General features: G+C 62.3%; 52 protein-coding genes (1 of these 52 running past the window's edge). 25 read left to right on the top strand and 27 right to left on the bottom strand.

Annotation, left to right across the window (positions count from 1 at the left end; translation table 11 throughout):
• Both K289_RS0129255 and K289_RS0129250 read left to right on the top strand, forming a co-directional pair.
• Positions 1-676, top strand: partial view of an SDR family NAD(P)-dependent oxidoreductase gene (locus tag K289_RS0129255; RefSeq protein ID WP_027554745.1) — the 3' portion only. The gene continues 35 nt to the left of window position 1, outside the view; only the last 676 of its 711 coding nucleotides appear in the window; the start codon falls outside the window, past its left edge; its stop codon occupies positions 674-676.
• Between the two features lie 49 nt (positions 677-725).
• A complete protein-coding gene (locus K289_RS0129250; RefSeq protein WP_035686225.1) occupies positions 726-1,994 on the top strand; it encodes a YbfB/YjiJ family MFS transporter in 1,269 nt (422 codons plus the stop codon).
• A 21-nt stretch (positions 1,995-2,015) separates the two neighbouring features.
• On the opposite strand, the gene K289_RS0129245 is transcribed toward K289_RS0129250, so the two are convergent.
• From K289_RS0129245 to K289_RS0129230, 4 genes are all read right to left on the bottom strand, one after another.
• A complete protein-coding gene (locus K289_RS0129245; protein WP_027554743.1) occupies positions 2,016-3,476 on the bottom strand; it encodes an NAD(P)/FAD-dependent oxidoreductase in 1,461 nt (486 codons plus the stop codon).
• Between the two features lie 160 nt (positions 3,477-3,636).
• A complete protein-coding gene (ahcY, locus tag K289_RS0129240) occupies positions 3,637-5,058 on the bottom strand; it encodes an adenosylhomocysteinase (RefSeq protein WP_027554742.1) in 1,422 nt (473 codons plus the stop codon).
• 124 nt (positions 5,059-5,182) lie between these two features.
• Positions 5,183-6,379 (bottom strand): methionine adenosyltransferase, encoded by a 1,197-nt coding sequence (gene metK, locus K289_RS0129235; protein ID WP_027554741.1) that lies wholly within the window; start codon positions 6,377-6,379, stop codon positions 5,183-5,185.
• 61 nt (positions 6,380-6,440) lie between these two features.
• Entirely contained in the window at positions 6,441-7,796 is a 1,356-nt protein-coding gene (locus K289_RS0129230) for a hypothetical protein (RefSeq protein ID WP_027554740.1), read from the bottom strand.
• 175 nt (positions 7,797-7,971) lie between these two features.
• Here K289_RS0129230 and K289_RS0129225 point away from each other — a divergent pair, with 175 nt between their 5' ends.
• Complete coding sequence (locus K289_RS0129225; RefSeq protein ID WP_027554739.1) at positions 7,972-9,687, top strand: caspase family protein; 1,716 nt, start codon at positions 7,972-7,974, stop codon at positions 9,685-9,687.
• Positions 9,688-9,829: 142 nt separating this feature from the next.
• Complete coding sequence (locus K289_RS0129220; RefSeq protein ID WP_027554738.1) at positions 9,830-10,111, top strand: hypothetical protein; 282 nt, start codon at positions 9,830-9,832, stop codon at positions 10,109-10,111.
• Between the two features lie 137 nt (positions 10,112-10,248).
• Here the strand turns inward: K289_RS0129220 and K289_RS0129215 are convergent, their stop codons facing one another.
• The 6 genes from K289_RS0129215 to K289_RS0129190 all read right to left on the bottom strand — a co-directional run bounded on the left by K289_RS0129215 (position 10,249) and on the right by K289_RS0129190 (position 16,356).
• Positions 10,249-11,367, bottom strand: coding sequence for a cobalamin-independent methionine synthase II family protein (locus K289_RS0129215; protein WP_027554737.1), 1,119 nt, complete (start codon positions 11,365-11,367; stop codon positions 10,249-10,251).
• Positions 11,368-11,554: 187 nt separating this feature from the next.
• Entirely contained in the window at positions 11,555-12,271 is a 717-nt protein-coding gene (locus K289_RS0129210) for an ABC transporter ATP-binding protein (RefSeq protein ID WP_027554736.1), read from the bottom strand.
• Complete coding sequence (locus tag K289_RS0129205) at positions 12,264-13,019, bottom strand: ABC transporter ATP-binding protein (protein ID WP_027554735.1); 756 nt, start codon at positions 13,017-13,019, stop codon at positions 12,264-12,266. The genes K289_RS0129210 and K289_RS0129205 overlap by 8 nt, the downstream gene beginning before the upstream one ends.
• Positions 13,016-14,044, bottom strand: a complete 1,029-nt coding sequence (locus tag K289_RS0129200) for a branched-chain amino acid ABC transporter permease (protein WP_027554734.1) — start codon at positions 14,042-14,044, stop codon at positions 13,016-13,018. Before K289_RS0129200 ends, K289_RS0129205 begins: the two co-directional genes overlap by 4 nt.
• An 8-nt stretch (positions 14,045-14,052) precedes the next feature.
• Positions 14,053-14,922, bottom strand: a complete 870-nt coding sequence (locus K289_RS0129195; protein WP_027554733.1) for a branched-chain amino acid ABC transporter permease — start codon at positions 14,920-14,922, stop codon at positions 14,053-14,055.
• 255 nt (positions 14,923-15,177) lie between these two features.
• A complete protein-coding gene (locus K289_RS0129190; protein WP_027554732.1) occupies positions 15,178-16,356 on the bottom strand; it encodes an ABC transporter substrate-binding protein in 1,179 nt (392 codons plus the stop codon).
• A 532-nt stretch (positions 16,357-16,888) separates the two neighbouring features.
• Between K289_RS0129190 and K289_RS0129185 the strand changes: the two genes are divergently transcribed.
• Positions 16,889-17,173 (top strand): hypothetical protein, encoded by a 285-nt coding sequence (locus tag K289_RS0129185; RefSeq protein ID WP_027554731.1) that lies wholly within the window; start codon positions 16,889-16,891, stop codon positions 17,171-17,173.
• A 72-nt stretch (positions 17,174-17,245) separates the two neighbouring features.
• On the opposite strand, the gene purU is transcribed toward K289_RS0129185, so the two are convergent.
• The gene (gene purU / locus K289_RS0129180) at positions 17,246-18,109 is read right to left on the bottom strand and encodes a formyltetrahydrofolate deformylase (protein WP_027554730.1); all 864 of its coding nucleotides are present in this window, start codon (positions 18,107-18,109) and stop codon (positions 17,246-17,248) included.
• Between the two features lie 140 nt (positions 18,110-18,249).
• On the opposite strand from purU, the gene K289_RS0129175 reads away from it, so the two are divergent.
• A complete protein-coding gene (locus K289_RS0129175) occupies positions 18,250-19,089 on the top strand; it encodes a uroporphyrinogen-III synthase (protein WP_027554729.1) in 840 nt (279 codons plus the stop codon).
• Between the two features lie 17 nt (positions 19,090-19,106).
• Here K289_RS0129175 and K289_RS0129170 read toward each other — a convergent pair whose 3' ends face one another.
• Together K289_RS0129170 and K289_RS0129165 are read right to left on the bottom strand one after the other, a co-directional pair.
• Positions 19,107-19,787, bottom strand: coding sequence for a peroxiredoxin-like family protein (locus K289_RS0129170; protein ID WP_027554728.1), 681 nt, complete (start codon positions 19,785-19,787; stop codon positions 19,107-19,109).
• 21 nt (positions 19,788-19,808) lie between these two features.
• Entirely contained in the window at positions 19,809-23,120 is a 3,312-nt protein-coding gene (locus K289_RS0129165; protein WP_027554727.1) for an adenylate/guanylate cyclase domain-containing protein, read from the bottom strand.
• 336 nt (positions 23,121-23,456) lie between these two features.
• Between K289_RS0129165 and K289_RS0129160 the strand changes: the two genes are divergently transcribed.
• Positions 23,457-24,719: an MFS transporter gene (locus tag K289_RS0129160; protein WP_027554726.1), complete on the top strand. Its 1,263-nt coding sequence runs from the start codon at positions 23,457-23,459 to the stop codon at positions 24,717-24,719.
• 105 nt (positions 24,720-24,824) lie between these two features.
• Here K289_RS0129160 and K289_RS0129155 read toward each other — a convergent pair whose 3' ends face one another.
• The 4 genes from K289_RS0129155 to K289_RS45525 form a co-directional block, all read right to left on the bottom strand.
• Positions 24,825-25,289 carry a chromate resistance protein ChrB domain-containing protein gene (locus tag K289_RS0129155; protein WP_027554725.1) on the bottom strand — a complete coding sequence of 155 codons (465 nt, stop codon included), beginning with the start codon at positions 25,287-25,289 and terminating at the stop codon, positions 24,825-24,827.
• A 71-nt stretch (positions 25,290-25,360) separates the two neighbouring features.
• A complete protein-coding gene (locus K289_RS0129150; protein WP_156918247.1) occupies positions 25,361-25,516 on the bottom strand; it encodes a hypothetical protein in 156 nt (51 codons plus the stop codon).
• A 197-nt stretch (positions 25,517-25,713) separates the two neighbouring features.
• Entirely contained in the window at positions 25,714-26,406 is a 693-nt protein-coding gene (locus K289_RS0129145) for a glutathione S-transferase family protein (RefSeq protein WP_027554723.1), read from the bottom strand.
• A 42-nt stretch (positions 26,407-26,448) separates the two neighbouring features.
• The gene (locus K289_RS45525) at positions 26,449-26,685 is read right to left on the bottom strand and encodes a hypothetical protein (protein WP_035686200.1); all 237 of its coding nucleotides are present in this window, start codon (positions 26,683-26,685) and stop codon (positions 26,449-26,451) included.
• A gap of 142 nt (positions 26,686-26,827) precedes the next feature.
• Here K289_RS45525 and K289_RS0129135 point away from each other — a divergent pair, with 142 nt between their 5' ends.
• The 6 genes from K289_RS0129135 (at position 26,828) to K289_RS45515 (ending at position 32,755) form a co-directional block, all read left to right on the top strand.
• Positions 26,828-27,751, top strand: coding sequence for a transcriptional regulator GcvA (locus K289_RS0129135; protein WP_245284034.1), 924 nt, complete (start codon positions 26,828-26,830; stop codon positions 27,749-27,751).
• Between the two features lie 345 nt (positions 27,752-28,096).
• A complete protein-coding gene (locus tag K289_RS51765) occupies positions 28,097-28,345 on the top strand; it encodes a hypothetical protein (protein WP_063614211.1) in 249 nt (82 codons plus the stop codon).
• Between the two features lie 243 nt (positions 28,346-28,588).
• Positions 28,589-29,335: an ABC transporter ATP-binding protein gene (locus tag K289_RS0129125; RefSeq protein WP_051310925.1), complete on the top strand. Its 747-nt coding sequence runs from the start codon at positions 28,589-28,591 to the stop codon at positions 29,333-29,335.
• Positions 29,322-30,698, top strand: coding sequence for an ABC transporter permease subunit (locus tag K289_RS0129120; RefSeq protein WP_027554720.1), 1,377 nt, complete (start codon positions 29,322-29,324; stop codon positions 30,696-30,698). Before K289_RS0129125 ends, K289_RS0129120 begins: the two co-directional genes overlap by 14 nt.
• Positions 30,695-31,420: a hypothetical protein gene (locus K289_RS0129115; protein ID WP_027554719.1), complete on the top strand. Its 726-nt coding sequence runs from the start codon at positions 30,695-30,697 to the stop codon at positions 31,418-31,420. The genes K289_RS0129120 and K289_RS0129115 overlap by 4 nt, the downstream gene beginning before the upstream one ends.
• A 27-nt stretch (positions 31,421-31,447) precedes the next feature.
• Complete coding sequence (locus K289_RS45515) at positions 31,448-32,755, top strand: MFS transporter (protein WP_051310923.1); 1,308 nt, start codon at positions 31,448-31,450, stop codon at positions 32,753-32,755.
• 328 nt (positions 32,756-33,083) lie between these two features.
• Here the strand turns inward: K289_RS45515 and K289_RS0129105 are convergent, their stop codons facing one another.
• Complete coding sequence (locus K289_RS0129105; RefSeq protein ID WP_027554718.1) at positions 33,084-33,758, bottom strand: Crp/Fnr family transcriptional regulator; 675 nt, start codon at positions 33,756-33,758, stop codon at positions 33,084-33,086.
• Positions 33,759-34,093: 335 nt separating this feature from the next.
• Here K289_RS0129105 and K289_RS0129100 point away from each other — a divergent pair, with 335 nt between their 5' ends.
• From K289_RS0129100 to K289_RS0129075, 6 genes are all read left to right on the top strand, one after another.
• Complete coding sequence (locus K289_RS0129100; protein WP_027554717.1) at positions 34,094-34,915, top strand: ABC transporter ATP-binding protein; 822 nt, start codon at positions 34,094-34,096, stop codon at positions 34,913-34,915.
• The gene (locus K289_RS0129095) at positions 34,912-36,843 is read left to right on the top strand and encodes a long-chain fatty acid--CoA ligase (RefSeq protein WP_027554716.1); all 1,932 of its coding nucleotides are present in this window, start codon (positions 34,912-34,914) and stop codon (positions 36,841-36,843) included. Before K289_RS0129100 ends, K289_RS0129095 begins: the two co-directional genes overlap by 4 nt.
• A 319-nt stretch (positions 36,844-37,162) precedes the next feature.
• Positions 37,163-38,056 carry a branched-chain amino acid ABC transporter permease gene (locus K289_RS0129090; RefSeq protein WP_027554715.1) on the top strand — a complete coding sequence of 298 codons (894 nt, stop codon included), beginning with the start codon at positions 37,163-37,165 and terminating at the stop codon, positions 38,054-38,056.
• A 3-nt stretch (positions 38,057-38,059) separates the two neighbouring features.
• The gene (locus K289_RS0129085) at positions 38,060-39,133 is read left to right on the top strand and encodes a branched-chain amino acid ABC transporter permease (protein WP_027554714.1); all 1,074 of its coding nucleotides are present in this window, start codon (positions 38,060-38,062) and stop codon (positions 39,131-39,133) included.
• Between the two features lie 43 nt (positions 39,134-39,176).
• Complete coding sequence (locus K289_RS0129080) at positions 39,177-40,460, top strand: ABC transporter substrate-binding protein (RefSeq protein ID WP_027554713.1); 1,284 nt, start codon at positions 39,177-39,179, stop codon at positions 40,458-40,460.
• A gap of 125 nt (positions 40,461-40,585) precedes the next feature.
• Positions 40,586-41,425, top strand: coding sequence for an ABC transporter ATP-binding protein (locus K289_RS0129075; protein ID WP_027554712.1), 840 nt, complete (start codon positions 40,586-40,588; stop codon positions 41,423-41,425).
• 47 nt (positions 41,426-41,472) lie between these two features.
• Here the strand turns inward: K289_RS0129075 and K289_RS0129070 are convergent, their stop codons facing one another.
• Positions 41,473-42,624, bottom strand: a complete 1,152-nt coding sequence (locus K289_RS0129070) for an AGE family epimerase/isomerase (RefSeq protein ID WP_027554711.1) — start codon at positions 42,622-42,624, stop codon at positions 41,473-41,475.
• An 86-nt stretch (positions 42,625-42,710) separates the two neighbouring features.
• Here K289_RS0129070 and K289_RS0129065 point away from each other — a divergent pair, with 86 nt between their 5' ends.
• Positions 42,711-43,934, top strand: a complete 1,224-nt coding sequence (locus K289_RS0129065) for a phenylacetate--CoA ligase family protein (protein ID WP_027554710.1) — start codon at positions 42,711-42,713, stop codon at positions 43,932-43,934.
• 155 nt (positions 43,935-44,089) lie between these two features.
• On the opposite strand, the gene K289_RS0129060 is transcribed toward K289_RS0129065, so the two are convergent.
• The 4 genes from K289_RS0129060 to K289_RS0129040 form a co-directional block, all read right to left on the bottom strand.
• Complete coding sequence (locus K289_RS0129060; protein ID WP_027554709.1) at positions 44,090-44,428, bottom strand: hypothetical protein; 339 nt, start codon at positions 44,426-44,428, stop codon at positions 44,090-44,092.
• Positions 44,428-44,826, bottom strand: coding sequence for a hypothetical protein (locus tag K289_RS0129055; RefSeq protein ID WP_027554708.1), 399 nt, complete (start codon positions 44,824-44,826; stop codon positions 44,428-44,430). The genes K289_RS0129060 and K289_RS0129055 overlap by 1 nt, the downstream gene beginning before the upstream one ends.
• Before the next feature lie 389 nt (positions 44,827-45,215).
• The gene (locus K289_RS0129045) at positions 45,216-45,722 is read right to left on the bottom strand and encodes an HAD-IIIA family hydrolase (RefSeq protein WP_027554706.1); all 507 of its coding nucleotides are present in this window, start codon (positions 45,720-45,722) and stop codon (positions 45,216-45,218) included.
• A gap of 471 nt (positions 45,723-46,193) precedes the next feature.
• Positions 46,194-47,108, bottom strand: coding sequence for a class I SAM-dependent methyltransferase (locus K289_RS0129040; RefSeq protein WP_035686192.1), 915 nt, complete (start codon positions 47,106-47,108; stop codon positions 46,194-46,196).
• A gap of 360 nt (positions 47,109-47,468) precedes the next feature.
• On the opposite strand from K289_RS0129040, the gene K289_RS0129035 reads away from it, so the two are divergent.
• Positions 47,469-48,365, top strand: a complete 897-nt coding sequence (locus K289_RS0129035) for a phytanoyl-CoA dioxygenase family protein (RefSeq protein ID WP_198024790.1) — start codon at positions 47,469-47,471, stop codon at positions 48,363-48,365.
• A gap of 181 nt (positions 48,366-48,546) precedes the next feature.
• On the opposite strand, the gene K289_RS49125 is transcribed toward K289_RS0129035, so the two are convergent.
• A complete protein-coding gene (locus K289_RS49125; RefSeq protein ID WP_156918245.1) occupies positions 48,547-49,575 on the bottom strand; it encodes an FkbM family methyltransferase in 1,029 nt (342 codons plus the stop codon).
• A gap of 474 nt (positions 49,576-50,049) precedes the next feature.
• Between K289_RS49125 and K289_RS50770 the strand changes: the two genes are divergently transcribed.
• The 3 genes from K289_RS50770 (at position 50,050) to K289_RS0129015 (ending at position 52,218) form a co-directional block, all read left to right on the top strand.
• Positions 50,050-50,652, top strand: coding sequence for a hypothetical protein (locus K289_RS50770; protein WP_156918244.1), 603 nt, complete (start codon positions 50,050-50,052; stop codon positions 50,650-50,652).
• A gap of 381 nt (positions 50,653-51,033) precedes the next feature.
• Complete coding sequence (locus K289_RS45495) at positions 51,034-51,912, top strand: hypothetical protein (RefSeq protein WP_051310927.1); 879 nt, start codon at positions 51,034-51,036, stop codon at positions 51,910-51,912.
• A gap of 144 nt (positions 51,913-52,056) precedes the next feature.
• Entirely contained in the window at positions 52,057-52,218 is a 162-nt protein-coding gene (locus K289_RS0129015; protein ID WP_156918243.1) for a hypothetical protein, read from the top strand.
• A gap of 25 nt (positions 52,219-52,243) precedes the next feature.
• Here the strand turns inward: K289_RS0129015 and K289_RS0129010 are convergent, their stop codons facing one another.
• Positions 52,244-54,172 carry an acyltransferase family protein gene (locus K289_RS0129010; RefSeq protein ID WP_027554700.1) on the bottom strand — a complete coding sequence of 643 codons (1,929 nt, stop codon included), beginning with the start codon at positions 54,170-54,172 and terminating at the stop codon, positions 52,244-52,246.
• A gap of 1,510 nt (positions 54,173-55,682) precedes the next feature.
• On the bottom strand, positions 55,683-55,820 hold the full coding sequence (locus K289_RS50765; protein ID WP_156918242.1) for a glycosyl hydrolase 108 family protein: 138 nt from the start codon (positions 55,818-55,820) through the stop codon (positions 55,683-55,685).
• A gap of 60 nt (positions 55,821-55,880) precedes the next feature.
• Here K289_RS50765 and K289_RS0128990 point away from each other — a divergent pair, with 60 nt between their 5' ends.
• The gene (locus K289_RS0128990) at positions 55,881-57,065 is read left to right on the top strand and encodes an acyltransferase (protein WP_198024789.1); all 1,185 of its coding nucleotides are present in this window, start codon (positions 55,881-55,883) and stop codon (positions 57,063-57,065) included.
• A 297-nt stretch (positions 57,066-57,362) separates the two neighbouring features.
• On the opposite strand, the gene K289_RS45490 is transcribed toward K289_RS0128990, so the two are convergent.
• On the bottom strand, positions 57,363-57,671 hold a 309-nt coding region (locus tag K289_RS45490; RefSeq protein WP_371260865.1), incomplete at its 5' end, for a LexA family protein.

Genomic DNA, 57,671 nt, shown 5'->3' with positions numbered 1-57,671 from the left:
TGCTTCGCAAGGCATCGGCGCGGCCCTCGTCAAGGGCTATCGCGACCGCAACTATCGCGTCGTCGCAACGGCGCGCTCCATCAAGCCTTCCGCCGACGATGACATCCTCACCGTTGCCGGCGACATCGCTGACCCCGGCACCGCCGAGCGCGTGGTCTCGCAGGCCGTCGCCCGGTTTGGCCGTGTCGACACGCTGGTCAACAACGCCGGCATCTTCGTCGCAAAACCGTTCACGCAGTACACGGCGGAAGACTATGCGGCGGTGATGGGCATCAACGTCGCGGGCTTCTTCCGCATCACGCAGCTCGCCATCGCCGAGATGGAGAAGCAAGGCTCCGGCCACGTCGTCCAGATCACGACGACCCTGGCCGATCAAGCCAATTCGAAGGTGCCGTCGGTGCTGGCGTCGCTGAGCAAGGGCGGCCTCAACGCCGCAACGAAGTCGCTGGCGATCGAATACGCCAAGCGCGGCATCCGCGTGAACGCGGTTGCGCCCGGCATCATCAAGTCGCCGATGCATCCGGTCGAGACGCACGCCGAGTACGGCGCGCTGCACCCGGTCGGCCACATGGGCGAGATGGCCGACATCGTCGACGCTGTGCTCTATCTCGAGCAGGCCGGTTTCGTGACCGGCGAGATCCTGCACGTCGACGGCGGCCAGAGCGCCGGCCATTGAACGCGGGAGAGAGATGATCCGCGCGGCCAAGCCCGCGCAGGAGGATGAGATGACCGAACTGAATGCAGAGACGAAGCACCACGCCCGGCCGCATCAGCGGCCGGGATCACGTGCACACTCAACTTCACAATCCGCTTCACAATCTACTTCGCAATCCACCTGGCGATATGCAGTGGCGGGATTGTCCGCATCGCTGGTTGGTCTCGGCCTCGCCCGTTTTGCCTATACACCGCTGATCCCCGCCCTGATCGCTGCAAAGTGGTTCAGCGCCTCCGACGTCGTCTATCTCGGCGCCGCCAACCTTGCCGGCTATCTCGCCGGTGCGCTCGCGGCACGCGCCGTGGCCGCCCGCATCGGCGCGGTCCAATCGCTGCGCGCGATGATACTGCTCGCCACCCTCTCCTTCTTCGCCAGCTCACACCCGATCTCCTTCACCTGGTTCTTCGGCTGGCGTTTCCTCGCAGGCTTCACCGGAGGGATCATCATGGTGCTCGCGGCGTCCGCCGTGCTGCCGCACACCTCGCCCGCCAAGCGCGGCATCGTTGGCGGCGTGATCTTCGCCGGTGTCGGCCTCGGTGTTGCCGCATCGGGCACTCTGGTGCCGCTACTGCTGCAACAGGGCTTGCCTCAGAGCTGGTATGGCCTCGGTGTTCTCGCAGGCCTGCTGACTCTCGCGAGCTGGTGGAATTGGCCGGCGGAGGTGAAGACCGATGCTACGCCCGCGCCTTCTCACGCAAAGCAACATCACACCTCGCTCGCCGCGCGCGCCTTGCTGGTCCAGTACGGCCTCAACGCGGTGGCGCTGGTGCCGCACATGGTCTTCATCGTCGATTTCGTGGCGCGTGGCCTCGGCCAGGGCATCGCGGCGGGATCGCGCTACTGGGTACTGTACGGCCTCGGCGCGATCGTCGGTCCGCTCGTCACCGGCCATCTCGGCGACCGCGCCGGATTTGGGCCAGCGCTGCGCGCGGCCTTTCTGGTCGAGGCGGCCGCCGTGCTGCTGCCGACCGTGAGCACCGCGCCGGTCTCGCTGATCGTGTCGAGCGTCGTGGTCGGCGGCTTCACACCCGGCATCGTGCCGCTCGTGCTTGGGCGCATCCATGAGCTGGCCCCGCACAGCACCGAACAGCAGCGCGCGACGTGGAGCCACGCCACCACCAGCTTTGCGCTGTTCCAGGCGGCCGCGGCTTACGGCTTCTCCTGGCTCTACGCGCAGGCAGGCGGCGACTACCTCGTGCTGTTCGCCCTCGGCGGCGGCGCGGTGGTCCTGGCGCTCGCGATCGATCTCGCACTGGCGCTGACCGCGCGCAAAGCGTGACCGCAACGGCGGCGGCAGTGATCAGGAATACTGCATCACGCCGTCGTCGATACGGCCGTAGCGCAGGGAGACGATGTCCAGGGCGTAATTCTGGTAGAGCCGCCAGGGCCGTTTGGAGCCCTGCTTGGGCATCTTCGCGATTGAGCGCTGCACATAGCCCGAGGTGAAATTGAGCGAGGGCTGGAGGCTGACCGCCGGGTCGTCATTGTGCGGAACGCATTGACGGAAATTGTGCCGGTCCATGTAGTTGATGAGCCGGCAGACATATTCACAGGTGAGGTCGCATTTCAGCGTCCATGATGCATTGGTGTAGCCGAAGGCCGAGGCAAGGTTCGGCACGTCGGCATACATCATGCCCTTGTAGGTCAGCGTTTTCGCGAAATCGACGGTCCGGCCGTCGACGCTGATCTCGAGGCCGCCGACGACCTGGAGCACCAGGCCCGTGGCCGTGACGATGATGTCGGCCGCGAGCTCGCGGCCATCCTTCAGGCGGATGCCGTCGCGGGTGAAGGTCTCGATCTCATTGGTGACGACGGAAGCGCGCTGCTCGCGGATCGCCTTGAACAGGTCGCCGTCTGGCACGAGACACAGCCGCTGGTCCCAGGGATTGTAGCGCGGCGTGAAATGGGTCGCGATGTCGTAGTCGGGTCCGAGCGCCATGCGCACGCCCTTGAGGATCAGCTCCCTGACCTTCGCCGGACGCCGGCGGCTGAGCTGGAAGAAGAACATCCCCCACATCACGTTGCGCCATCGAATCAGATGGTAGGCAAGCATCGCCGGCAGGTCGCGGCGCAGCTTGTTGGCGAGCGGATCCTGCGCCGGCCGCGAGACAACGTAGGTCGGCGAGCGCTGCAGCATCACGACCTGCGAGGCCTTCTTGGCGAGCTCCGGCACCAGCGTCACCGCGGTCGCGCCCGAGCCGATCACGACGACACGCTTTCCCGCGTAGTCGATGTCGTCGGTCCATTTCTGCGGATGCACGATGCGGCCCTGGAAGTCCGCCGTGCCCTTGAACTCCGGCGTGTAGCCTTCCTCGTATTTGTAGTAGCCGGAGCACATGAACAGGAAATTGCAGGTGAAGCGCACGAGCTCGGTCGCGCCCTCGCCCGTCGTGCGTTCGGCCTCGACGGTCCAGCGCGCGTCCGGCGTCGACCAGGATGCGCGCTTGACGCGATGGCGATAGCGGATCTTTGCGTCGATGCCGTTCTCGGCCGCGGTTTCCCGCACATAGTTCAGGATCTGCGGCCCGTCGGCGATCGCCCTTGGATCGGTCCATGGCTTGAAGGAATAGCCGAGCGTGAACATGTCGCTGTCGGAGCGGATGCCGGGATAGCGGAACAGGTCCCAGGTACCGCCGATGCAGTCGCGCCCCTCCAGGATGACGTAGCTCTTGGTCGGGCATTTCGTCTGCAAGTGATAGCCCGCGCCGATGCCCGACAGGCCGGCACCGACGATCAGCACGTCGAAATGTTCTTGCTGCATGATTTCCTCCGCCGCTGAGGATTGTCCGCCTGCAGGTCCTGTCCGTCAACTGGCAATCGACCCGTGGCACAACCACAGGACGTTTCGAACGGCGCATTCAAAACAACGAAGCCCCGGATCGCTTCCGGGGCTTCGCGTCGATGGTCGATCGAATAGGGTCTCAGTAGCGATAGTGATCGCTCTTGTACGGGCCTTCCTGCTTGACGCCGATGTAGTCGGCCTGGTCCTTGCGCAGCTCGGTGAGCTTGACGCCGATCTTGGCGAGGTGCAGGCGCGCGACCTTCTCGTCGAGCGTCTTCGGCAGCACGTAGACCTTCTTCTCGTACTTGCCGTTCTTGTTGTTGGCGAACAGCTCGATCTGCGCCAGCGTCTGGTTGGTGAACGACGCCGACATCACGAAGCTCGGGTGGCCCATCGCGTTGCCGAGGTTCACGAGGCGGCCTTCCGACAGCATGATGATGCGGTGCTTGTCGGGGAATTCGATCTCGTCGACCTGCGGCTTGATGTTGGTCCACTTCAGATTGCGCAGAGAAGCGATCTGAATCTCGTTGTCGAAGTGACCGATGTTGCAGACGATGGCGCGATCCTTCATCGCGCGCATGTGCTCGATGGTGATGATGTCCTTGTTGCCGGTCGCGGTGACGAAGATGTCGGCGCGGGGCGCCGCGTCTTCCATGGTCACGACCTCGTAGCCCTCCATCGCAGCCTGCAGCGCGCAGATCGGATCGACTTCCGACACCATGACGCGGCAGCCGGCCTGGCGCAGCGAGGCAGCCGAGCCCTTGCCGACGTCGCCGAAGCCCGCGACCATCGCCACCTTGCCCGACAACATCACGTCGGTGCCGCGGCGGATGCCGTCGACGAGCGATTCACGGCAGCCATAGAGGTTGTCGAACTTCGACTTGGTGACGCTGTCGTTGACGTTGATGGCGGGGAACAGCAGCGTGCCCTTGTTCGCCATCTCGTAGAGACGATGCACGCCGGTGGTGGTTTCTTCCGAGACGCCCTTGATGTTCTTGGCGATCTCGCCGAAGTAGCCCTTCGGCTTCTCCTTCAGCAGGCGCTTCACCAGCGCGTAGAAGATCTCTTCTTCCTCCGAGCCCGGCTTGTCGAGGAAGGCGGTGTCGCCGTTCTCGGCGCGCACGCCGGCATGCACCAGCATGGTGGCATCGCCGCCGTCATCGAGGATCATGTTCGGGGTGCCGCCGCCATGCCAGTCGAACAGCTTGGCCGTGTAGTCCCAGTATTCGGTCAGCGTCTCGCCCTTGACGGCGAAGACGGGAATGCCGGCCGCGGCGATCGCGGCGGCGGCGTGATCCTGCGTCGAGTAGATGTTGCAGGAGACCCAGCGGATGTCGGCGCCGAGGGCGGCGAGCGTCTCGATCAGCACCGCGGTCTGGATCGTCATGTGCAGCGAGCCGGCAATGCGCGCGCCCTTCAGCGGCTGCTTCGGGCCGAACTCCTCGCGGGTGGCCATCAGGCCGGGCATCTCGGTCTCGGCCAGCGAGATTTCCTTGCGGCCGAAATCGGCGAGCGAAATGTCCTTGACGATGTAATCGGTGAAGCCGGGCTTCGCGTTCATAGGAGGTTTCCTGTTTGTTTAGCTCGTCGTTCCGGGGCGCCCGCGAAACGAGCGACCCCGGAATCCAGCGGTTCGAGATTCCGGGTTCGCCGCCTTCGCGGCGTCCCGAAAATGACGTCGGTGATTACAGCGCGCGCTTGAGCGGTTCGACCAGGTCGGTCTTCTCCCATGAGAAGCCGCCCTCGTTGTCGGGCGTGCGACCGAAATGGCCGTAGGCCGAGGTGCGCGCGTAGATCGGGCGGTTGAGATCGAGATGGGTACGGATGCCGCGCGGCGTGAGGTCCATCGCCTTTGCGGCAGCCTTCTCGAGCTGGTCCTCCGACACCTTACCGGTGCCGTGGGTGTCGATGTAGATCGACAGCGGACGCGCCACGCCGATCGCGTAGGCGAGCTGCAGCGTGCAGCGGTCGGCAAGACCGGCCGCGACGATGTTCTTGGCGACGTAGCGCGCAGCGTAAGCGGCCGAGCGGTCGACCTTGGTCGGATCCTTGCCGGAGAACGCGCCGCCGCCATGCGGGGCAGCGCCGCCATAGGTGTCGACGATGATCTTGCGGCCGGTCAGGCCGGAGTCGCCATCGGGACCGCCGATGAAGAACTTGCCGGTCGGGTTGATGTGCCAGATGGTCTTCGGCGTGATCCAGTCCTTCGGCAGCGCCTCGCGCACATAGGGCTCGACGATGTCGCGAATCTGCTTGGACGAGATGTCCTCGACCAGATGCTGGTGCGAGACCACGATCTCGCGCACGCCGACCGGCTTGCCGTTCTCGTACTGCACGGTGACCTGGCTCTTGGAGTCAGGGCCCAGAACCTTCTCGCGGCCGGAGTGGCGCGCTTCGGAAATGAGGCGCAGGATCTTGTGGGCGTAGAAGATCGGCGCCGGCATCAGGTCTGGCGTCTCGTTGGTGGCGTAGCCGAACATGATGCCCTGGTCGCCCGCGCCCTCTTCCTTGACCTCACCCGGCTGCAGCGCATCGACGCCCTGCGCGATGTCGGCCGACTGCGGATGCAGCAGGATCTCGATGTCGCAGGTCTTCCAGTGGAAGCCTTCCTGCTCGTAGCCGATGTCCTTGATCGCGCCGCGCACGACGCTCTCGATCTGATCATTGGTGACCGACTTCGGACCGCGGGTCTCGCCGGCGATCACCACCTTGTTGGTGGTCGCGAGCGTCTCGCAGGCCGCGCGGATAGCCCAGGGATCGATGCCGGCTTTCGGCCCCTCGCGGTAGAACAGGTCGACGATCTCATCGGAAATCCGGTCACAGACCTTGTCCGGATGGCCTTCAGACACGGACTCGCTGGTGAAGAGATAGGACGCGCGCATCAGTAACCCCTTGTTCCGCCTCTGCTCGGCGGTCGTTTGCGATGTTTACCTTTGGATTGTGTCAATCACGCCGTCGCGAGATGACGTAGGACTCGTCGAGAAACCAGAGCCCGTTGTACTTTCGCAGCACGTCCCTGGCGGCATCCAGAGTGCGGCCGTTTTGAGTCATTTCTGTCAATCGGTCGTCCTCGATCTGAGCGACATACACCGCCGCATTCCACGCTGCAAAGGCCGTCGAAGTTCCGATGGTACCGGTTACCTCGTTGGGCAGAGCTTCCATATCATACCTGAAGATCGAGCGGTTATCAGCATAAGCGTTGAAATTTAAGTCGCGGCCCAACGATCCCAGCTCATACCTGACTGCGCGCAATAGCTCATGACGGCTCACCGCGAAAGGATTTTCTCCGGGCCAGATCGCCTGGATCATTTCCATGCCGGGATCGTGACCATGAGAGTGAATCCCTATCAGGCGCCCCCCTGGCCGCAAGGCCCGCGCCAGGGGCGCAATGATCCGCTTTGCCCGGAAATTGACCGAGGACAGGGCGCGGTAGGGCTGGGATGCAATGACGAGGTCGAAATTGGCCTCGGTCTGGCCCGGCCGCGGAATGGTCGAATCCAGGAGGAATCGGTGGTCCTCGCGATAGAGCACGAGGACGACGGGCCGCTCGTAAAGTGGCATGGCCGTGCGTGGGCTGATCGCGGCGCGCCAGTTCTGCTCCAGGAACGGCCTCAGCTCGGCGATCTGCGTCTCGAACTCTCCCGACGAAGCGCCCCGTAGCGGGACTTCGTGCCAAACGGTGGCAGCCGCCGCTGCAGGCGATGCCGGCGTGAGCCAGGGCGCCTCCGAATAGAACATGTTGGTAAAGACGAACACCGACGCAGGGTGCTCGAAAATGCGATCCGGCACCTTCTCCAGCGTCAGGCGCAGATCCTCGAGACTGAGCTCCTTGCCGGCGACGTAGAACGGCATGTGCGGAAAGCGCTGGTGCGTTGCGCGCAGCACCCGCGCCAGCACCGTGCCGTCGCCGACGCCCGCGTCGAACACCCGTAGTGCCGGTGGGCGCGGATGGATGGTGGCAAGCTCCAGCGCCACGCGGTCGGCGATGACCCGCTTCTCGCTGCAGGTGTGGACGAACAGCAGGTATTTCTGCCGGTTCTCGAAGAAACGGAAATTACCGCGCGGATCGCGCTTCTCCGGGGGCACCTGAAGTCCCCGCGGCGGCGGCATACCGCCGGTCATCGACGCGGCCATATAGGCCTGGATCCGCTCCAGCGTGTCGATGGTGATGCGCTTGCCCTCGCGCAGGCGCTGCACGAGCTTCCCATCGTTCACCGCGCGCCGGCCAAACGTCGATTCCGCCATGTCCGCCTTGCGGCAGAACTCGGTGATTTGGCTCAGGATTTCGTCGTTCTTCATCGGTGGGACGGAAGTGGGCAGAAGGATTGGGTCCTGTCTCCTAGCAAAATCTGCCCACTGATGGAATACCCGACCGAGGCACCTCGCTCTGCCATATCCGGGACAACGGGAGCGATGAACCGCGGCGCACCGCCGGGCAACAAACAAGCGCTCCTCTTCCTACAGGACCATCACCATGCGCCGCCTGCTCGTCGCGCTCTGCCTGCTCACCGCTGCGCTGTGGTCGGCGCCCGCCTTGGCGCAGGCGCGCAATCAGCTCGGGCCGCTCTGCACCACCGACACCACGCCGCCGGACCAGATGATCGACGCCTGCAACAAGATCGTCGCGCTGAAGGTTTTCAGGGGCGGGCAGCTTGCGACCATCTATTTCTGGCGCGCCGTAGGCCGGAACAAGAAAGGCGACTACACCAGGGTGATCGCGGATGCGAGCGAAGCGATCCGGCTGCAGCCAAGCCAAGCCGCCTACAATCTGCGTGGCTCTGCCTATTACGACAGGGGCGAGTACGACATCCCGATCACCGATTTCGACGATGCGCTGAAGCTGGGTCCGCCGAGCAGCACCATCTTCCACAACCGCGGCAATGCCTGGCGCGGCAAGGGCGACTATGCAAAGGCGATCGCCGACTACGATGCCACGATCAAGCTGGAGCCGAAATCGGCGTTCTCGTTCCAGAACCGCGGCATCGCAAAGGAAGCACTCGGCGATCTCGACGGCGCGCTTGCCGACATCAACCAGGCAATCCGGCTCGACCCGACGCTGCCGCAGCCGCTGATCAACCGCACCGCGATCTGGCGGGCCAAGGGCGATCTCGAACGCGCCATCGCCGACGGCAGCGAGGCGATCCGGCTCGCGAAGGAGAAGCCGCCGACGAACATCATGACGCCGCCGAACAGCGTGCTGATCTCCGGCTACATCCATCGCGCGCTCGCCTATGAAGCCAAGGGCGACTACACCCGCGCCAGCGACGACTACAAGGCGACGTTGGCGATCGTGGCTTCGGATGCCGGCAGCAAGGCCAATCAGGCGACGGCGAAGGTACGCCTCTCGCTGGCGACGGACGCGAGCGCGCCGATCCCGCGCGATGCGCCGACGCCTTCAGGACAACGGCAGACCACGCCTGTGCAGCAGGGCAACGCCACGCCGGCGCCCTCGCCTGCACTCACGAGCCCCGGCAAGCGCATGGCACTGGTCATCGGCAACGGCGCCTATACGCATGTCAAGGCGCTGCCCAATCCGCCCAACGATGCGCGTGCGGTGGCCAAGAGCCTGCGTGACATCGGCTTCACGGTGTCCGACGGCATCGATCTCGACCGCGCGGCCATGCAGAGGATGACGCGCGACTTCCTGCGCGAGGCGGCGCGGGCGCAGGTTGCGGTGGTCTACTATGCCGGCCACGGCGTGCAGGTCGACGGCCGCAACTACCTGATCCCCGTCGACGTCGAGCTCAAGGCTGGCAGCGGCATGACGGAGGCGATGATCGACATGGATACGATCATGGCGGGCCTCGGCGACCAGGTCCGCACCAACATTCTGATCTTTGATGCCTGCCGCAACAATCCGATGGCGCAGCAGGTGGCGTCCGCCGGGACCAATCGCGGCATCGAAGGCGCCTCGGGGCTCGCAGCTCCAACAACCCTGGGCGCCGGTGCGACGCTGGGCGCCGGCACGTTGATCGCGTTCGCCACAGCGCCGGGTCAGGTCGCGCTCGACGGCGAAGGCGCCAACTCGCCGTTCTCTGCCGCCCTCTCTCGCCATATCGGCACGCCAGGCCTCGAGGTGCAGCAGATGCTGACGCGCGTGCGGGCGGAAGTGGTGTCGAGCACGAAGAACAAGCAGGTGCCGTGGTCGAACTCGTCGCTGCTGGGCGAGGTTTATCTGGCAGAGAAGTGACGGCGCGTGCGTGCAGGACGCCGAACGCGGACAGGTCACTCTTGCGGGCTCGGATTGCTTGATACAAAGCCGAGTCGCCCGTAGGTTGTCACGCATGGCGCAACCATAGTCATTTCAAATCGCGCCCTTTGAGAGGAAATCAATGAAGAAGTTGCTCGGCGGTTTCGCCGCCATTGTCATGAGCACCACGATATCGGGCGCCCCCGCTCATGCGCAAAGCAAGAATTCGACCCCGCATGCGCTCGACTGCATGGCCAAGGCGGGGTTCACCCACGAGATGTGGGTCGCCAGGCGCGCCGGCACCAATGCTCAGGTTGCCCAGTACATTGCGTGCCGCGACGGCGTTTCAGTGTCACAGGCGAAGCAGACCGGGCGCAGCGACGGCAATTTCGACACCTTCAAGCCGAGCAAATCCAGCAAATAGGTTGGGCGACCGGCGAACGTCAAACACCGGGATGTCCGGGCGCTCAGCGGAGCACGCCGTGGTGCGTGTCATCGCCTCAAAATGCACATGGCCGGGACAAGCCCGGCCATGACGTTATCTGCGCTGCCTGAGGGAGCCTAGTTGCCCCACACTTCCTTCGCGATCTCCACGGCGAGGCTGAGCTTGGCCCACTGCTCCTCCTCGGAGAGGATGTTGCCTTCCTCGGTCGAGGCGAAGCCGCATTGCGGGGAGAGCGCGAGCTGCTCCAGCGGAGCGAACTTGGCCGCCTCCTCGAGGCGGCGCTTGATGTCGTCCTTCTTCTCGAGCTCGCCGAACTTCGAGGTGATGACGCCGACCACGACGACCTTGTTGCCCTTGGGCAGGAAGCGCAGCGGCTCGAAGCCGCCGGCGCGGTCGGAATCATATTCCAGGAAGTAGCCGTCGTAATTGGTGCCCGCGAGCAGGGTCTCGGCGACCGGCTCGTAGCCGCCCGAGGAGATCCAGGTCGAGCGGAAATTGCCGCGGCAGACATGGGTCGAGACCACCATGTCGGCGGGCTTCTCGGCCAGCGCGTAGTTGATGATGCGCGAATAGATCTGCTGCAGGCCATCGGGATTGTCGCCGCGCTCGCGCGCCTTCTTCAGCTCGTCCTGCGAGCAGAGATAGGCCCAGACCGTGTCGTCGAACTGCAGATAGCGGCAGCCGGCATCGTAGAACGCCTTGACGGCTTTCCGATAGGTCTTGCCGAGGTCTTCGTAGAAGGCGTCGAGATCGGGATAGACGTCCTTGGAGATCGCCCTGCGGCCGCCGCGGAAGTGCAGCACCGCCGGCGAGGGGATCGTCATCTTGGCGGTCACGTGGGCCTGGTCGGCGTACTTCTTCAGGAAGCGGAAGTGGTCCAGCATCGGATGGTTGTCGGGGAAGTCGAGCTTGCCGATCACCCGCACCGCGTCATGCCGCGTCTCGACACCCGCGAACTGGATGCCCGTTTCGGGGTGGAACATTTCGCAGCCGGTGAGCTTCGCCAGGAAGTCGAAATGCCACCAGGAGCGGCGGAATTCGCCGTCGGTCGCAAGCTTCAGGCCGACCGAGGCCTGCTTGTGCACGACCTTCTCGATCTCCAAGTCCTCGATCTTGCGCAAATCATCGGCCGAGATCTCGCCCTTCTCGAGCTTCGCGCGGGCCTCCTTGATCTTGGCCGGGCGCAAAAGGCTGCCGACCTCGTCGGCGCGGAACGGGGCTTTGGTTCGTTGCATTCTTGTTTCTCCCGAAATTTCAGTCGGCGCAGGTTGTACTCCCTCTCCCCGCTTGCGGGGAAAGGGTTGGGGTGAGGGGAGTCTCCGCGGGGGGCGGTAACAGTTAGACTCGCGGAGAGTCCCCCTCACCCGGATCGCATCTGGCGATGCGATCCGGCCTCTCCCCGCAAGCGGGGAGAGGCGAAGTTCAGTGGGCGGCCGCCCCGGCGACGCCGAGATGGCGCTCGAGGACCGAGGGGTCGGCCTTCAGGGCGGCGCTCGGGGCGTCGTGGACGATCGTTCCGCGTTCCAATATCACAACGCGGTCGGCAAGCCCCAGAATCTTTTGGGCATTCTGCTCGACGATGATCGAGCAGATGCCGCCCGCCCGGGTGATGCTCCCGATCGCCTTCAACAGCTCCTCGACGATGATGGGGGCAAGGCCCTCGGTCGGCTCGTCCAGCAGCAGGACCTTCGGATTGAGGGTGAGTGCGCGACCGATCGCCAGCATCTGCTGCTCTCCGCCGGAGAGCTGGTTGCCAAAGTTGCTCCGCCGCTCCTTCAGCCGCGGGAACATCTCGTAGACCTTCTCAACCGTCCAGGGACCGGGCTGCGCCACCGCGGTCATGTTCTCTTCCACCGTGAGCGAGCGGAAGATATTGCGCTCCTGCGGCACCCAGCCGATGCCGGCGCGCGCCCGCTGGTCGGGCCGCAAAGCCGTGACGTCGGTGCCGTCGAGCGCGACGCTGCCCGAAAAGCGGCGGGTGACGCCGACGATGGAGTTGATCAGCGTCGTCTTGCCGGTGCCGTTGCGCCCGAGCAGCGCCAGCACCTGCCCCTCGGCGAGGCGCAGGGACATGTTAGGCAGCACCACCGCCTCGCCATAGCCGGCGCGAAGCGAGTCGATTGCGAGCAGGTCAGACATTGACCGCCTCCTCGCCGAGATAGACGGCCTTGACCTGCGGGTCGCGCGCGACCTGCTCGGGCGGGCCTTCGGTAAGCAGCGCGCCGGAGACCAGCACGGAGATGCGGTCGGCGAAGGAGAAGACGAGATCCATGTCGTGCTCGATCAGAAGCACGGTGACGTCACGCGGCAGCGCGCCGACGACGGCCAGGATGTCGTGGCGCTCGCTCTCGGGCACACCGGCGGCGGGCTCATCGAGCAGCAGCACGCGCGGCTTGGCGGCGATCGCGACCGCGATCTCGAGCAGGCGCTGCTTGCCGTATGGCAGCGTCACGGTCGCTTCGTTCATGACGTCGAGCAGGTGGAAGCGCGTCAGAAGATCGGCGATCTCGCCGTTGACGTCGCCGCGCGTGCCCATCCGCCGCCACCAGTCGCCGCCATGGCCGAGACGCTCGGAGACCGCGAGACCGATGGTCTCGAGCGGCGTCAGGTCGGGGTAGAGCTGGTTGATCTGGAAGGTGCGCGACAGGCCGCGCAGCACGCGCTTGTGCACGGGCAGATCGGTGATGTCCTGGCCTTCGAGCAGGATGCGCCCGGAATTCGGCTTGAGCACGCCGGTGAGCTGGTTGATGACGGTGGTCTTGCCAGCACCGTTCGGGCCGATCAGCGCGTGACGGGCGCCCTGCTCGATCCTGAGCGAGAGATCGCGGGTGACGCGCAGGCCGCCGAACGTCTTTTCGAGGTTTTGGGTTTCGAGCGCGATGGTCATGCGTCGCTCTCCGGCACGGCGACGACGGCCTTGCGCCCGGCCACCTGCTTGATGATCAGGTTCGGCACGAACAGCACCCAGCGGTGCAGGCGCTGGCGGCCGACCAGCACGATCACGACCAGCACGAGCCCGATCCAGAACTGCCAATATTGCGGGGTGATGGTCGAGAACCATTCCTGCAGCATACGGAACACCACTGCGCCGATCAGGCCGCCATAGAGATAGCCGGTGCCGCCGATGACCAGCACCAGCATCAGGTCGGCGGAGCGCTCGAACGCGAACACGTCGAGCGAAGCGATCGCCGTGGTCTGGGTGAACAGCGCGCCCGCAATGCCGGCATAGAAGGCGGCAAGCGTGTAGATCGCGATCAGGCGGCGGTTGACGGGAATGCCGATGGCGGCGGCACGCAGCGGATTGTTCTTGATCGCGCGCAGCGACAGGCCGAACGGCGAATGCACGACGCGGCGGGCGAGCAGGAAGAGGAGGAACAGCACGGCGAGCGAATAGAAGAAGCCGGCCTTGCCGAACATGTCGAACGGGATCTGGCCGAAGATCGGCTGCATCTCGATGCCCTGCAGGCCGTCGGTGCCGCCGGTGATATTGGAGAAGCGCTCTGCGAGCGCTTCCAGCAAGAGCGCGATGCCGAGCGTCACCATCAGCCGGGTCAGGTCGACGCCGCGGATGACGAGGAAGCTCGTGGCAAAGCCGAGCACCATTGCGGCAAGGCCTGCGACGATCAGCGCCAGCACGGGCTCGTTGATGATCCCGTGAAGCGCAAGAAGCCCCGCGGCATAGGCGCCGACGCCGAAGAACGCGGCGTGGCCGAGCGAGACGATGCCGGCATAGCCGAGGATGAGGTCGAGCGACATCGCAAACAGCGCCAGGCGCAGGATGTCGGTCATGATCAGATAGCGCGTGGGAAACAGGAAGCCGCAGCCCAGCACGATGAGCCAGAAGGCGACTTCGCCATAGTGCCAGCGCGCCTGGCGCTGGGCGTGGTAACCGACGTCGGAAGAAGCGCTCATCGGCGAACTCAGCGCGCGGCCGTGCGGCCGAACAGGCCGTTCGGACGCCAGATCAGGATCACGATCATCATGGTGTAGATCACGAAGGGGCCCATCTTCGGCACGTAGTATTTGCCGGCGACGTCGCCGATGCCGAGCAGGAGCGAGGCCAGGAACGGGCCGGTGATCGAGGAGGAGCCGCCGACGGTGACCACGATCAGGAAGTAGATCATGAACTTCAGCGGGAAATACGGATCGAGGCCGAGGATCTCGGCGCTGAGCGCGCCGCCGAGGCCGGCGAGTCCGCAACCGAATGCAAAGGTGAAGGCGAACACCTGCGGCACGTTGATACCGAGGCCGTTCGCCGCGCGCGGGTCGTCGACCGCGGCCCGCAAACGGCTGCCGAAGCGCGTCTTGGCCAGCACCATTTGCAGCGCGATGGTCAGCAGGCCGCAGATCACGACGATCATCAGCCGGTAGCGGCCGATGCCGACGCCGAACACGTCGAACTGGCCCTGCAGTGCGGCAGGCAGGTTGATGAAGACCCGCGACGATCCCTGGATGTAGTCGACGGCGGCGACCGACATGAAAGTGAGACCGATGGTGAAGAGCACCTGGTCGAGATGGCTGCGCGTGTAGAGGTGGCGATAGAGCGTGCGCTCCAGCACGATGCCGATCGCAGCCGCGGAGACGAAGGCGAGCGGCAGCGCCGCGAAGAACGGCCAGCCCAGCCGGTTGACCAGCACCATGCAGGCATAGCCGCCAGCCATGGCGAAGGCGCCGTGGGCGAGATTGACGAAGTTCATCAGGCCGAGCGTGACCGCGAGCCCGCAGGCGAGCACGAACAGCAGCATCCCGTAGGCAACGCCATCGAACAGGTTGGTGAGGATTGCGGTCATCGTGCGTCGAAAATCATCTCAGGTGTAGCCGAGGGTGCGCTGTGCGCCCTCTCCCGCTTGCGGGAGAGGGCCGGGGTGAGGGTGTCTCCACAGAGAAACTCCCAATGAGGAGAGAGCCCTCACCCGGCGCTTTGCGATAGCCGAGGCTTCGCCTCGGCGTCTCTTGAAGGACGGCCGCCGAAGGCGGCCTACGCTCTCCCGCAAGCGAGAGAGAGGTGCAGCGAGTTTGCGGCGCGCTACGCAAACAACACGTCCTTATTTCTTGGTCTTGCCGAGATCCTTGACGGCTTCGAAGGTCGCGAACTCGACGTTGTAGAGCTCGCCGTCGACCTTCTCGACCTTGCGGATGTAGATGTTCTGGACGATGTCGCGAGTCTCCGGGTCGATCGAGATCGGGCCGCGCGGGCTCTCCCACTTCTGACCCTTCATCGCCTCGATCAGCTTGGTGCCGTCGGTATCGCCACCCGTCTTCTTCAGCGCCTCGTAGATCAGGTGGATGCCGTCATAGCCGCTCACCGCCATGAAGCCGGGACGGTTGCCGAAAGCCTTCTTGTAGGCGGCGACGAAGTCCTTGTTCATTTGCGAGGGATGGGCCGCGGAATAGAGGTGCGCGGTGACCGTGCCGAGCACGGCGTCGCCCATGTTGTTGAGGAGATCGTCGTCGGTGACGTCGCCCGGCCCGATCACCTTGATGCCGGCCTTGTCGAGGCCGCGCTCGGCGTATTGCTTCATGAAGTTGCCGCCCTGTCCCGCCGGAACGAACACGAAGATCGCGTCGGGCTTGGCGTCCTTCATGCGCTGCAGGAACGGCGCGAAGTCGGGGTTGGCGAGCGGCGTCTTGACCTCTTCGACCACCTCGCCGCCGCCGGCGGTGAAGTGCTCCTTGAAGAAGTTGAGCGCGTCATTGCCCGGCGCGTAGTCCGAGGTCAGCGTCGCGACCTTCTTGATGCCGTTCTTCACCGCCCAATCGCCGATGATCGTCGAGGACTGCGCCAGGGTGAAGCTGGTGCGCACGATGTAGGGCGAGCGCTCGGTGATGATGGAGGTGCCGGCCGCCATCACGACTTCCGGGATCTTGGCTTGCGTCGCGAGCGGCGCAGCGGCGAGCGCCGCCGGCGTCACGCCGAAACCGGCGATGAAATTGACCTTGTCGTTGACGATCAGTTCCTGCGCGGCCGTCTTGGTCTTGTCGGGAATCGCGGCGTCGTCCTTGACGATGATCTCGACCTTCTTGCCGGCGACGGTGTCGCCGTTCTGCTGCATGTAGAGCTTGATCGCGTTCTCGATCTGCTTGCCGGTCGAGGCCTGGCCGCCGGTCATCGGCAGGATCAGGCCGACCTTGACGCTATCGGCCGCCTTGGCGGGCGCGACGGCCGCAAGGCCCGCGATGGCGGCCGCTGCTGCGACCCGAGAAAACTGTTTGCGTTCGAACATCAGATGTCCCTCCCCTTCATTCCTGATCTCTTGTGCGCCGGACCGAGTGCCCGGTCCTTGCCTCACTCTAGCTGACGCGCGGTGATGTCGCGCGTCACATGGCGTCTTTCGCGCCCCCATTGTCAATCGGACGTTTGGCGACCATTCGGCGCAAGCCGCGCGTTCCGATTCCGACAGCGAGGAGCGACGCCGAGGTTACATCGGGGTAACCCGAGCGCCCGGACCTCGGCCGTCTTTATTTGTACGCTTGTACAAATAAAATGGACTTGTCAACGAAAAACCCCCATCGCCAATCAAGCCACTTTGTCGCGAGACTGTCGCGGCAGTCTAAGAATGTGACGAGCGGCGTGGATGGAGGATTTCGTCTTCCCTTTGCAGAATTCGTACATCCGGGCGTCTCCCGCCGGCCCCGGCCTGGTAACGAATTACCCACCTCGAATAAGTCTATTTTACCTTGTTGATGGCTAGTCTCCCGGCGCCGGCTCCGGCCTGGCCTCCGGCTAACTCGTTCCGATTTCCTGTGCCACTTACAATGCCGAAACGTTTCCGTTCCCCCCTCATCCTCCTCGCGCTCGCCGCGGGGCTGTCCGGCTGCGGCACGGTCAACGAGAAGCTCTCGGCCGGGATGGGCGAATACATTCCGCAATGGGCCGGCGGACTGCCGGCGGATGCCCCGCCGCGGCCGGGTACGCCGCAATACGACGCCTACATGAAGGAGCGCGAGCGCAAGCGGCTGATGCCGGCGGCCGACCGCGAAAAGGAAGAGCAGGCGCAGAAGGGCGCCATGGGCTCGAATGCAAGTGCCACTGCGCGCTAGGCGCAAAGCGCTCCACCAATCTGCAATCATTCCGGGTTCGATGGCTGACGCTTCGCCCCGGAATGACATCCCCTAGTCCACGAACACCACGGTCTTGCGGCCGTTGAGGATGACGCGATCCTGCAGGTGATAGCGGATCGCGCGCGCGAGCACGCGGCGCTCGATGTCACGGCCCTTGCGGACGAGATCTTCGGGCGTATCGCGGTGGCTGATGCGTTCGACATCCTGGTCGATGATCGGACCCTCATCGAGGTCGCGCGTGACGTAATGCGCGGTCGCGCCGATCAGCTTCACGCCGCGCTCATGCGCCTGGTGATAGGGCTTTGCGCCCTTGAAGCCCGGCAGGAACGAGTGGTGGATGTTGATGCAGCGGCCGGAAAGTTTTGCCGAGAGATCATCCGACAGGATCTGCATGTAACGCGCGAGCACCACCAGATCGGTCCCGGTCTTGGCGACGAGATCGAGGATCTGTCCCTCCTGCTCGCGCTTGGTCTCCCTGGTGATCGGCAGATGGTGGAACGGGATCTCGCCGAAATCGAGCCCGGCATAGACCTCGCGCGGATGGTTGGAGACGATCGCGGTCGGGATCATCGGCAACTCGCCGGTGCGCCAGCGATAGAGGATGTCGACCAGGCAGTGGTCGGACTTCGACACCAGCAGCATCACCTTGCGATGCGCGGCGCGGTCGCGCATCTGCCACTCCATGCCGAAACGCTCAGCGATCGCGGCAAAGCCGGTCTGCAGTGCCGACAGTTCCACGGCGAGATCGGCCGCGGTGAACACCACGCGCATGAAGAATTTGTTGGTCTCGGTGTCGTCGAACTGCTGGGCGTCGAGAATGTTCTGTCCGTTATGGGCCAGGAAAGTCGACACCGCCGAGACGATGCCGGGGCGATCCGGACAGGAGAGCGTCAGAATATATTGATGGTCGGGCATGGGCCTTGATGAAGGTTTTGGCAAGAATGCGGAACATCCGCGATTTGCGCCCTGCTCTATCACCGACCCCGCCCTTGCGCCAATCCCGCACGCGGAGTCAGGATGAACGGACGATTGCGATTTTCGACCGGAGCGCACCCATGGCCGACCGCCTGAACGGCTACCGCATCCTGATCCTGGAAGCGCGCGAGGAGGCGCAGTTCGCGAAGCTTTTGGCCGAACAAGGCGCCGAGGTCGTGCAGTGCCCGATGTTCGCCATTCACGATGCGCCCGACCCGGCCCCCGTTGAGGCCTGGATCCGCCGCGCGATCGACAAGCCGTTCGACGACCTCGTGCTGATGACCGGCGAAGGTCTGCGGCGGATCATGAAGCTCGCGGCCGCGCGCGGGCTCGACCAGGCCCTGGTCGCCTCCCTCGCCAGATCGCGAAAATTCAGCCGCGGGCCGAAACCCGGCAAGGCGCTGCGCGAGGTCGCTCTCGACGCCCAGCAGACCACGGAGAAGCCGACCACCGAGGGCGTGATCGAGATGCTGGCGAAGATTGACCTGAAGGGGCATCGCCTCGGCCTGCAGCTCTATCCCGAAAAGGACCACAGCGCGCTGACCGGCGCGCTTACGGCGCAAGGCGCCGAGGTCGATGCCGTGCTGCCCTATGTCTACGATCCCAAAGCGGCCGACGCCAACATCGTGGCGGCGATCGATGCCATGGCGGAAGGGCGGATCGATTCGATCGCGCTGACCAATCTCGGCCAGGTCCGCCGCCTGATCGAAACCGCGAAGGCTCATGGCAGCGAGGCGCGCTTGCGCGCAGGACTCGAGCGAACGTTGATCGCATCGGTGGGGCCGGCAGTCTCCGGCGAGCTCGCCGCGCACGGGTTGCGCACCGACGTCGCGCCAGTGGAAGACCACTATTTCATGCGCCCGCTGATCTCGGCGATGGCGGCGGCGCTCGCCGAGAAGCGGCCGAAGGTGGCGGGTTAATTACCGGGTGCCGATACCTAGCCTGCCACTTGCGCGGCGGCCGACATCAGCTCCTGTGGGCTCGGCGCGCCGAACATGCGCTGGCCGCCGTCAGGAACCTCGGTAAAGGTCCAGCGTACGATCCCTTCCCGATCGAGCAGGAACTGGCCGAACAGCTGGCCGGTGCCGGTTGCCGCCATGCGCTGATCGGCTTCGGTCATCTCGTAACCGTCCTTGTTGTTGAGGTACTCGGCGGCCGCCGGCCGGTTCATCGGGCTCGGCAATTCGCCGGGCATATCCACTTTCATGCTCATGACCACGTCCATCCCCACCTTGCGCGGCCACTCGGTCTCGTTCTCCGTGAATTCGATGTTGGGCAGGCCGAACGCGCGATGCGAGACCCGGTCGGGGTCGGACGCGGCGAGCAGGTTGGGCAAGGGATGATAGCGGAAATAGAGCCTGGCCCGGTCGATCGGCGTATTGACGATCGTGAGACTTTCGATGCCCTTCCCGCGCAGCGCGCCGTCAAGCTGCGCCTGCGCCGCAATGTGGCGCCGGCAGAACGGGCAGTGCAGGCCACGAAACAAGCCGACCAGTATCGGACTATGCCCGCGATAGTCCTCGAGCGCGATCTTTCCTTCGCGTGTGATGGCGTCCAGCACGACGTTCGGTGCGCGATCGCCCGGCTGAAGCGGTCCATCGGCATGACGGTCTGACATGGTTGAACTCCCTCCCATTGGCTAGTCAAGAAACGGCAGTACGATCAGCCCTGCGGGATCGAGCCCGTGCCGGGCGCAGACATCATGGGCCAGCGCGAAATACCGCTCGGCCTCGGGCATGTCGCCTCGATCAAGGTTCAGTGTCGCAAGACCATCATAGCACGGAAAGAGCTGCTGCGGCTCGCCGGTCTCGCTCGCCACCTCGATGGCCTCGTTGTAGCAGCGCGCGGCGAGGTCGGGACGGAAGTGGCATTGATGGATCTGCCCGAGCACGATCAGGGGCACCGGGAGATGCTCGCGCTGATCGAGCGCACGGTCGATCTCGATCGCCTTTTCGGCGGCCGGCACCCCCTCCTCGGTACATCTGTCCGTGAAGGTGCAACAGGCGACGGCAAAATTGGCAAGGAGACGCGCCTGGAACCCGAGATCGCCGATGCGATGCGCGACATCGAGGCCGCGCCGGCAAACGTCGATGGCCTGCGCCGGGTCGATGATCGTGTAGAGCACGCCAAGGTTGGTGTAACCGCGACACGCTACGTTGAGGAGGCTGGCGGCTTCGGCTGCCGCGACACTTTGCTCCACCTCGCGCACCGCCTCCTGATGCCGCCCAAGTCGCGCCAGCGCAGCCCCCTTGGTGTTGAGCGCCTCCGCAATGGCGCGCGCCGCCTCGAGCCCCGTTTGCTGGTCCGCGTCCGCCGGCACGGACTGCGCGTACCCGAGCGCCTCATCTGCCCATCTCGCGGCGGCGACGTGGTCGCCCAGGCGAAAGGCGAGACGGCCTCGCTCTTGCTGGAGGTGCGCCCATTCGATCGGCGCGTCGGCCTCGCCGAGCCGTTCAGCCGCCTCGGCATACTGCGCCTCTGCCTTGATGCGTTTGCCGGCGTCCCACAACAAACGGCCGAGCTTGCGAAGAATTCGCGCTTCGCCGATTCGATCGTCTGCCGTGCGGTGCCCTTCCAGCGCGCTCTGGTAATGCTCCTCGGCGATGCTGCGGCGGCCAGCCACGCGACAGAGGTCCGCGATGCGCTCGTGCAGGATCAGGCGTTCCGGCACCCGTTCGCCGCCGGTCGACAGCACGGAGAGCGACTGCTGGTAGAAACGGAGGGCATCGTCATTGGCATAGCTCGCGCGCGCGCGATCGCCGGCCGCGCGCAGATAGCGCGCACCCTTCGACTTGCTTGCGCTGAAACTGAAGTGGTGTCCGAGCATGACGAGATCTTCGAGGCGCTCGGGCTCGCTGCCATAAAGCCGTTCCAGAGCGGCGCCAATCCGCCCATGGAGCTCGATCCTGCGCTGCAAAAGCAGGTTTTGATAGATCACGTCCTGAAGCATGGTTTGCGTGAAGCGGTAGGTCCGTAAGGAAATCGAGTTCGAGCCCGCGACCTCCTCAATGATCTCCGCATCGCATAGAAGTTCGAGGCCAGCTTCGACCCTCGCCCGCTCGCTTGCCGTCGCACCGAGAATAGCCGCATCGAAGCGCGGACCGATCACCGCAGCCTCCTGGGCCAAGCGGCGCACCTCATGCGGCAACCGGTCCAGACGCGCCAGCAACAACGCCTGAATGCTTGCCGGAATATCGGCGGCGGCTTCATCCGACTTCATCCGCCACAGCGCGCCGTCGCGCTCCAGGGCGCCGGCTTCGATGAGGCCGCGTATGATCTCCTCGATGAAGAGCGGATTGCCGCTCGCGCGCTCGAGGATTCGGTTGAATAAATGTCCCGGCGCCTCGCGCCAACCGTGACTGAAATACGCCGCGAGCAGTCTTTGGCCGTCCGCCTCGCCAAGCGGGGGCAGCCGAAGGGTCGTGTGGCTGATCCTGCTCGAACCGAACAGATCCAGCTCCAGCATCGGCCGATGCGTAAACAGCAGCATCAGCCGCGTCCGCTCCAGCCGGTCCATCAGGAATCGCAGTGCCTCAAGAGACACCGCATCGGCCCAGTGCAGATCCTCGACGATGATCAGAAGCGGCGACAAGGCCAGGCGGCGTTCGAAGACGGTGCGGATCGCGAAAAAGATCTGCCGGCGGAGCTGTTCCGGCTCGACATGCCTGAGCACGGCGTCGGGGTCGCCGAGGCCAAGGACGTGCAAATAGAGAGGCATCAGGCGCTCGGCCTCCTCGGCGGCGAGGCCAAGCTCCGACAGCGCTTGCGCAACCTTCGCCTCGGCCTCTGCGGCGCCGGCCTTCTGTGCGATGCCGTAGGCGCTGCGCAGCACTGCGGCGAGTGTGCCGTAGGATTGTTCGCCGAGCGGCGAGCAGACCGCCCGCCGGATCGCCACGCCCGCGAAGCGGTCCTCATCGCGGATGCGGGCGACGAACTCGTTGACCAGGCGCGTTTTCCCGATGCCCGCTTCGCCGACCAGCCGCACCAGTTGAGCCGCCCCGCCGCACGCGCGATCAAGGCTGCCGATCACGCGCGCAAGCTCGGCATCGCGCCCGATCAGCGGCGCATCGAGGCCCAGCATGTCGAGGCCTCGTGCCGCACGGGGCTTCTCGAGCGGTCCCTTCAGACGGTGGACCAGAACGCTGCCCATCTTGCCCTTGAGCGAGACCTCGCCAAGCGAGTCATAGGCGAACGCATGCCGCGTCAGACGGTGGGTCAACGGCCCGACCAGCACCTCGCCCGGAGGTGCCATCGACTGCAGTCGCTGCGCGGTATTCACCGTGTCGCCGGTCACCGAATAGGATTTGGCAACACCCACGCCCAGCCCACCCGCAACGACGTGTCCGGTGTTGATGCCGACATGGAGCAAAAGCGGTGACCCGGCATAGACCTTCGCGCGCTCGCTGAGGCGCGCCGTCCGGCTGATCATGTCGAGGGCAGCGCGGACCGCCCGCTCCGGGTCGTCCTCGTGCGCGGCCGGCGCACCAAACAGAGCAAGCAGCGCATCGCCGATGAACTTGTCCACGAAGCCGCCAAAGCTTTGCACCGCTGCCGTCAGCTCTTCGAACAATTGATTCTGAAGCGTCTGCATCACCTCAGGGTCGAGCCGCTCGCTCATCGCGGTGAAGCCGCTGAGGTCGGCAAACAGCACGGTGATGGTGCGGCGGTTTGCTTCGCTATCGATCTTGTCCGGCTGCGGTCGAAATGCGTGTTGAGCCTCGGCCGTCGGCGCGAGCGGCGGCGAGGACGACCTGATCGGGATTGTCGCCGGGCTCGCCTGCGCACCGCCTTTGGGCGCCTCACCGACAAGCGTGCCGCATTTCGGGCAGTAAACGAAATCCGGTGCGCAGGGAAAGCCACAGCCGGGGCACGCGCTCGGCTGCTTCGTGCCGCACTTCGGGCAGAAGGCAAAGCCGCTCTGAACCTCGGAACCGCAACCCGAGCACGTCATGGCCCAAGACCCTGCCCAGACCTCGCGGAAGCCGCGATGGTGCGATCTGCTGGACCCTACCGAATGGGTCCAGGTTGCGGGCCAGAATGGGCTCGGCGCGCCGGAAGAGCAAGCGGCGGTTGGTCCGCTCCTCCCCGCAACGGGTTGAACAGGGGATGCGCGGGGCACTGGCGGATCGAAAGGGTGGTTGCAGCGCGCCGACCCGTGCGCGGCAGCACATGTCGGCATGCGATAGCGTCAATTGACACAAGCAGCATCACCGCTACGCTGAGAAATAGAAGAACAAATAACAAATAATAAGGGTCAGGGGATCGCCATGAACCCCGTCATCACGTCTTGAACAAGACCGCACGACCATCCGCGCTCGCACCATTCCGGATCCGCAACTACCGCTTTCAATGGCCGTCCGATCTGCTCACCTCCTGGGCGTTCGAGGTCGAGACGCTGGTGCTCGGCTGGTACATCATGGTGCAGACCGGCTCAGTGCTGCTGCTGACCGTCCTTGCATCATTGCAGTATGTCGGGACGCTGATTGCACCGGTGCTCGGGATGGTCGGAGACCACATCGGCCACCGCGATCTTCTGGTCGTGATGCGTCTTTCGTACACCGCACTATCGTCGACCATCATGGCGCTGGCCCTCACCGGTCATCTGGCGCCGTTCAATGTCATGATCATCGTCGCGATCATGGGTCTGATCCGTCCCTCGGATCTCGGCGTTCGTGGCGCGCTGCTCGCCGACATCATGCCGGCCGAGCAGCTGGTGGGCGCGATCAGCGTCGCACGCACGACGCAGGACAGCGCGCGCATTGCCGGAGCGTTGACCGGCGCCGGACTGTTCGCGACCCTCGGCATCGGCCTCCTGTACGTGGCGATTACAGGTTTCTATCTTGTAGCCGCGGTCCTGATGTTCTGCCTGACCCGGCCGAAAAAGTCAGTTGCCACAAGTCATCTCCCGGCGAACAACCGCGCTGTCCCGAGATTGCTGGGCGATCTGAAGGAAGGCATCGTGTACGCCTGGAATGGCCCGGGGATGCGTGCGGCGCTCTGCGTCGCCTTCCTGGCCAATCTCACCGCATTTCCGCTGACGAATGGCCTATTGCCTTTCGTCGCGCGCGACATCTTTCACACCGACCAGACCGGTCTCGGCTATCTGTCGGCGAGCTTCGCCGCGGGCTCGCTGACCGGTTCGATCACGCTCAGCCTGGTGAGCGGCGTGCGCATTGCCCGGCTTCTGATCGGGGCAACACTCGCCTGGTACGCGATGTTGCTGGTGTTCGTCGGACTGAGGACCATGCCGGTGGCCATGGCCTGCCTCGTGCTCGCCGGCATCGCCCAGAGCATGTCGATGATTGCAGCCGCCGTGATCCTGATGCGCACCGCGAGTGCGCACCTCCGGGGCCGCATCATGGGGGTGCGCATGATGGTGATCTACGGCCTGCCGCTCGGGCTGCTTGCGGCGGGCAGCCTCATCGACCTGATCGGCTATTCCGCGATGGGATCGCTGTATGCGGTTTCGGGGCTTATCGCGATGCTGGCGATCGCGATCCGCTGGCGTGAGGATCTCTGGCCGGCGCACGCGCCGGCCAACGGAGGATGATGATGCGTCCGCCTCTAGAGGAGAGATCATGCGTGTTGTGGCGGTAGCAACGGCAATATCATTGTCCTTTGCGTACCGGCATTCCGCCTGCGGGCTGCTCCGCAGCTAATTCGCAAACTTCCCAGCCGGCTTACCACCCTTCACCATTTCCAGGGCATAGGCGTACAGCGCGTCGTAGACGATCCACTCGGCGGCGTTGAGCGCATGATCGTCCTTGTAGCCGAGGCGGCGGAAACCTTCCGCCACCGCCTGTAGCCCGGGTCCTTCGGCCTGATGGTAAAGCGTATTGTCAGTGTCGGCACCATTCACGATCCTACCGAGAAGGACGAGCGCCGGATCGTTTGTCAGCTCGTATTTCTTCAGGATCGCTTCGAACGAACATTCTTTGCCGTGATGGCCAAGTTCGACGTCCTTGACGTCGTACGGAGTGGCGTCGAGCCGCTTTGCCTCGGCCATGACCTTATCGGCCGGCGCAAAGATGAATTCGGCGTCCTTGTCGACGAACTTCTTGATGAGCCACGGGCAGGCGACGCGATCGACCTTGACGTGCTCTCGGGTAATCCACTTCATTTGATCCTCCTGTTCGGTTTCAGCTTGGCAGATCACGCGTCTGCCAGGACGAGAATCCCGCCGTGAGCGGGTTAGACGACGTAGCGCTGGTCCGGCACGACCAGCGCCGTCGTGTGTGCAGCGACGGCGCCAGCGACACCCGGAAATCCCGACAGCGTCATGCGGCGTAGTCGAAGGCTTTCCGCACCGCCTGGGATTTTGATGATGCCAAGGCTCTTCAAGGGCATGGCGACCTCGCGTCGCTTCGCCGCCGAGAGCCGGTCCATCTCAAGAATTGAAAGAGGTTTCCGTCCACGTGCAATCTCCTCGAAAATCGAGCGTTGCACAGAGCTTGGACGGTGTAGCCGTCTGGCGGGGAGCCTGTGTTTCCCCGAAGCGTCAACTTAGGCCTTGCAGGAAGTTCCGACAAGGAGGATCTGCAAAGTCAGTATTTTGGTCGGTGCGAGTTCGCCCATTCGCGGGCATGTAGAATGGGCTGACGTGGCGGTAAGATCGCGCGAAGCTTCTGGGTCGTCGGCAAGCTCTCCATGCGCTCCCACCATCGGCAGAAGGCTGGATATTTCGGGTACATGGCCCTGCCTTCTTCGGTCAGGCTGAATGCAAACGTGCTCGGCAACAGGAAGAAATCTGCGATCGTGAGTTCCGGGCCGAGCAGATAGTGTCGACCGTCGGCGAGTTCGCGCTCGACGGCTGCGAGCGCCGTTTCGACCTTGGGCAGTGCATGCGCCACGACCTTTTCGTCGGAAGCGATCCCGAGTTCCGGAAAGACCAGTCGCTCATGGGTCACGTGATAGATCATGTATGGGTAGACGTAGGAATTGACCACGCCAATCCATTGATTCATGCGCGCCCGCGCCCGTGGATCTCGCGGCGTGAGCCGCGCGCTCTCGAACACCTCATCGATGTAGCTGACGATGGCGCTCGTCTCATAAACGATGAAGTCGCCGTGCCGCAAGATCGGGACGCGATTGAAAGGATGCAGTGCGAGATGTTCGGCCTTGCCCATCATCGGCTCGATGTCCTGGAAGGTGTAGGCCACCTCCTTGTGGATCAGGACGAGCCGCACGATGTTGACAAACGTGCTGCGCGGAAAGCCGTAAACAACGGTCTCGGACATCTCCTCCTCCCAGTTCTTTCACTTGTGGTCGATCGAGTTCGATCAGCGCCAGAACGGCACATCGGCCTGCTCCAGAGCCTCCTCCCGGGTGAGTCCGAGATCGGCAAGGAGGTGGGGATCATCGGCAATCGCGCGGAGGCCGGCGCGCTGATGCATCCGCTCGCTGCTGGCCAGCCAGCGGTCGATCAGTACGAGCCATGAATTCCGTTGATGATCGACCGTCGTTGCATTGCGGCGAACTCGCTCTACAAAGACGCTATTGGCAAAAAGCGTTGACATTCAGTGGCTCCAAATCCCATGGTTTCGCGTTGTCGCCGCCTGCATAGGGCCGGCAGGGCGCAGTCCGCAAAGCATCGTTTCTCAGGCCTGCCCCAATTTTTCTCATGAACTTTCTCAGGGAAGGTTCGCAATGCGTCCGCATTTGCCGCCGCTGAACGCACTGAAGGCCTTCGAAGCCGCAGCCCGGCATGAAAGCTTTACGCGCGCCGCCGAAGAGCTGTGCGTCACCCAGGGTGCGGTGAGCCACCAGGTGAAGTCGCTTGAAACAGAACTTGCGATCAAACTCTTCAATCGCGAGCGCCAGCGCCTGATCATCACCGAGGCGGGCCGGGACTATCTCGCTGTTGTGCGCGATGCGCTGGACCGTATCGCTGCTGGCACCGAGCGTTTGTTGCAGCGGCAGAGCGCAGGCGTTCTCACCGTCAGCACCTCACCCGACTTTGCAGCCAAGTGGCTGGTGCACCGGCTTGGCCATTTCGCGGAGGCGCATTCCGGCATCGATCTCCGCGTCTCGGCCACAATGCACCACGTCGATTTTGCCCGCGAGGAGGTCGATCTTGCGGTGCGCCACGGCGACGGCAATTGGCCGGGTCTCGATTCCGTAAGGCTCTCCTCGGAACGGCTGTTCGCCGTGTGTAGTCCAAAATTGCTGTCGGGCCGTCGCCGCATCAGCGGGGTCGCCGACATCCTGAAATTTCCTTTGATCCACCTGGATAGCCGATCCGACTGGGCGAATTGGCTGCGCGGGGTGGGCATCGATGACGCCGACGTCACACACGGCCCCGTGCTCAATCGTGCGAGCATGGTTATCGATGCCGCTATCAATGGGCAGGGTATCGCTCTTGCGCGGACGACGTTGGCGGCATGGGATCTGATCAACGAGCGGCTGGCGCTGGCATTCCCGGAGTCCTTGCCAGTGTCCAAGACCTATTGGATCGTTTGCCCCAAGGCGACTGCGTCGCTACCGAAGATCGCGACTTTTCGTGACTGGCTGCTCGCGGAGGCGTCGAACGACCTACGCCAGCTCAAATCGCTTACCGGGAGCTCGATGACGAAGCGGCGGTAATAACCAAACCGTCGTAGCTTGCCGAATTATCATTGCTCGGGAGTCCGGTGCGATTTTAAGCCGGGGAACTCTGCCACTCGTCAATGATGGCACTGCTCTGACGCCAGGAACAGAAGGCCCCATACTCTTGTTCACTCGTCCAGCGTCCAGCTCAGGAGAAGGGCTATGATTACTAACAGACTTATAATCGTGGGCGCGGTGCTCGCCTTCAGCGCCAACTCCGTCTATGCGGGTCCCTGCAACACAGTGAGCCGCGATGCAGGATCAGGGAATGTCCCGGGCTATACCGGACAAACCACCGGTTCCACAGCAACTGACCCCAAGCAGCAACCGCCGACATCTTCGATGAGCAAAGCCGCAGAGCATACCGCGACGTCGTCGGAAGACGCGCAGCGCCAGATGCAGAGCCAGCCGACCGCTGCCGAGCAATCTGCGGCAACCAAGCCCGCACCCTCCGCGCAGCAACCGGATAAGACGGCAGGCACGGTCGAGCAAACCCGTCCCGCGCCCACTGAACAATCAAAGAAGGCGACGGCCGGTGCGGCCGAGCCCGCACCGTCCCCGCAAAGGGTGACGGCCGGTCAGGACTGCTAACAGCGGGACAACGGCTTCAAAGCGGAACGCATCGGGGGCTGGCCGAACGCTTTGGCCCTTGATTAGCCCAGGGGGCTCGATCAAACCGAAGTGAATAACCGGCGAAGTTAACAGGCCTCGCATCTGCTGGTTCCTGATTGACAAGCAGTCCCGCTTTGGCAAAGTCGCGGGCTTGGGGATGGCGATCTCCCCATGAGGCGACATGCCCAAGCATCGCGTCCGAACTCCTGAGAAGGACGCAGCATGTCAACCGTCAACGACGGGTTTTCGCCAGATCGTTCGACGCCTTTGCTGCGCGTGAGAAACCTGACCAAGCGCTATGGAAGCGACGGCGCCGCCATCGACAGCGTGACGTTCTCTGCTGTCGCGGGCGAAATCCTCGGCATTATCGGTCCAAATGGTGCCGGCAAGACGACGCTGCTGGAAGCCGTTGCCGGACTTCTACCGGTGAACTCCGGCGACGTCTTTTGGCGCGGAGAGCCGTTACACGCAGGCCGTCGGCGCGACGCTTTGTTCTACCTGCCTGATGCCGTTCGTCCATACCAAGACCAAACGGCCCAGCAGGTCGTGTCATTTGTCGGCGACGTCTTTCGACGCTCAGACGCAGACATCAGGTCGACCATCGAATCGCTCGGATTGCAGCCGGTGCTTCGAAAGCGCGTGCAGGCTCTGTCGAAGGGATACGCCCGACGTCTGATGCTGACCATCGGACTGCTTGCGCCGCATGACCTGTTGCTGATGGACGAACCATTTGACGGATTTGACTTGCGGCAGGCGCACGACGTCATGGACTTGCTGCGTCGCCAGACGGCACGCGGACGCACGCTGATCCTCTCAATTCATCAGTTGCGGGATGCCGAACGGGTCTGCGACCGCTTCATCCTGCTCTCGGCAGGGCAGGTGCGCGGATCGGGAGGACTTGCCGAATTGCGTGCGCAGACGGGACTGCCGAACGGCTCACTGGAGGATATCTTCCTTGCGCTTACGTGAGGCACACGCACGATCGGCCGCACCGATCGCTCCGCTGCTCGCAAAGGAGCTTCGCGAGATCACTTCCGGGCGCGCACTTTGGACCATGTTGCTGCTGGTCTGTCCGCTCGTTGGATACAGCTTCGCCCAGGCAGTCTCGCTCTATAGCGAGTCAAGTGCGGCGGCCCTCCAGTCGCCAGTTCTGGCGAGGAGCCTGTCACCGCTCGATGGAATCCTCGTTCCGACATTCGGCGCATTCTATGTGGCGGTTACGTTGTTGTTTCCTTTCGTGGCGATCCGGGTGCTGGGCCAGGAGAAGGAAAGTGGCGCGTTGCGCCTGCTGGTTCAATTGCCGTACCGGCCTTCGACGCTGATCGCCGCAAAATTCTGTGCTGTGCTCGCAGCATGGCTCATGGTGAGCATCCCTGCGCTTTCCGCGTTGCCTGCGTGGGCCATGTTGGGGGGCCATCTGGCTGCACCGGAGACGCTGAACCTTCTGTTCGGTCATTTGCTCTACGGTCTTCTGGCCGGCGCCATCGGGTTGTTCGCCGCGGTCATCTCCGACAATTCGGCTACTGCCGCCATCGTCACGCTGGCAGTCACGATTGGATCATGGGTGCTGGATTTTACGCTCGCGGGCCGCTCTGGCCTGTCGGCTTGGCTTGCGCAATTGTCGCTAACGCAGGCGCTGCGTCCCTTCGAGCAGGGGCTTCTCTCGGCCGGTCTAGTGCTCGGCATCGCGGCCGTCATTGGTGGGCTCGCCGCGCTGACGGTTGTCTGGCTCCCTCCTGGTACACCGATGCGAACGAAGGTCATCCGTTCTGTGTCTTGTGTGCTTGTCGTTGTTATTGCGCTCACCGTCGCGGCACAGTCAAGGGCGTCCTTGGATCTCAGCGAGGATCGTCGCAACTCCTTCTCGCGTGCGGATGAACGCTTGCTCGCGACGCTTCGACGCCCCTTGGTGATCAGGGTCCATCTCGCCGCTGAGGACCCCCGCTATATCGATCTTCGGCGGAACGTTCTCGCGAAGCTCGAGCGCGCTGTGCGTGACGTCACCGTTATTCTCGCGGGCGACCGGTCGAACGTGGCCAATCCATCAGACGCCTATGGCCAGATCGAATATGTCTACGGTGATCACACCGACGTAAGCCGCTCCACCAGCCCGCGTGAGATACTGCCGCTGCTGTATGCACTCGCGGGCGCACGGCCGCCGGCCGCCGGCGTGGGCGAAGAGTACCCCGGTTATCCATTGGTGGTTAGCGCGGACACGACGCTGCTTTGGTTCTTCGGCGGATTGCCGCTCCTGATCGTGCTCGCGTGGTGGCGGATCCGCCGACTCCCTCCGGACAAGGGTTCTCTCGTTCATCAAGGAGTTAAGCCATGATTGCCAACAAGAAATTCGGAGTGATCATCCTTGCGGCAGCTGGTCTTGCGGCTCTGGCGCTGCCGGGCTTGGCCGCAGAACCAGTCAAGATTGACCTCTCGAATGAAACCGTCGGCGGGGAGCCAAAATCACTGGTGCCGGTGGTTGGCTTCTGGAGGATTGAGGAGGAGAGCGGCAGGAAAGTGCTCACGGTCGATGGTCGCCAGTGGAAGGAAGGACAATCGTCGGCGGGCATCGCCGACAAGGCGCGCGCGCTCTACGGGGAACGCTACGCGGAGTTCCTCGATCGCGTGCAGGCCTATGCCTATTATCCGTACGTGGTTGCGCCGAAGGTCGACAATTTCACCAATGGCGAGATCTCGGTGCGCTTTGAGGGCTTGTCCGGCCGGATCGATCAGGGCGCCGGCATCCTATTCAACCTCAAGCCAAACGGAGACTACCTGACAGTTCGCGCGAACTGTCTGGAGAACAATATCGTGCTGTGGAAGTTCGAGAACGGCAAGCGCTCCTCCGTCAAATGGGTGCGCAACACGCCGACCGCGACGCGGCAGTGGCACGACCTCAAGGTCCGCATCGACGGCACGAAGGTGGAAGGCTATCTCGACGGAAAGCTGTACCTGGAACACACGCTGGCGCAACCGGTGTCCGGCCGGATCGGACTTTGGTCGAAGGCCGACAGCCACATGTATTTCGCCGATTACACCGTAGCTGCCGGCAATTGAATGAGGCACTGCTGGAGGCCTGCGCGGATGAATGGTCGGCCAGACACCACCCAAAACGTCGAACCGCGGCTCAAGCGCCGGTCGGCAATCGCGCTGCTATTCAGTGCACGCGCCGTGCGCGGGTTTGGTGATGGCTTTGCTACGATCCTTCTGCCGGCCTACCTCGTCGAACTGGGTTACTCCCCTTTCCAGGTTGGCGTGGTTGCCACCGGCGCCCTGCTGGGGACCGCGCTCCTCACGCTGGGCGTCGGTCGGCTGGGAGGTCATCGCGACTTGCGGACGCTCTTGCTGCTGGGCGCGCTCACGATGATGCTGACAGGTCTGGCGTTTCCGTTCGCGGAAGCCTTTCCGGTCATTCTGGTCCTGGCCTTTGTCGGCACGATCAATCCCTCGCCAGGAGACATCGGGATCTTCGTGCCGATCGAGCACGCTCTGCTGGCGAGCGATGCGAGCGACCAGAAACGTACGCAGGTCTTCGCCCGCTACAGCCTGATTGGCGGCCTCTCGACGGCGGCGGGCGCCTTGGTGGCCACCGTACCCGACTTTCTCGTTTCGTTTGATGTGCCGAGGCTCGTTGCCCTGAAGTCCATGTTCTTCGTCTACACCGTCCTTGGTCTCATCGGTGCAGTTCTCTATCGTTTGCTTCCGAAATCCTCACCCGCAATTGATCAACGACCGAAGGCTTCGGTCCTTGGGCCTTCGCGGCGAATTGTCTACGGGCTTGCGGCTCTCTTCAGTGTCGATGCGTTTGCCGGCGGCTTTGCCGTGCAATCGCTGGTCGCCTTGTGGCTCTTCAAGCGCTTCGACCTCTCGCTTGCGAGCGCCAGCCTCTTCTTTTTCTGGTCCAACACGCTGTCCGCCTTTTCCTATCCGCTCGCCGCAAGGCTGTCGCAGCGGTTCGGGCTGGTCAACACAATGGTGTTCACGCACATCCCCTCAAGCATCTGCCTGATCGCGGCCGCCCTCACTCCGAACCTGACGGTTGTGCTGGCCCTGCTTTCGATCCGGGCGGCGCTGTCGCAGATGGATGTGCCGACACGTACCTCCTACGTGATGGCGGTTGTCACGCCCGAGGAACGCCCGGCAGCGGCCAGCGTGACTGCCGTCCCGCGCAGCCTGGCCTCCGCCATCAGTCCGAGCCTGGCGGGCGCGATGCTCGGGACGGCATTTTCGGGACTGCCGCTCGTGATCTGCGGCGCTCTGAAGATCGCCTATGACGTCGCACTGCTCCTGTCATTCCGTCACGTGAAGCCGCCCGAGGAAGCCGAGCAGGCGGCAGGGAGAACTGGGCAGATTTCGAGGTTCGGGGGCGTTCAACGGCGGAGAGTGCGATGACTGTCGACAGAGAACGCCGAAATTTCAGCAGCGGCCTCGACCGCCGTGCTGGCCAGCACGCCCGTCCTTGCGCAGGGCAATCCACCGTCGCAAGGCAATCAACCGACAGGAGCCAGGGCGATGCGCACACTGAAGGGGGGACTCGATGCGATGCTTGACCTTTGCTCTTTCAATAGCAGCGCTTGTAGCCACCAATTCTGCCGTCGGCGCGCAAACCTGCAAAGTCTGCGCTGAGCAGCATAAGGCCTGCATGAAGAATTATGCCGGACCGGCGTGCAAGACCGAGTACCGGATGTGTCTGAAGTCCTGCAAATCGAAATGAACCAGACTAGTCGCCGTACCCGCGCAGCCGCTCGATGTCGAGAATGGTGACGCCGCCATATTCGAGTCGCAGCAGCCCCTCCTTCTCCAGCCGGTTCAGCGCGCGGTTGGCATTCTGCCTGGACATGCCGGAGAGTGCGCCGATCTCCTCCTGGGTGATCTCCAGATGGGTCGTCGATTCCGGATAGAGGATCGGGTTGAACAGCGAGGCGATGCTGCGGGCGAGACGCGCAGTGGCGTCCAGCGTGCGGTTGACCTCGAGCATGCCGATGAACTGGCCGAGCCGCTCGTTGAGCTGGCGTACCAGGAAGCGGTTGAAGCCGACGCTGTTCTCGAACAGCCACATGAAGGCGCTGCGCTCCATCAGCGCGACGCGGCTGTCCCGCAGCGCGACCACGTCATAGCGGCGCGGCTCGTTCTTGAGCACGCTGCCCTCGCCGAACCAGGCGCCGGCCGTCAGCCCGGCAAGACTGGTCTCCTTGCCGTCGCGCGAGACCCCGCCCATGCGGGCAAGGCCGCTGACCATGCCGGCCCAATAGGCGAAGGTGTCGCCGCGCATGAAAACGGTCTCGCCGGTGCAGTAGGACCGCTCCGTGATACCGGCGCGGGCGACCTCGATCTCCCGCATCGTGAGCTCGCGCGACCAGGCGGCGACGCGCTTCAGATGATCCTCTGAAATCATGATCCCGAAGCCAGCCGCACCGTTTCGTCACTCCGCTCTGATTGTTGCACTGCAACAAGTTCGCTTTGCCGCCATTCGACCAAAGATGAAGCCGCCCCCTCACCCGAAAAACATTGTCGCCGAATTGTCAGGCGCGAGACATTTCAAAATAGCGCTTTCCCCTATTGAGAGCCACCTTGGGCGATGCGGCTTTTGAACCCGTCGGGAACGAGAGCGGCACCAAGCCGGTCGAGACCAATAGCTGCATGGCCTCACCGGCGCGGCCGTACTAGGATCGCCCAGGCAGAAGCGGATGAAGAGCGCGGCAAGCGCCATCACCGGGGAGGGATTTGTTGGTGGCGACCAGTCTTGAAGTGCGCGGCGTGTCCTTGCGGTTCGGCGGCGTCCGCGCGCTGACCGATGTCGGCTTCGCCATCAAGGAGGGCGAGCTGTTCTCGATCATCGGCCCCAACGGCGCCGGCAAGACCTCGATCGTGAACTGTATTTCCGGTCGCTACAAGCCGACCGAGGGCCAGCTCTTCTACCAGGGCCGCGACATCACCGCGTTGACGCCGAATGCCCGCGCCTCGCTCGGCATCGGCCGCACCTTCCAGAATCTGGCCCTGTTCCACCACATGAGCGTGCTCGACAACATCATGGTCGGCCGCCATCACCTGCTGAAGAACAATTTCATCACCGGCTCGCTCTACTGGCTCACCGGCGCGCGCAAGGAGGAGCTGGAGCACCGCCGCAAGGTGGAGGAAATCATCGACTTCCTCGATCTCCAGTCGGTACGCAAGGCGACCGCCGGCACCCTCTCCTACGGCCTGCGCAAGCGCGTGGAACTCGCCCGCGCCATGGCGCTGGAGCCGCGCCTCATCCTCCTCGACGAGCCGATGGCCGGCATGAACTTCGAGGAGAAGGAGGACATGGCCCGCTACATCGTCGATCTCAACGAGGAGTTCGGGATGACGGTGGTAATGATCGAGCACGACATGGGCGTGGTGATGGACATCTCCCACCGCGTCATGGTGCTGGATTTCGGCCGCAAGATCGCCGAGGGCGATCCGGCCGCCGTTCTCGCCGATCCCCACGTCAAGCGCGCCTATCTCGGCGAGGAGGACGAGGTGCTGGTCGATCCGGACGATGCGCCCGTACAGACGGAGAGCGCGGCATGATGGATTATGCGGGGCGCGTCGCGCAGGCCGACACCTATCCGAAGATGCTTCGGCTCAACGCGAAGGAGCATGGCGACGAGATCGCGCTGCGCGAAAAGGATTTCGGCCTCTGGCGCCCGTTCACCTGGAACGACTACCAGAGGCGGGTGCGCGATTTCGCGCTCGGCCTCGTCGAACTCGGCCTCGGCCGGGGCGACGTCATCGGCATCATCGGCGACAACCGGCCGGACTGGGTCTCAGCGGAAGTGGCGACCCACGCCATTGGAGGCTTGAGCCTCGGACTCTATCGCGACGTTCTGGATGAGGAGGCCTCCTACCTCCTCAACTACGGCGAAGCCCAGCTCGTCTTCGCCGAGGACGAGGAGCAGGTCGACAAGCTGCTCGCGCTCGCCGAGCGCGTGCCGCAGCTGAAGCACATCATCTATTCCGATCCGCGCGGGATGCGGAAATATGACGATCCGCGGCTGATGTCGGCGGAGAAATTCGCCGAGCTCGGCCGGGCGCGGGCTGCGCGAGAGCCGGAGCTTTATGATCGGCTTGTGGATGCGACCAAGGGCGAGGACGTCGCGATCCTCTGCACGACGTCGGGCACCACCTCGCATCCGAAGCTCGCGATGCTCGCCGCCGGCCGCGTGCTCGGCCATTGCGCGACCTATCTCGCCTTCGACCCCAAGGGTCCCGACGACGAATACGTCTCGGTGCTGCCGCTGCCGTGGATCATGGAACAGGTCTACGTGCTCGGCAAAGGCCTCCTGTGCCGGATGAAGATCAACTTCGTCGAAGAGCCCGACACCATGATGAACGATCTGCGCGAGATCGCCCCGACGTTCGTGCTGTTTGCACCGCGCGTATGGGAATCGATCGCCGCCGACGTCCGCGCCAAGGTGATGGACGCGACGCCCTTCAAGCAGCGCCTGTTCGACCTCGGCATGAAGACGGGTCTCGCCGCGCTCGAACAGGGCAAGCGTTCGGGCTTCGCCGACATGATCCTGTTCCGCGCGCTGCGCGACCGGCTCGGCTTCACCCGCCTTCGCTCGGCGGCCACCGGCGGCGCGGCGCTCGGGCCTGAGACCTTCAAGTTCTTCCAGGCCATGGGCGTGCCGCTGCGCACGCTCTACGGCCAGACCGAGTTGCTCGGCGCCTACACGCTCCATCCCGAGGGCAAGGTCGATCCCGATACCACCGGCGTGCCGATGGCCGACAGCGTCGAGATCCGCATCGACAACGCCGACGTCCACGGCGTCGGCGAGATCGTGGTGCGGCATCCCAACATGTTCCTGGGCTACTACAAGAACCCGGAAGCGAGCGTCGCCGACATCAGGGATGGCTGGATGTTGTCGGGTGATGCCGGCTATTTCAACGACAACAGGCAGCTCGTCGTCATCGACCGCATCAAGGATCTCGCCGAGACCTCGCGCGGCGAGCGCTTCTCGCCGCAGTTCATCGAGAACAAGCTGAAATTCTCGCCCTATATCGCCGAGGCCGTGGTGCTCGGCGCAGGCCGCGACGCGCTCGCAGCGATGATCTGCATCCGCTATTCGATCATCTCGAAATGGGCGGAGAAGAACCGGCTCTCCTTCACGACCTACAGCGACCTCGCCTCGCGACCCGAGGTCTATGCGCTGCTTCAGAAGGAAGTCGAGACCGTCAACGCCACACTGCCGCCGGCGCAGCGCATCTCGCGCTTCCTCCTGCTCTACAAGGAGCTCGATGCCGACGACGGCGAGCTCACCCGCACGAGAAAAGTGCGCCGCGGCGTCATCAGCGAGAAATACGAAGGCATCATCGACGCCATCTACCGCGGCGACGCCGACATCCCCGTCGACACCGTCATCCGCTTCCAGGACGGCACCACTCAGCGCGTGCGCACCACGCTACGCGTGGTGGACCTCGGCAACCACGGCCCCACGGCGGAGGCGGCGGAGTGAGCTTGCTTTCAGTCCAAAGCACACTGCCAATTGATATGCCCTCTCCCCCTGTGGGAGAGGGCAGCTCCGCCATCAACCACAAGCACACTCGGGTGAAGGGTCCTCTCTCGGCACCGCCACTACCGAAGCAACCCCTCACCCGACTTCGCTTCGCGAAGCCACCCTCTCCCACAAGGGTAGAGGGGCGGCGAAGTGCCTCCACTCAAACGGTCGTCATGCGCGGGCTTGACCCGCGCATCCATCCTCTTCCGAACAGGCTTCCTTCCACATTGATGGATTGCCGGGTCAAGCCCGGCAATGACGAGCTGGGTCAATCGAAATGAACATCGCCCTCCTCATCCAGCTCCTGGTCAACGGCCTCGTGGTCGGCACGCTCTACGGCGTGGTCGCGATGTCGTTCGTGCTAATCTACAAGGCGACGCAGGTCGTCAATTTCGCGCAAGGCGAACTGTTGCTGGTCGGCGCCTGGGTGTGCTGGGCACTGCTCGCGAAATACCAGGTGCCGTTCTGGATCGGCATGCCGATGACACTGGTCTTCATGTTCGTGTTCGGTATCGCGATCCAGGTCCTGATCCTGCGGCCTATGATCGGCGAACCAATCATCTCCGTGATCATGGTGACGATCGGCCTCTCCACCGTGTTCCAGGCGGCGCTGAAATGGATGTTCGGCGTCAACCCGCAGCCGTTCCCGCGCGTGTTCGAGAGCCAGTCGGTCAATCTGTTCGGACTTCAAATCCAGACCGTCTATGTCATGAGCCTCGTGGTGTCGGTCGCCATGATGATCGGCATGGCCTGGTTCTTCCGCGCCTCCAAGTACGGCCTTGCGATGCGCGCCACCGCGTTCAACCAGCAGGTGGCGCAATCGCTTGGCATATCCGTCAAGAGCGTGTTCGCGATGGCCTGGGCGATCTCTGCGACCGTGTCGGCGGTCGCGGGCGTCGTCGTCGCCGTCGTCAATGGCGTGTCCTCGGGGCTTGCGGGCTACGGCATCAAGGTGTTTCCGGCCGCGATCCTCGGCGGGCTCGATTCCGTCGGCGGCGCCGTGCTCGGCGGCATCATCATCGGGCTTCTGGAAAACATCGCCCAATATGTCGACAGCCAGTATTTGCACTGGGGCAATCTCTACGAGATCGCACCGTTCTACGTCTTGATCATCGTGCTGATGATCAAGCCTTACGGCCTGTTCGGCACCCACGACATCGAGCGGATCTGACCCATGGCTGGCCCTGCCCTCATCCCTGCCGGTGACTTCCGCACCTCCTACGCGGCCGACACCACGATCTTCCCGACGAAGACCAGCCGCAATTTCGCCATCGCCGGCGTGCTGCTGCTTTGCCTCGCCCCGCAATTCTTTGGCGGATACTGGCTCAGCATCCTGATCCAGATCGGCATCTTCTCGATCGCGGCGCTCGGCCTGAACATTCTGGTCGGCTTCACCGGGCAGATCTCGATCGGACATGCCGCCTTCTTCCTGCTCGGCGCCTTCACCTCGGCCTACATCTCCAACAACGCGCCGATCCCGGTGTTCTTCGCGATCCCGCTCGCGGGCGTGATCACCGCGCTGGTCGGACTGATCTTCGGCATCCCGGCGGCGCGGCTGAAGGGACTTTATCTGGTCATCGCGACGCTCGCGGCGCAGTACATCCTGCTCGACTTCTTTTCCCGCGCCGAATGGTTCTCCGGCGGCTCGGTGCCGGCGAGCGCCGAGCCGTTCTCGATCTTCGGCTACACGCTGCGCGGTGATAAGCAATATTTCTACGTCGTGCTGGCTTATGTGCTCGCAAGCTACATTCTCGTCACCAACCTGATGCGCACGCGCGACGGCCGTGCGCTGGTGGCGATCCGCGATCACTATCTCTCCGCCGAGATCATGGGCATCAACCTCACCAAATACCGCACACTGTCGTTTGGCCTCGCCGCTTTCTTCGCCGGCATCGCCGGCGCGCTCTATGCGCACTACCAGCTCGTGGTCTCCCAGGAGGGTTTCGGCATCGAGCGCTCGATCCTGTTCCTGGCCATGATCATCATCGGCGGCACCGGCTCGATCATGGGCACGCTGATGGGCACCGCCTTCGTGGTGCTGCTGCCGGAATCGATGGAGTGGCTGAGCCTGCATTTGAAGGGCGGCGCGATCGATCAGGCCCTCTCGCTCAACACCAACATCACCTTCCTGCGCGAGATCGCGATCGGGCTCATCATCATCGCGTTCCTGATGTTCGAGCCGGACGGGCTTGCGCATCGGTGGCGGCAGATCAAGGCCTATTGGAAACTCTACCCGTTCTCGCATTGAGCGCGGCAACTTCACTTAAAACGATAACAGGAGGAACCAGCCCATGAAGACGAAATCGCTCTTGAGCACCGCATCGCTCGCGCTGGCGATCGCCGCATTCTCGGCGAGCGCGCAGGCGCAGATCGCGATCGGGCATCTCGCCGATTATTCCGGCGGCACCTCCGACGTCGGCACGCCCTACGGCCAGGCCGTCGCCGATACCTTCGCCTGGGTCAACAAGAACGGCGGCGTCGGCGGCAAGCAGGTCAGCGTCGACACCAACGACTACGGCTACCAGGTGCCGCGCGCGATCGCGCTGTACAAGAAGTGGTCGGCGCCCGACGGCAAGGTCGCCGCGATCATGGGCTGGGGCACCGCCGACACCGAGGCGCTGACCGGCTTTCTCGCCCAGGACAAGATTCCCGACATGTCCGGCTCCTATGCCGCGGCGCTGACCGATCCGGAAGGCACGAGCGGCAAGGCCAAGCCGGCGCCCTACAATTTCTTCTACGGCCCGAGCTATTCGGACTCGCTGCGCGCGATGCTGATGTGGGCGGCCGAGGATTGGAAGGCCAAGGGCAAGCCCGGCAAGCCGAAATTCGTGCACATGGGCGCCAACCACCCCTACCCGAACGCGCCGAAGGCGGCCGGCGAAGCCATGGCGCAGGAGCTCGGCTTCGAAGTGCTGCCGCCGCTGGTGTTCGCGCTGACGCCGGGTGACTACAGCGCACAGTGCCTGAGCCTGAAATCCTCCGGTGCCAATTACGCCTATCTCGGTAACACCGCGGCCTCGAACATTTCGGTGATGAAGGCCTGCAAGACCGCCGGCGCCGACGTGCAGTTCCTCGGCAATGTCTGGGGCATGGACGAGAACGCCGCCAAGACCGCGGGCGATGCCGCCGACGGCGTCATCTTCCCGCTGCGCACCGCCGTGAGCTGGGGCGGCGATGCGCCCGGCATGAAGACGGTGATGGAGATCTCGAAGATGTCCGACCCCACCGGCAAGGTCTATCGCCCCGTGCACTACATCGCGGCGGTCTGCTCGGCGCTCTACATGAAGGAGGCGCTCGACTGGGCCGCCAAGAACGGCGGCGCCACCGGCGACAACGTCGTGAAGGGCTTCTACCAGAAGAAGGATTGGGTACCGGCCGGCATGGAAGGCGTCTGCAATCCATCGACCTGGACCGAGAAGGACCATCGCGGCACGCTGAAGGTCGACCTCTATCGCACCAAGGTCGCGGGCGCGACCGACGGCGACCTCAACGACCTCATGGCCAAGGGCACGATCAAGCTCGAGAAGGTCAAGACCATCGAGCTCCCGCGCAAGCCGGAATTGCTGGGGTGGTGACCGCAATCTCGGACGTCATGGCCGGGCTTGTCCCGGCCATCCACGTCTGACCACTCGGCACGAAGTACGTGGATGCCCGGGACAAGCCCGGGCATGACGAGCGCAGCAAATTGGCGGCACACAACATGACCGAAGCCCTCGAAGCAACCCGCGCCAAGCCGACCGCCGTCGCGCCGGCTCCGCTGCTCAGCGTGCGCAACATCGAGGTCGTCTATGACGACGTCATCCTGGTGCTGCGCGGCCTCAGCCTCGACGTTCCCAAGGGCGCGATCGTGGCGCTGCTGGGCGCCAACGGCGCCGGCAAGTCGACGACACTGAAAGCGATCTCGGGGCTGCTCAAGACCGAGGACGGCGAGGTCACGCGCGGCGAGATCCTGTTCGAGGGCTCCGCCATCGCCGGCATCGATCCCGACAAGATCGTGCGCCGCGGCATCTTCCAGGTGATGGAGGGCCGGCGCATCGTCGCCGACATGACCTCGCTGGAGAATTTGAAGCTAGGCGCCTTCACCCGCCGGGACCGCGAGGTCAATGCCGATCTCGACATGGTCTTCAACTATTTCCCGCGCCTGAAGGAGCGTACCGGGCTTGCCGGCTATCTCTCCGGCGGCGAGCAGCAGATGCTGGCGATCGGCCGTGCGCTGATGGCGCGCCCGAAGATGATCTTGATGGACGAGCCCTCGATGGGCCTGTCGCCGCTGCTGGTGAAAGAGGTGTTCTCGATCATCCAGAAGATCAACCGCGATCTCGGCGTCACCATCCTGCTGGTCGAGCAGAACGCGCGCGCCGCGCTTTCGGTGGCGAGCCACGGCTACATCATGGAGCAGGGCAAGGTCGTGCTCGACGGCACCGCGGACGAACTGCGCGACAACGAGGACGTCAAGGAATTCTATCTCGGCGGCGCAGGCGACCAGCGCAAGAGCTTCAAGAACCTGAAGAGCTTCAAGCGGCGCAAGCGCTGGCTTTGACCGTAGCGTTTTCAAGCGTGAAGGAAACGCGTCAAGACAAAAGAGTCCTAGCTCAGCACCAGCTCCGCTTCCGTGACTGCGCAGAGAACATGATAGAACGACGAAGCAGGAATGGTGTCGACCAGCGACGCGCCGTCGCGATCGAACTGATCGTACCAGCCGCCTCTCACGGCATGGCTGAGATAATGTCGTTCGAGCCGCACCAGCGCCGCGCGCGCTTCCTCCGCCGCACCCGCTTCGCCCGACTCGGCCTGCGCGATCCACGCCTTCGCCATCTCGGTCTGCGGCCACAGCCGGCGCGTGCTGCGGCGGATGTTGCCGGCATCATCGCCCTCGTCGACGAGACAGCCGGTCGCCTCATCGCGGTAGCGCAGCGCAGTGGCCAGGAGCTCGGCTCGCCGTTGTCCGGTCGGACATCCCGTGATGCGCTCAAAACCCTTGAGCAGCCAGACCCACTCGGCCTGATGGCCCGGCTCGACGCTGACCGGCTCGATCTTCGACCAATCCTCCTCGAAATACTCCGTCAGGATCCGCTTCTGCTTGTCGTAGAGATTGGCGAGGAACAGCGCGAAGAACTCGCCGGCACGATTCTGGAACGACAGGTCGTGCGTCGCGTCGAAGCACGCGATCATCGCCTCGAACAGGTGCATGTGCGGGTTCTGCCGTCGCGGCAGCGAGACCGGCAGGCTTTCGTGGACACCGCCGTGCGGCGAGCGCAAATGACCGTCGAGGAAGGCGAGCAGCGCATCGATCTCGGCGCGAACCTGCACGTCCCGGTCCAGCGCATAGACGGCGGCCAGTGCAAACAGGATGAAGGCATGATCGTAGGCGTCGCGCCGGCCGTCCAGCACCGCACCGTCGGGCGTCAGCCGGTGCACATAGCCGGGCCGGCCGTCGGGCGCCTTGGCCTTCGCCAGCAGGTGCTCCAGCCCCTTCAGCGCAATGGCGCGGCCGTCCGCGTACCAGCCCATCTGCGCCGCCTTGGCGTAGCACCAGATCTGGCGCGCCTGCACGAACACACGCCGCGGCGCGGCCGTATCCGCCGTGCCATCGCGGTGCAGCCGGTCGACGAAGCCGCCTGCGGCATGGTCCCAGCCGATGGTCGACCACAACGGCAGCGCCTCGTCCATCATGCGGCGCTTCAGGCGCGCGACGACATCCGCCGTCTCCTCCGCCGCAACGATCCGTTCGTCCGCCACCTTAACCTCTCCAGGCCACCGCAATTGCCGTCTGATACCGATGCCGGCGGCGGCGCGCAACGGATGCCACCCCCCGAGGACCAGCCATGACCGCCCATTACGACGCCCTGGAGACGCGCGAGGCAGCCGCGCGCGAGGCCGAGCTGTTCTCCCGCCTGCCGGGGGTGCTGCGGAGCGCGATGGCCGCGCCTGCCTATGCCGAGCGGCTCGGGGGCGTCGACCCGGCCTCAGTGACCTCCAGAGCGGCGCTGGCGCGCCTTCCGGTGCTGCGCAAGTCGGAACTGCCGGCCCTGCACAAGGCCTCCCAGCCCTTCGGAGGCTTCGTGGCGGCTGCCCCCGGCGCGTTCGCCCGGCTGTTCACCTCCCCGGGTCCGATTTTCGAGCCGGAGGGGCGGCAGGCCGATCCCTGGCGCGGCGCCCGGGCGCTTTTCGCGGCCGGGTTCCGGGAAGGCGATGTGGTGCTCAACACCTTCAGCTACCACCTCACCCCCGGCGGCTTCATCTTCGATGCCTCGGCGCGCGCGCTCGGCTGCGCCGTGATCCCGGCCGGCCCGGGCAATACGGAAGCGCAATTCGAGCTGATCGAGGCCTACCGGCCGGTCGGCTACAGCGGCACGCCGGACTTCCTGAAGATCCTGCTCGATGCTGCAGCAGCCTCCGGCCGCGATGTTTCCTCGATCAAGCGCGCATTGGTCTCGGGCGCCGCGTTCCCGCCCTCGCTCCAGGCCGAGATCAAGGCGCGCGGCATCGACGCCTACCAGGCCTTCGGCACCGCCGATCTGGGTCTGATCGCCTTCGAGACCGAAGCGCGCGAGGGCATGGTCGTGAACGAGGATCTGATCCTGGAGATCGTCAAGCCCGGCACCGGCGATCCCGTTGCGGAAGGCGACGTCGGCGAGATCGTGGTGACCTCGCTCGACCCGCACCATCCCTGGATCCGCCTCGCACTCGGCGACCTCACTGCAGCGCTGCCCGGCCCCAGCAAATGCGGCCGCACCAACATGCGCATCAAGGGCTGGATGGGCCGCGCCGACCAGACCACCAAGGTCAAGGGCATGTTCATTCGCCCCGAGCAAATCGCCGAGATCGGCAAGCGCCACCCCGCCCTCGGCCGCCTGCGCCTCGTGGTCACCCGCGAGCGCGAGACCGATGCGATGATCTTGAGGGCGGAAACGGGCGCGCCAAGCGACGCGCTGCGCGAGGAGCTCGCCGCCAGCTTGCGCGCGGTCACGAAGCTCGGCGGGAGCGTTGAGCTGGTGAGCCCTGGTTTGCTGCCGAACGACGGCAAGGTGATTGCGGATGAACGGTAGGAGCGCATGGCTTCCTGCCGGTCTTCGTCGCGGGTTCCGCAATTGGGTTCGTTCTGCCAAATTTGCACAAGCTGTGGTCGGGTCGTCTATAGGCCGACTTTCGCTCTCTAGGATTGGGTTCGTTCTGTCAAAACTGAAGTTTGCAAATCAATCACCTATTTCTTGCGCAGCGCCGAGGCACTACGCTTGGCATAGCGCTCCAGAACGTCCAGTCGGCGTACGAGGTGATCGACGCCTTTACCATCGCCTTCCCATAGTTGCGTTTCGATCTCAAAGGTGAGTTTGACCCGCTCGGCCTCAATGCGCGAAACCCGCTCGGACAACGCTTCAAGATCGAGGCCAGCTTCGGACATCGCACCTTGATTTCCAAGCGCTGCCGCCAAGCCGTGGCGGAGCGCGTTCATCCTGGAGCGCGCTTTGCCTGACGCGGTCCGCGGTCCGGTGCTACTCGCCGCGTTCCTCCTGTTGGCGGCGATCTGCTTTTCGGTCGCCATTAGTTTGCCTCGTGCTTACCGATCGCCTCAGACCGCACACGGGAGACAGCGCCAAGCGCCGCCTTGCGCAGTTCCTCGGCGCGCTTGGCATCGCGGCGATCAATCTCCTTCAAAAACGCCATCAGCTGCTTCTGGGCAGCATTGATCTGGCGATCGATCGATGTGAGCGAGGGCAGCGCGAGCTGAAATGCCTCAATGTCAATCGCGTCCGGTGTATAGCCTACGCGAGTGAACCGCGCCTCGACCTTGTTCTTGCCCTCCTTGGTTGCAAAGTACTCCTTCCTGCGGTCGTAGATCTCGAAAGAGCCGATGGAACCGGGCTCGGTCTCACCATCTGCCAGGCGGATCAAGCTCACGACGGCCTCGGGGCGCATGTGCGAGATGATGGCGCTGCGCACGCGCTCAAGTCCGATGGTACGAAATGTCAGCGTTGTCGCCTGAAAACAGCATGACGTACTCGGCGGCCGGGCGGTGGCCGCCCTGAACCGCCGCCGCCAATTCGTGGAAGAGTGACCTGAATTCGGCGGCACTTTCGTTCGGGCCGATCGGTGGATGGTCGAGCTGGCTCTGGATGAAGCTCGGGATGGGCTGCGATTGCAGGATCGCTTGCGGGGATTGGCTCGGAACGGGACCACGGACATGCATGGCAAGCATACACCGCGCGAAGAAGCCGGACGATCGGGCAATGCACCCTGGTTCAGCGCCAGTCATTCTCGGCAGGTACGGTATGTCGATTGAACGTTCGCCGATCTTGGGGCTTGACGTCGGAACGTATTGAGATTCTATTTTATCTATCGTGTAGTCGGCTCTTGACGAAGAGTTCTAGTTCCGAACCGTCGAAAAGGTAGCCGCGCATCCCGGCTCTTGTCGCCGCCTCAACGTCCGTGAGCTTATCTCCAATGAGAAAGCTTCGAATGGGATCAACCTGGAAGCGTTCCATAAGGGTCGTAATCATGCCCGGCCCGGGCTTTCGGCAGTTGCACGACCTACGATAAAGCTCGACGGTGGCCTCGGGATGATGCGGACAATACTCGAAAGCATCGATGCGGGCGCCGATTTCGGCAAGCTCCTCTGCCATCCACGCGTGAAGAGCTAGGATATCGGCTTCCTTGTACAACCCTCTCGCAACGCCCGACTGGTTGGTAATCACGAACGCCAGATATCCGGCATCGTTGACTGCCTTTACGGCTTCCCGCGCACCCGGCGTCCACCTGAACTTCGCTCTCTCGTAGAGATAGCCGATGTCCTCGTTGAGGACGCCATCACGGTCAAAAAAGACGGCGGGTCTCTTCATTATCGCACACTTACGGACCGAAGCAGGCATTGCGATCGAATTCCTGTCGCGCCAACTGCGTTCGTCGAAGAACCGCGCAAGAAGCCCACGGCCTTATGCTGGCGATCTGCTTTTCGCATTCTCTTGCCGATAAAGTCCATCTGCGGCAAAGCTATAGTCGAATAAAACCTACGCTGCAGCTGGATGGGCATGGCATGGTCGTGGCCAAGAACTTCTATCCAGCAGCTACACTCCATAGTAGCCGCGATACAACTTGACGAACTTGCCAATTCCGGCGCTGGAAGAAACCTCGACTTCATCCGCCATACTGTTGCTTTTCAACGAACGTATTCTTGCTCGACCCGTTGCTGCGCTTTTAGGAGCGTTTCTCGATTTACTTGTAGACGGATCCGCGCCGGTCGACTGAATGCATATCGGAAGCATTCAGCTAACCCTTCTAGAGCAGGCATTCTGCTGGTGGAGAACAAACGATCAGCGCTTAACAGCGTTGGCCACTACACCGTTGCTACCATAGAATACACTGATGTCAGTTAATCCTTCGCAGCGGGCAACTAACTCGCGGACCTCTTCAAGGGTGCGAGGCGTATCATAAACTGGCGATAGCGCGTCGAACGTGTCGAGGATCGCCCACTCCAGTCGTTGCCGACTGTTCAGACCCGATCGGAGGTAATTCCAGCAGGGAATCATGGTCAGCGCAGCGATTTTCGGACCAAAGTAGGGAATACGTTGGATTAGTGTGTTGATAGGAAGCCAGACCGGCATATAGGCACGGATAATGCGCAGAAGCTTGTCCGGCTCCATGCCAACCGTCCAGCGGCGCCAGAAGTATTTCGGCTGATTGAACGGGTCGAGCGCTGATGTCTTCAGATAATGATCGATGCTGATGCGGCCACCGGGCTTCAGCTTTGAGACAAGCGATCTGATAGCCTTCTCAGCATCCGGAAGATGCTGAATAACGCCATAGCAGAACACGAAATCGAAAGATCCGTCCGGCACCGGAATGTCATAGATGTCCGCGCGCAGGAACGTCACGTCGCCCTTCCAGGCATTGTTCTCCCTGTTGACATTGATCGCAACCGACGCATCGAACGTAGTGACAATGGCGCCCGCGTCTAACAAAATTTCGGTGAAGCGTCCGGCCCCAGATCCAGCTTCGAGAATCGACTTGCCATAGAGTTCCTTCGGCTTCCATCTCGTGTTCGAGAAGAACCGCGTCAGCGTGAGGGAGAGGCCGGTGTGGCTGTCTAACTGCGTCGTCTTGAATTTAGCCCACTGGAAGCCAAAGCTCTCGCTAGAGCTTGGTTGTGACGGCCTGGAGCCTGGCCGGCTCCTCAAATCGGTCGCTGCGGAATCCGCCGGTTCTGTTTCAGATAGAGGAGAGTTCATTTGCCGTCTCGGAGATTTGCTTCACCCATTTAGCACCGCCGCCCCGCACTTAACAGTCGATCGACGTTCCCAAATCGTTTCATACAGAGCAGCGTCGTCAAGCACCTCCGACAGGAGCGCAACATCGAACTGCTCAAAGCTGAGAAGGCTCGAAATGCTATGGCCGCCATAAAAAACGGCATTTTCGGAACGCCCTCCTCGACTTTTCCGACTAGGTCTTCACTGTGGTCGCCGCCCTAGATTTCGCAGCCCGTCTAGATCAGATGCCTACTCTTTACAATGCAGCCAAACCGGCGGCTGCAAGTGTTAGTTGCGAAAAACTGCTTCCTGGTCTATACGGCGGCCGACAGGGGAGGAGCGATGTACCAGGAAACGGATTGGTCGGCGCTGCGTGACGCGGTAACAACGCAGGGCGGAATTGTGATACCTAATTTCCTGTCCACCCACACGGTCGCTTCGATCGAAAAGGAGATCGGTCCTTGGCGCAAGCAGATTAACTTCAACGATATCTACGGATCGAGCATTCTCGGCAGCAATCGTTGGATTCAGCATCTCGGCATCGCCAGCCTGTCCGCGCTGAAGCTTGCCCTAGATGAGCGAATTCTTGAGCTGATGGAATCGATCTTTGGCGAGCCTTGTCTCCTGGCCGAGTTCAGCTATCAGGAGAAAATCGAGCCCGATCCGTCGCATCTCAAGATGCATACCGACTTCGACGGCGGCATTTTGATCTTCTATTATCTATCAGGAGTTGACTCCGAAGTCGGTAGCACTCGCTTCATTCCGGGTACCCATGAAATCGGCGGTTCGTTGCAGACCGATGGAAAGCCCTTTATCGACGAAAAACATTACGTTCCTCGTATGAAAGATATTCAGCAGGTGCACGGCGGACCCGGAACGGCGTTCGTCTTCGACCAGGACGTCTGGCATGACCTACCGCCGGTGAAAAAGGCCGGCCGTCGCGTGATCTGGTGCTTATACCAACCGCAGAGCCATCCTCAATGCGCGATTGATCACCTCTATCGCCAAAGCTTCCTTGCCGCGCTAAACGATCGGCAAAGGCAAGCATTCGGCATCGGGCAGCCAGCGTTCGGGCGTCTAGGTTATTTGCGATCCATCGGTCGGCGGCTTTGGATTGGCGACGTCAAACTAGCGGCCAAATATGCGCTCAAGCACCGCCATATCGGTCGCGAACCGACACTTGTCAAAACGGCACCGCTTCGGCTGCCGCGCGTGCGGGCGCCCCGGCCCAGCAAATAGAAGCCTGCACTTCCTCACTAGGGGAAGTGGTGAATCATGCTTGGCGCAGTTCAGGTCCCTGGCTTCGACAGAACACCGCACGGAATCTTCGGACTGCAGTGGACCGAGTTCCCTGCCCAAGAGGCGGCCTTGTGCACCATTACAAGGCACCGTGCGGCGCGTTGGCCGCGCAGCATGACCGCTAAAGTCTGGATCCAACCATTGACGGAAGAGAATTCCAACTTCGCCTGATTCTCTGCACGGTCCACGCTTTAGAGGCGGCTTCCTCAATTGCGTCTATCTCATCGGATGTATTGAGGTTGGCTTCTCGCAGCAAAGAAAGCGCGAACGAGATAAATCCGAGAGCCATACTGATTGCAGCAAGCCTCTGTTTTATCTCTGGCAACATTTCGGTACGGTCAGGATCAAGCACAAAAATGGCGTCACCAGCCATGAGCATGCGACGATCGGCACTTTTAGGCACTCTGGCGCTTGCATGACGACGATAAGTCGGATGGCCTAGATCGAGATCAAGTAGACGATAGCCGTGAGCGTTAAGAACGACTTGCTGGTCGCCGAGCAGCCCATGATTATGGTAGTATGGAAAAGTCTGAAACTCAGAATATATAACGAGGGCGCGATGCTCCCGGAGGAGACGGCGAGCGCCCTCCAAGCATTTGGCTTCACCCCCCTCAACATCGAGCTTGAGAAGATCTACGGTTCGATTCCCTACGATGTTGTCTAATGTATCACAGACCACCTTGTCCGTGCTCAGAAGCCGGGTATGCACTTCATGGAATGATCCAAAAGGGCCCTTGTCCAAGAAAACAGCATCGGCAACTGGCTGGACCGATTCACCCATCAACGTGCAGAAGTTGGGTCCTGAGGTAAGATAGAATGTCCGCTCCTCCTTCTGGTCCCACATCGCCACCGGATGGTATTCCTCAACCTTGAAACGAGAAATATCTGCGCCGTGGGCTAGAGCGTCCGTCCGACCATCGCGCAACTTTTCAAATTCCGTCCTGCTCGGCTCGAAGCCGATCAGGTGCGCGCGGCCTGCGAAGGATGACGGGAGTAGGCTCATTCCATTCCGAGCACCGACATCGACAACGATCGGAAGGCATTCTGCGCGATCAAGCGGGGCAAAAACGATAGCCCCAATCGTGAGAGCATTCCTGGTCCCGAAGTCCAGCGGATTTCGTCGCAGATGACGAATGAGACGTCTGATCACCCTTGCCTCTCTATTCTCTTACAGGACTACAAGTTACAATCTCTTCTCTACAAGCATTTTCCCCGCCACAGGAATGCGCTACGTGGATATCGGTCCACCACTGGCTGGGGCCATCTTGCAAGCTGCCTGGTTCCACCTCTTGCGCTCACGCCACGGTTGCGAGAGCATTGATAGTTGAACGGGATCGCGCTGAGCGCGAAAAGAAATGAGCCAACGAACAACTCCCTCGCATCTAATTTTTTTGGAGGACATCCCGATACGGATTGGGGACGAGCTCTTGCGATTTGTTACAGCATTGTCGGGCTGGGCGGCATCCTACTACTAGGACTCATGATCTTAGTCGACCCGTATGATAGCGGCGCCTCGGGTTACTCGGGATCCATGGCACGACGATGCCTTTCCTTCGAAGGCAAAGGTCAGCTAGGCACGTGACCAAGATTTGACTCCGGAGTTTTCGGCAACTCGATCGGCCGGTTGATCAGGCCGGATAAGCTTTCCGAGACCACTGACAAGCAGTTCGTTCAGCTCGTCATCCCCGGTTCGCTGCCCGACGGACAATTGGCCGTATTGGACTTCTTTTTGAGGCATCATACCCATCCCAGCGCACTGGTCGTTCTTATCGATGATCCCTGGTGCGCACATAGCTCTGTACGCGCGCCCGGCGACGTCTTCCCTTACTGGCTGTATGGCGACAGCAATCTGCGCTACTTCAGTCACCTCCTGAATCGGCGCACCATCGAGCTGACCGCCCGACGCATCAAGATCGGGCGAGGCTGGGGTACGCACAACCGACACGATGGCTTCGCTGACTACGAGGAAATTCCTCGGCAAGAGAAGCACAGGCCAGACGAAACGCCGCGACCAGCCTCTTCGCCGTATGGCGCTCCGGTAAGTGATACTTTCCCGTACAGAGACGAGCTGAAGGCGGTCACCGACCAGCTTGCTCCGGATGTGGGGGTGGTGCTTGTGGTGCCACCGAATTTCCACTGTCTTGCCCGCACCTGGCACGCAAGAAGCTCGGGAGCGCGCGGCCTGCAATTCCGCATTCCGCGCTCTTGTCGCCGGTCGTCCGCATAGCAACCTCATTGACTATCGGATTGACAATGATCTGACTCGAGATCCCGCGACGTTTGGGCCGGCCTTGCCGCAAAGCATCCTGACGGCGATCAGCGGCCCCGCCTCGAGGCCTGACCCGCGGCAAGGGGAACCTCGGGTCCCCTGCGCAAGAATCGCTGCGCGTCGCTTAAACGCGACCCGATCGCCACCCGTCCAATGAGACGCCTAGAAAAACCAGCGATGACGCAGCTTCGCCAGGCTGCCCCGGAAAGTCGCTGTATTGCAGTCATTTGCGACCGGGCGAATGCCGGTCTTTTTCTTCCGCTCGTCGCATTAGCGCCCCGTATTGACTGTTGAATGTTTGAATGTTTCTTCTTTTCCGGTCCGAGAGCGGAACACGAGATGGCCCAAGAGATAAAATCGCTCGCTATAGCCACAGCTCCCTTCGCTGAGAAACCGCGCCATGCGGGAAAGTTTCGGCGCTTGCTGGCTCGACTATCCTCGCTTCCCTCAAGAGCAATCGACAAGATCGAATGGTTCGGCCTGACCACGCAAAAAATCGCAAACACTTTGCGTTTCGAGCATTTTTGGCGTGAGAAGATTGCGAAAGATCATCGCGTGACGATCGTACCGACGTTCAACAAGACAACCGGAAAGCACCCCATTTGGAATGTCGCGATAAACTGGATCAACGCGAATTCCGCGTCGGGCACGATCCTTGAGTTGGGCACCAACAATGGCGGGTCACTGAAGTATTTCGTCGATCACCTGCCACAGACATTTCGTTTGGTTGGTTTTGATTGCTTCGAGGGTCTGCCGGAATCCTGGGATGGATTGCCGGCCGGATCGATCAAAGGCTTTGGTGGTCCCGTTGAATTATGGGCGGATGAGCCCGAAAAGCGCCGTGAGGTCGTCGCGAACCTTGAACGCGGGATTATGTTTCCGCCGCCCCCACAACCAAACGTCGAGATCGAGTCGGGCCTGTTCAGCGAGTCGGTGACGCGCTATCTGATCAGGAGCGGGTGGCCTCGCGATTTGCGGTTCATCCATTTTGATGCAGATCTGTACATTTCGACCCGACCTGTCCTGGACACGATCTGCGGGACGCTCAGATATCGATATCTGATTTTGTTCGACGAGTTCTACTCGGTGAACCACGAATTCAAGGCGTGGTCTGAATTCGTGGATCTTTACAAACTTTCGGATTGGCGTGTGCTCTCGGCCAGCGAGGACGGCTCCCAGCTATTGATCGAAATGAATGTGCACGCTCCTCTCGGTTGAACGATCGCGATCGAGCGGCCCCCATGAGTCGCAACTTCGCTTTCTAGCAATTCTGGATAGACGTCGCCTATTGCAACCAAGAATTTACGATTCTTTAATGAAGCTTTGCTCAATGTTAACGATGCCGAATCGAGGGGCCGATTCATGCTCGTGGACGTGGTGCAGAACTTCGAGACATTCCTCCACACTGACACGGTGATGTACGGTGCCGCCGCCGTAGGGCTCTGCGCTTTCGTAGGGCTGTACTACGTCGGCGAGTATCTGTTCGGCGACCGAGATCCCGAGCTGGATTTCTCGTCCGACTAGCCCCTTCTGCTGGCTGGCTGAAGGTTCAGTCACCGGTAGTACCTATGAAGTCGAGGATTAGAGGTTCAGCCCGGCGTCCGACGAACCGGCTTCCTGCGACCGAGAAGTGCTCATCGTCGTAGTAGAGCGAAACGTCATTCTCGCGGTTGATGCAGGTCTCGCCGCACAGATAGTCCTCCGGACGTAGCAGGGTCACATTGTTGAGGTGACGATCACGGACCCGCTGGAGCATCGCGTTTATCGATGCAGTGCGTTCTCTGACCTGCGCGAGCGTCGTCTCCGGGCACTCGGGGCGCATTTTGCCCATCAACATCGAGCGCTCATAACTGGCGCCATTGATAGGACAAGCAAGCGGCACCTGTTCACCGATCAGGAGGAAGCGTCGGCTGTGGCCACCGAGCCGAGCCATTGTCCGCTCGATTGCGGTCTCGAAGGCTCCGTTCATCTCGTCCTGCGTGCTGACGAGGGAGCCGTCCGGTAGTCTGAGCGGCGCGTAGCCGGTCCAGGCCTGACCGATAATGATCGGCGTCATTTCGCTGGCCAGCCGATCGAGCGTGCCTTCACGAAGACCAGCACAGTCGCGCGTCTTGTTCTCGCTGGAGCTAGTCAGGCCCTCCAGCATGAGACACCCGAAACTGGGCGGAGCATAGCCGGCTCGGTTGAGCCTCTTCAGTATCGGGTCAAGAGCACCAACGTACTGGTTCACCAAACTGTCGCCGAGGATCTCAACGGCGCGCGCCATGCCCGTCGCGCCGAACAGGCAGCCATCGCCACTGACGGTCTTGCACGGCGCCATGCCAAACTGCTCGAGCTGCTTGCGGGCGAGTTGCTCCGGCGAAAGCCGGGCCGGCCAGCCTTGCTGCTTGTACGCCATCAAGGCGGTGCCGACGATAGAAAGACCGACGATGCAACAGGAAGCCACAAATCGCACATTTGAAGGCCGCCTTCGGCGGAACAGCTGCTCGACCCACATGTACATCGAGGTCGCGATCACAAACATCAATCCAAACAGGCCGGCGATCTCAATTGAGCCCATCGGCCCGGACTGAAATTGCCGATAGAAGAATAGAGTGGGCCAATGACACAGATAGAGCGAATATGAAATCAAGCCTATGCTGCGCAGCGGCCAAGCACTCAGAGCGGCCGCTAGCCGCGACTGCGCGCCTGATAAGATGATCAGCGCGGCGCCCCCACACGGGACCAGCAGTGCGCCTGGCTGAAGTGGCTTAGCGCCAGGAGGCAGCCAGAGTAGGATCAGCACGGCGAGAGAGCCAACGCCAAAGAGAGCGTCCGCAGCTCGAGGTTCGAACCTCCTTTCCGCGAATAGCACTGCGACGCCCAGGCAAAACTCAAATATCCGACACTGAGGCAGGAAGAATGCCGCGGATGGATCGATTGCGTGGGTGATGATGGCGGTGAGCAGAGAGAGCGCACCAATCGCGCCAACGGCAAGCGGAATACGATGGGTGCCAAGCTTCCTTTGAGTAACGAGCAAGAGAGCCGGCCAAACTAGGTAGAATTGCTCCTCGGCGGAAAGCGACCAGACGTGCAGCAGACCAAGCTGGTCCGATGCTGCCGCGAAGTACTGCCGTGACTCCCGCCAATATTCGACGTTGGAGATTGAGAGGACCGCCGATGTGGTCTCCTTCGCCAACGAGCGGAGCGCCTCTGGAGAAAACAGCGCGACGCCAACCGCGAAGGTGGCAAGGACCGTGAAGTAAAGCGCTGGCAGGATTCGCCGAGCTCGACGGAGGTAGAAGTCGGCGAAGGAAAACTGCTCTGCGCCGACTGCCAACAAAATGTTGCGGCTTATCAGATAGCCAGAAATGACAAAGAATATATCGACGCCAATGAAGCCGCCTGGAAGCGCGTTGGGAACCGCATGAAAGGCGATAACCGCCAGGACAGCTATAGCGCGCAGGCCGTCGATGTCTGGGCGGTACGTATTTCGCAACCCGGTCTCTGTGTCTCAATTCTAGAGAGACACGTTGGGTAACACTCCACTTTGGTTCCGACAAGCATTAGAAATGCCCGTTAACGCTTGTACTACGGCTTTCGACGGGTGGCCTAGGGCCCGCAACGGCGCCAGACCTCAGTGATCTGAGCTTTGGGTGGGATCGCTGTGAGCGGCGTCACCGACGTGTGGCATGCCCCTTGCTCGATTGGAGTGCACTGGGATTTCAGCGCTCAGTTTGAGAATAAACGCTGCCGGGACATGAATTTTCGAGCCCCACAGCGTTCTATTTCGAGACCAGTGCGACAGCCGCCGCCGATGCGCGGCCAGCCGCTGCCGGCTGCGCTTCCTCTGCGATCGGCGCCGACGCTTCATTCGCGTCCCGCCTTGTAGCCGGCGATGTATGTGCTGAGCAAATCCTCGAGCATGCCCTTCGTGTGAAAGATCGCAAAGGCCAATTGCTCATCAAGGCCGTCGGTGTCCGACATGACTCTCGGGCGCCAATTCAGCGCTTGACCACAGCCTTCATACGTCGCTGGCTAGCAGAACTCGAGACGGATCTGCATGCCATGAATGTCCGCCACGGTAACGCCCAGGCACCATCGAACGAAACCAAACAAGCAAAGACCGTCCAAACCGAATAGCCCACAATGTCGACCGCGAGCCGTATCGATTTGTGGCGGAAGGCGAATGAATTTGTGAAACAAGCTCCCCTCGGCCATGGTGCCGGGAGACGCTTCCCTGGAGGCAGACAGGCCCTCTCCATACGGCCAGGCCATTCCTGATCCTCACAATCAGTTTCTCGCGATCGCTATTCAGGCCGGCCTCTTGGGCACAGCAGTCTTAATGGTCATGTGGGCGGTGTACCTCAATTTCTTCATGGGCCGAGCTGTTCCTCACCTTTCGGGCAGGCCGTCGTGGTTCAAAACGTCCTAGGATCGCTGTTCGATAGTCAGCTCTCCCAGGTCACGCGGGGCATTGTATTGCTTGGCCGAGGGGCTTCTTCGACGCGAGCCGTTGGCGCTGCGAGAATCCGATCGCGATATGCCTGCTGCGGTCCAAGAGTGCCTGGCAAGTGAATAGATCCGCCATTTTTTTTCGACCGTGACGGCGTCCTCAACGAGTACATCGGCTACCCCTCGAGAGCGGATACATGCCGACGAGGCGCAATACGTCTCGCGCGCCCTGCGAGAGCACCGGCAGGATAGCTTCGCAAAGTGCCGTCATGTCCACGATTGTCTCCTATCCGCAGCCCTTGCCGAGCGGGTTTGCCGCCCAACGCAAAAAGAAATGAACGGACAATCCACCCGCGAAACATCCGTGGGCGAATATCGCAAGAGTCCATTTCGCGCCGATCGTCGAGATCGTGTCGGATTGACCGGGGTGAATCAACGCCTCTGTTTCGAAATACTAGAACCATGCGATGATGAAGATCGGGCCGATCAGCTAGTGTCAGGCTTTCTTCATGCCGACACCATCTCGAATCGTCCACATCGCATTTACTGCCACGTCAGATGTCGGTCCCGACGGCAGGCTGTCGCACCACGGATTCCATGGACGCCCAATTATGCTCGGCGCACCAGGCGTCGTATTCCCGCTGGGTGATGCCCCGGGAGGTCCGGCCGCCGTGGTCCCGCCGGGTCGTCATCGTCGCCGCTCTCGGATTGAAGGGAGGAATCTCAGGCTGGCGTCGAAGTTGGAAGCGGCCATGGCTGTCCTTTCGGTTTCAGGGGCAGACCTCGTCATAGGTGTGGCGACTAACAACGCACCACGGCCATTGCTAGGGACAATCCTCCATGGTAGCGGTAGCCAACCATTCAATCAGGGCGGGGAATTCAGTGCTCACATGAACAGGCACTATGACGCGCTTGACGCGGTTCGCTTTGTTGCGGCCATTGTTGTAGCCCTTCATCACGATTCGGTTCCCATCCTGATGGATTATCTGGGCCATTATGGATTTGATTCCGCTGAAACCCTTTACCGGAGTGCCCTCTTCGGTACAGCAGCTGTCAGCATATTCTTCATTGTCTCGGGCTTCTGCATTCACGCCCCCTACGTCGAGGCGCCGCCAGTGAGTTGGAGGGCCTATTTTGCGAGGCGATATATTCGCATCGTGCTCCCCTTCTGCGCGATCCTGATTCCAGCTTTCTTCCTCGGCGTCAGCTACAATCCCTACGCGGGCTTTATAACCTGGAGCCTGATCTGCGAGATTGTGTATTACTCGCTCTACCCCATTCTAAGAGGCGCTTGGCGCAGGTTCGGATGGGTGCCAATTATCATTATAAGCTATACGATCAGCTATTGGTGCCTAGGAATTCCGTCTTTGGTCGACGAAGGCGGCGCAGCCTTCTTTGCCCTCCTCAGTCTGAGAGACGTTCTCCACAATCTGCCGATCTGGCTTCTGGGATGTCTGCTCGCAGACCTCGCGGTGCGACGTCGCTCCGTCCAGATTGGCCTTTTGATCTGGCCATCGCGCGCAGTGTTGGCGCTTACTATGTTTGCGACTGGATGGCTTCACTACACTCAGACTGTTCACTACATTTATTCACTTCCGGTGGCCGCGCCGATCTTTGCAATGTGCATCTGGTGGGAGATCCACGCCAATGCGGCCGCATCAGTTCTCGTTCGTGGCGGCCGTTGGAGCTACTCGCTCTACCTAGTTCACCCAGTTGCGTTTTACGGCATCATGCCGCATTTGCAGATCTTCGCGAACAATAAGCAATGGGCCTTCGGCGTTCTGATTTGCCTTATTGTCGCCTACGCCTTCTACAGAGCTGTCGAACTCCCAAGCCATCGTTTGGCTCGTCGGATTCACGACAAAATACTGAATCGATCAAGACAGCTAGTTCAGGATACCAACACAAGCAAAGCCAGTGCCACAGCTATTGGCTGAACCCTTCACCGTGCCGGTGGGAAACCAATCCACAATGGTGGCGGTATCCACGATCGGCATGATTACGAACCTCAAAAAACGCTTCCAGGTTGATCTTGTTCGAAGCTTTCTTATTGGAGATAAGCTCACCGACGTTGAAGCGTGCGGAGATACGCGGCTACCTCTTCGAAGGTCCGGATCTCCAGCAATTTGTCAAAAGTCGCTTGCCTCGCGACGAGTGAGGACCCACCTCACTCAGCCTCCCGCCCTCCTTGGGACCATAAAAGCTTCTCCCGATGGTGATCGACTAGTGGCTCGTCACAGTGGTTTTGACGGTTTGATACCGAGCCAATCTAGGATCGGCAAGTTTTCTGGTGGCACGAGGATTTCGATGCTTCTGGGGGCACCGGCTTGACGGCGAATGAGGCCGTTGCGTTCGAGCGTGACAATCATCTGATGGACTGAGGGCGGGCTGACGCCGAAGTGGCGCTGCATATCGGTTTCGGCAGGCGGCCGTCCGAACATGTACGAGTAGGTATAGATGAAGGCCAGGTAGTGGCCCTGCTTTTCAGTAAAGTGCGCGGCGCCTGATTTTTGACTCATCGATCGATTCGTCCCGGGCCTCCG

Origin of the sequence: Bradyrhizobium sp. Cp5.3 (assembly GCF_000426265.1) — a bacterium.
Taxonomy (GTDB): Bacteria; Pseudomonadota; Alphaproteobacteria; order Rhizobiales; family Xanthobacteraceae; genus Bradyrhizobium; species Bradyrhizobium neotropicale.
The sequence above is the reverse complement of the archived record's forward strand: the minus strand, read 5'-3'. Positions and strand labels throughout refer to the sequence as shown.

Bases quoted from the DNA above. Each gene is read 5' to 3' on its own strand.
- K289_RS0129040 (WP_035686192.1), bottom strand. From the start codon at position 47,108: ATGAACTCTCCTCTATCTGAAACAGAACCGGCGGATTCCGCAGCGACC.
- K289_RS0128990 (WP_198024789.1), top strand. From the start codon at position 55,881: ATGGCTGTCCTTTCGGTTTCAGGGGCAGACCTCGTCATAGGTGTGGCG.
- K289_RS0129145 (WP_027554723.1), bottom strand. From the start codon at position 26,406: ATGTCCGAGACCGTTGTTTACGGCTTTCCGCGCAGCACGTTTGTCAAC.
- K289_RS0129035 (WP_198024790.1), top strand. From the start codon at position 47,469: ATGTACCAGGAAACGGATTGGTCGGCGCTGCGTGACGCGGTAACAACG.
- K289_RS0129125 (WP_051310925.1), top strand. From the start codon at position 28,589: ATGTCAACCGTCAACGACGGGTTTTCGCCAGATCGTTCGACGCCTTTG.
- K289_RS0129085 (WP_027554714.1), top strand. From the start codon at position 38,060: ATGGCTGGCCCTGCCCTCATCCCTGCCGGTGACTTCCGCACCTCCTAC.
- K289_RS0129105 (WP_027554718.1), bottom strand. From the start codon at position 33,758: ATGATTTCAGAGGATCATCTGAAGCGCGTCGCCGCCTGGTCGCGCGAG.
- K289_RS0129250 (WP_035686225.1), top strand. From the start codon at position 726: ATGACCGAACTGAATGCAGAGACGAAGCACCACGCCCGGCCGCATCAG.
- K289_RS0129215 (WP_027554737.1), bottom strand. From the start codon at position 11,367: ATGCAACGAACCAAAGCCCCGTTCCGCGCCGACGAGGTCGGCAGCCTT.
- K289_RS45515 (WP_051310923.1), top strand. From the start codon at position 31,448: ATGAATGGTCGGCCAGACACCACCCAAAACGTCGAACCGCGGCTCAAG.
- K289_RS0129090 (WP_027554715.1), top strand. From the start codon at position 37,163: ATGAACATCGCCCTCCTCATCCAGCTCCTGGTCAACGGCCTCGTGGTC.
- K289_RS0129115 (WP_027554719.1), top strand. From the start codon at position 30,695: ATGATTGCCAACAAGAAATTCGGAGTGATCATCCTTGCGGCAGCTGGT.
- K289_RS0129155 (WP_027554725.1), bottom strand. From the start codon at position 25,289: ATGAAGTGGATTACCCGAGAGCACGTCAAGGTCGATCGCGTCGCCTGC.
- K289_RS0129150 (WP_156918247.1), bottom strand. From the start codon at position 25,516: ATGCCCTTGAAGAGCCTTGGCATCATCAAAATCCCAGGCGGTGCGGAA.
- K289_RS0129245 (WP_027554743.1), bottom strand. From the start codon at position 3,476: ATGCAGCAAGAACATTTCGACGTGCTGATCGTCGGTGCCGGCCTGTCG.
- metK (WP_027554741.1), bottom strand. From the start codon at position 6,379: ATGCGCGCGTCCTATCTCTTCACCAGCGAGTCCGTGTCTGAAGGCCAT.
- purU (WP_027554730.1), bottom strand. From the start codon at position 18,109: ATGCCCGACCATCAATATATTCTGACGCTCTCCTGTCCGGATCGCCCC.
- K289_RS0129060 (WP_027554709.1), bottom strand. From the start codon at position 44,428: ATGGCGACCGAAAAGCAGATCGCCGCCAACAGGAGGAACGCGGCGAGT.
- K289_RS0129195 (WP_027554733.1), bottom strand. From the start codon at position 14,922: ATGACCGCAATCCTCACCAACCTGTTCGATGGCGTTGCCTACGGGATG.
- K289_RS0129200 (WP_027554734.1), bottom strand. From the start codon at position 14,044: ATGAGCGCTTCTTCCGACGTCGGTTACCACGCCCAGCGCCAGGCGCGC.
- ahcY (WP_027554742.1), bottom strand. From the start codon at position 5,058: ATGAACGCGAAGCCCGGCTTCACCGATTACATCGTCAAGGACATTTCG.
- K289_RS0129065 (WP_027554710.1), top strand. From the start codon at position 42,711: ATGACCGCCCATTACGACGCCCTGGAGACGCGCGAGGCAGCCGCGCGC.
- K289_RS0129045 (WP_027554706.1), bottom strand. From the start codon at position 45,722: ATGAAGAGACCCGCCGTCTTTTTTGACCGTGATGGCGTCCTCAACGAG.
- K289_RS0129210 (WP_027554736.1), bottom strand. From the start codon at position 12,271: ATGTCTGACCTGCTCGCAATCGACTCGCTTCGCGCCGGCTATGGCGAG.
- K289_RS0129225 (WP_027554739.1), top strand. From the start codon at position 7,972: ATGCGCCGCCTGCTCGTCGCGCTCTGCCTGCTCACCGCTGCGCTGTGG.
- K289_RS0129175 (WP_027554729.1), top strand. From the start codon at position 18,250: ATGGCCGACCGCCTGAACGGCTACCGCATCCTGATCCTGGAAGCGCGC.
- K289_RS45495 (WP_051310927.1), top strand. From the start codon at position 51,034: ATGGCCCAAGAGATAAAATCGCTCGCTATAGCCACAGCTCCCTTCGCT.
- K289_RS0129220 (WP_027554738.1), top strand. From the start codon at position 9,830: ATGAAGAAGTTGCTCGGCGGTTTCGCCGCCATTGTCATGAGCACCACG.
- K289_RS0129205 (WP_027554735.1), bottom strand. From the start codon at position 13,019: ATGACCATCGCGCTCGAAACCCAAAACCTCGAAAAGACGTTCGGCGGC.
- K289_RS0129080 (WP_027554713.1), top strand. From the start codon at position 39,177: ATGAAGACGAAATCGCTCTTGAGCACCGCATCGCTCGCGCTGGCGATC.
- K289_RS0129190 (WP_027554732.1), bottom strand. From the start codon at position 16,356: ATGTTCGAACGCAAACAGTTTTCTCGGGTCGCAGCAGCGGCCGCCATC.
- K289_RS0129230 (WP_027554740.1), bottom strand. From the start codon at position 7,796: ATGAAGAACGACGAAATCCTGAGCCAAATCACCGAGTTCTGCCGCAAG.
- K289_RS50765 (WP_156918242.1), bottom strand. From the start codon at position 55,820: ATGACGACCCGGCGGGACCACGGCGGCCGGACCTCCCGGGGCATCACC.
- K289_RS0129185 (WP_027554731.1), top strand. From the start codon at position 16,889: ATGCCGAAACGTTTCCGTTCCCCCCTCATCCTCCTCGCGCTCGCCGCG.
- K289_RS0129095 (WP_027554716.1), top strand. From the start codon at position 34,912: ATGATGGATTATGCGGGGCGCGTCGCGCAGGCCGACACCTATCCGAAG.
- K289_RS0129015 (WP_156918243.1), top strand. From the start codon at position 52,057: ATGCTCGTGGACGTGGTGCAGAACTTCGAGACATTCCTCCACACTGAC.
- K289_RS45525 (WP_035686200.1), bottom strand. From the start codon at position 26,685: ATGTCAACGCTTTTTGCCAATAGCGTCTTTGTAGAGCGAGTTCGCCGC.
- K289_RS0129165 (WP_027554727.1), bottom strand. From the start codon at position 23,120: ATGACGTGCTCGGGTTGCGGTTCCGAGGTTCAGAGCGGCTTTGCCTTC.
- K289_RS0129170 (WP_027554728.1), bottom strand. From the start codon at position 19,787: ATGTCAGACCGTCATGCCGATGGACCGCTTCAGCCGGGCGATCGCGCA.
- K289_RS0129075 (WP_027554712.1), top strand. From the start codon at position 40,586: ATGACCGAAGCCCTCGAAGCAACCCGCGCCAAGCCGACCGCCGTCGCG.
- K289_RS51765 (WP_063614211.1), top strand. From the start codon at position 28,097: ATGAGCAAAGCCGCAGAGCATACCGCGACGTCGTCGGAAGACGCGCAG.